Annotated in this window: 50 protein-coding genes, 2 tRNA genes, 1 pseudogene and 1 riboswitch (1 of these 54 running past the window's edge); of the genes and pseudogenes, 42 read left to right on the forward strand and 11 right to left on the reverse strand. The window is 57.8% G+C overall.

The features are described 5' to 3' along the window. From ACWKV9_RS11340 to ACWKV9_RS11360, 5 genes and pseudogenes are all read left to right on the forward strand, one after another. The coding region (locus ACWKV9_RS11340) for an HYD1 signature containing ADP-ribosyltransferase family protein (protein ID WP_483836211.1) at nucleotides 1-384 on the forward strand (384 nt) is incomplete at its 5' end. Continuing rightward, entirely contained in the window at nucleotides 353-706 is a 354-nt protein-coding gene (locus ACWKV9_RS11345; RefSeq protein ID WP_483836212.1) for a hypothetical protein, read from the forward strand. The genes ACWKV9_RS11340 and ACWKV9_RS11345, both read left to right, overlap by 32 nt. Nucleotides 707-1,028: 322 nt before the next feature. Continuing rightward, nucleotides 1,029-1,352 (forward strand): hypothetical protein, encoded by a 324-nt coding sequence (locus ACWKV9_RS11350; RefSeq protein WP_483836213.1) that lies wholly within the window; start codon nucleotides 1,029-1,031, stop codon nucleotides 1,350-1,352. Nucleotides 1,353-1,443: 91 nt separating this feature from the next. Beyond that, nucleotides 1,444-1,816: pseudogene (locus ACWKV9_RS11355) on the forward strand (RHS repeat-associated core domain-containing protein); the annotation flags it as partial. Nucleotides 1,817-2,170: 354 nt separating this feature from the next. Continuing rightward, nucleotides 2,171-2,569 (forward strand): hypothetical protein, encoded by a 399-nt coding sequence (locus ACWKV9_RS11360; RefSeq protein ID WP_483836214.1) that lies wholly within the window; start codon nucleotides 2,171-2,173, stop codon nucleotides 2,567-2,569. A gap of 120 nt (nucleotides 2,570-2,689) precedes the next feature. Here the strand turns inward: ACWKV9_RS11360 and ACWKV9_RS11365 are convergent, their stop codons facing one another. Further along, the gene (locus ACWKV9_RS11365) at nucleotides 2,690-4,129 is read right to left on the reverse strand and encodes a TolC family outer membrane protein (RefSeq protein ID WP_483836215.1); all 1,440 of its coding nucleotides are present in this window, start codon (nucleotides 4,127-4,129) and stop codon (nucleotides 2,690-2,692) included. Between the two features lie 164 nt (nucleotides 4,130-4,293). Continuing rightward, nucleotides 4,294-4,398: riboswitch (TPP riboswitch) on the forward strand. A 163-nt stretch (nucleotides 4,399-4,561) separates the two neighbouring features. Between ACWKV9_RS11365 and thiC the strand changes: the two genes are divergently transcribed. Both thiC and cytX read left to right on the forward strand, forming a co-directional pair. Then, nucleotides 4,562-6,463, forward strand: a complete 1,902-nt coding sequence (gene thiC / locus ACWKV9_RS11370) for a phosphomethylpyrimidine synthase ThiC (protein WP_483836216.1) — start codon at nucleotides 4,562-4,564, stop codon at nucleotides 6,461-6,463. A 143-nt stretch (nucleotides 6,464-6,606) separates the two neighbouring features. Further along, the gene (cytX, locus tag ACWKV9_RS11375) at nucleotides 6,607-7,896 is read left to right on the forward strand and encodes a putative hydroxymethylpyrimidine transporter CytX (protein WP_483836217.1); all 1,290 of its coding nucleotides are present in this window, start codon (nucleotides 6,607-6,609) and stop codon (nucleotides 7,894-7,896) included. Here the strand turns inward: cytX and ACWKV9_RS11380 are convergent. After that, nucleotides 7,865-8,611 carry an RsiV family protein gene (locus tag ACWKV9_RS11380; protein WP_483836218.1) on the reverse strand — a complete coding sequence of 249 codons (747 nt, stop codon included), beginning with the start codon at nucleotides 8,609-8,611 and terminating at the stop codon, nucleotides 7,865-7,867. The genes cytX and ACWKV9_RS11380 overlap by 32 nt on opposite strands. Before the next feature lie 220 nt (nucleotides 8,612-8,831). Here ACWKV9_RS11380 and ACWKV9_RS11385 point away from each other — a divergent pair, with 220 nt between their 5' ends. From ACWKV9_RS11385 to ACWKV9_RS11430, 10 genes are all read left to right on the forward strand, one after another. Next, nucleotides 8,832-9,449, forward strand: a complete 618-nt coding sequence (locus tag ACWKV9_RS11385) for an NUDIX domain-containing protein (RefSeq protein ID WP_483836219.1) — start codon at nucleotides 8,832-8,834, stop codon at nucleotides 9,447-9,449. Further along, the gene (locus tag ACWKV9_RS11390; RefSeq protein WP_483836220.1) at nucleotides 9,440-9,892 is read left to right on the forward strand and encodes a DUF1249 domain-containing protein; all 453 of its coding nucleotides are present in this window, start codon (nucleotides 9,440-9,442) and stop codon (nucleotides 9,890-9,892) included. Before ACWKV9_RS11385 ends, ACWKV9_RS11390 begins: the two co-directional genes overlap by 10 nt. Nucleotides 9,893-10,396: 504 nt before the next feature. Then, complete coding sequence (locus ACWKV9_RS11395; RefSeq protein WP_483836221.1) at nucleotides 10,397-10,750, forward strand: hypothetical protein; 354 nt, start codon at nucleotides 10,397-10,399, stop codon at nucleotides 10,748-10,750. A gap of 112 nt (nucleotides 10,751-10,862) precedes the next feature. Next, a complete protein-coding gene (gene cpdA / locus ACWKV9_RS11400) occupies nucleotides 10,863-11,672 on the forward strand; it encodes a 3',5'-cyclic-AMP phosphodiesterase (RefSeq protein WP_483836222.1) in 810 nt (269 codons plus the stop codon). Between the two features lie 147 nt (nucleotides 11,673-11,819). Then, the gene (locus tag ACWKV9_RS11405) at nucleotides 11,820-12,437 is read left to right on the forward strand and encodes a YqiA/YcfP family alpha/beta fold hydrolase (protein WP_483836223.1); all 618 of its coding nucleotides are present in this window, start codon (nucleotides 11,820-11,822) and stop codon (nucleotides 12,435-12,437) included. 66 nt (nucleotides 12,438-12,503) lie between these two features. Continuing rightward, nucleotides 12,504-14,408: a DNA topoisomerase IV subunit B gene (gene parE, locus ACWKV9_RS11410; RefSeq protein WP_483836224.1), complete on the forward strand. Its 1,905-nt coding sequence runs from the start codon at nucleotides 12,504-12,506 to the stop codon at nucleotides 14,406-14,408. Next, nucleotides 14,408-15,385: an esterase-like activity of phytase family protein gene (locus ACWKV9_RS11415; RefSeq protein ID WP_483836225.1), complete on the forward strand. Its 978-nt coding sequence runs from the start codon at nucleotides 14,408-14,410 to the stop codon at nucleotides 15,383-15,385. The genes parE and ACWKV9_RS11415 overlap by 1 nt, the downstream gene beginning before the upstream one ends. A 35-nt stretch (nucleotides 15,386-15,420) precedes the next feature. Then, nucleotides 15,421-15,903: a retropepsin-like aspartic protease family protein gene (locus tag ACWKV9_RS11420; RefSeq protein WP_483836401.1), complete on the forward strand. Its 483-nt coding sequence runs from the start codon at nucleotides 15,421-15,423 to the stop codon at nucleotides 15,901-15,903. Between the two features lie 10 nt (nucleotides 15,904-15,913). Next, nucleotides 15,914-18,178, forward strand: coding sequence for a DNA topoisomerase IV subunit A (parC, locus tag ACWKV9_RS11425; protein ID WP_483836226.1), 2,265 nt, complete (start codon nucleotides 15,914-15,916; stop codon nucleotides 18,176-18,178). Between the two features lie 183 nt (nucleotides 18,179-18,361). Continuing rightward, on the forward strand, nucleotides 18,362-19,066 hold the full coding sequence (locus tag ACWKV9_RS11430; RefSeq protein ID WP_483836227.1) for a PqiC family protein: 705 nt from the start codon (nucleotides 18,362-18,364) through the stop codon (nucleotides 19,064-19,066). Between the two features lie 244 nt (nucleotides 19,067-19,310). Here the strand turns inward: ACWKV9_RS11430 and ACWKV9_RS11435 are convergent, their stop codons facing one another. Beyond that, nucleotides 19,311-20,822, reverse strand: coding sequence for an AhpA/YtjB family protein (locus ACWKV9_RS11435; protein ID WP_483836228.1), 1,512 nt, complete (start codon nucleotides 20,820-20,822; stop codon nucleotides 19,311-19,313). Nucleotides 20,823-20,952: 130 nt separating this feature from the next. Between ACWKV9_RS11435 and serB the strand changes: the two genes are divergently transcribed. Beyond that, on the forward strand, nucleotides 20,953-22,167 hold the full coding sequence (serB, locus tag ACWKV9_RS11440) for a phosphoserine phosphatase SerB (RefSeq protein WP_483836229.1): 1,215 nt from the start codon (nucleotides 20,953-20,955) through the stop codon (nucleotides 22,165-22,167). 95 nt (nucleotides 22,168-22,262) lie between these two features. On the opposite strand, the gene ACWKV9_RS11445 is transcribed toward serB, so the two are convergent. From ACWKV9_RS11445 to ACWKV9_RS11460, 4 genes are all read right to left on the reverse strand, one after another. Next, the gene (locus ACWKV9_RS11445; protein WP_483836230.1) at nucleotides 22,263-24,041 is read right to left on the reverse strand and encodes a molecular chaperone; all 1,779 of its coding nucleotides are present in this window, start codon (nucleotides 24,039-24,041) and stop codon (nucleotides 22,263-22,265) included. A 279-nt stretch (nucleotides 24,042-24,320) separates the two neighbouring features. Then, nucleotides 24,321-25,190 carry an archaetidylserine decarboxylase gene (gene asd, locus ACWKV9_RS11450; RefSeq protein ID WP_483836402.1) on the reverse strand — a complete coding sequence of 290 codons (870 nt, stop codon included), beginning with the start codon at nucleotides 25,188-25,190 and terminating at the stop codon, nucleotides 24,321-24,323. A gap of 68 nt (nucleotides 25,191-25,258) precedes the next feature. Then, the gene (gene rhdA / locus ACWKV9_RS11455) at nucleotides 25,259-26,074 is read right to left on the reverse strand and encodes a thiosulfate sulfurtransferase (RefSeq protein ID WP_483836231.1); all 816 of its coding nucleotides are present in this window, start codon (nucleotides 26,072-26,074) and stop codon (nucleotides 25,259-25,261) included. Nucleotides 26,075-26,120: 46 nt separating this feature from the next. Next, nucleotides 26,121-27,659, reverse strand: coding sequence for an HDOD domain-containing protein (locus tag ACWKV9_RS11460; RefSeq protein ID WP_483836232.1), 1,539 nt, complete (start codon nucleotides 27,657-27,659; stop codon nucleotides 26,121-26,123). A 212-nt stretch (nucleotides 27,660-27,871) separates the two neighbouring features. On the opposite strand from ACWKV9_RS11460, the gene motA reads away from it, so the two are divergent. Together motA and motB are read left to right on the forward strand one after the other, a co-directional pair. Beyond that, the gene (motA, locus tag ACWKV9_RS11465) at nucleotides 27,872-28,723 is read left to right on the forward strand and encodes a flagellar motor stator protein MotA (protein ID WP_483836233.1); all 852 of its coding nucleotides are present in this window, start codon (nucleotides 27,872-27,874) and stop codon (nucleotides 28,721-28,723) included. A 3-nt stretch (nucleotides 28,724-28,726) separates the two neighbouring features. Then, complete coding sequence (gene motB / locus ACWKV9_RS11470) at nucleotides 28,727-29,764, forward strand: flagellar motor protein MotB (RefSeq protein WP_483836234.1); 1,038 nt, start codon at nucleotides 28,727-28,729, stop codon at nucleotides 29,762-29,764. A gap of 156 nt (nucleotides 29,765-29,920) precedes the next feature. Here motB and rsgA read toward each other — a convergent pair whose 3' ends face one another. Continuing rightward, complete coding sequence (rsgA, locus tag ACWKV9_RS11475) at nucleotides 29,921-30,952, reverse strand: small ribosomal subunit biogenesis GTPase RsgA (RefSeq protein WP_483836235.1); 1,032 nt, start codon at nucleotides 30,950-30,952, stop codon at nucleotides 29,921-29,923. A gap of 114 nt (nucleotides 30,953-31,066) precedes the next feature. Here rsgA and orn point away from each other — a divergent pair, with 114 nt between their 5' ends. Then, on the forward strand, nucleotides 31,067-31,603 hold the full coding sequence (orn, locus tag ACWKV9_RS11480; protein ID WP_483836236.1) for an oligoribonuclease: 537 nt from the start codon (nucleotides 31,067-31,069) through the stop codon (nucleotides 31,601-31,603). Between the two features lie 8 nt (nucleotides 31,604-31,611). Then, on the forward strand, nucleotides 31,612-32,223 hold the full coding sequence (locus ACWKV9_RS11485; protein ID WP_483836237.1) for a trimeric intracellular cation channel family protein: 612 nt from the start codon (nucleotides 31,612-31,614) through the stop codon (nucleotides 32,221-32,223). 84 nt (nucleotides 32,224-32,307) lie between these two features. Here ACWKV9_RS11485 and queG read toward each other — a convergent pair whose 3' ends face one another. Then, nucleotides 32,308-33,420: a tRNA epoxyqueuosine(34) reductase QueG gene (queG, locus tag ACWKV9_RS11490; protein ID WP_483836238.1), complete on the reverse strand. Its 1,113-nt coding sequence runs from the start codon at nucleotides 33,418-33,420 to the stop codon at nucleotides 32,308-32,310. 62 nt (nucleotides 33,421-33,482) lie between these two features. Here queG and ACWKV9_RS11495 point away from each other — a divergent pair, with 62 nt between their 5' ends. From ACWKV9_RS11495 to ACWKV9_RS11550, 12 genes are all read left to right on the forward strand, one after another. Further along, entirely contained in the window at nucleotides 33,483-34,979 is a 1,497-nt protein-coding gene (locus ACWKV9_RS11495) for an NAD(P)H-hydrate dehydratase (protein ID WP_483836239.1), read from the forward strand. Then, nucleotides 34,967-35,428, forward strand: a complete 462-nt coding sequence (gene tsaE, locus ACWKV9_RS11500; protein WP_483836240.1) for a tRNA (adenosine(37)-N6)-threonylcarbamoyltransferase complex ATPase subunit type 1 TsaE — start codon at nucleotides 34,967-34,969, stop codon at nucleotides 35,426-35,428. Before ACWKV9_RS11495 ends, tsaE begins: the two co-directional genes overlap by 13 nt. Before the next feature lie 24 nt (nucleotides 35,429-35,452). Beyond that, nucleotides 35,453-36,877, forward strand: a complete 1,425-nt coding sequence (locus tag ACWKV9_RS11505) for an N-acetylmuramoyl-L-alanine amidase (RefSeq protein ID WP_483836241.1) — start codon at nucleotides 35,453-35,455, stop codon at nucleotides 36,875-36,877. A 41-nt stretch (nucleotides 36,878-36,918) separates the two neighbouring features. Continuing rightward, a complete protein-coding gene (gene mutL, locus ACWKV9_RS11510) occupies nucleotides 36,919-38,853 on the forward strand; it encodes a DNA mismatch repair endonuclease MutL (RefSeq protein ID WP_483836403.1) in 1,935 nt (644 codons plus the stop codon). Beyond that, on the forward strand, nucleotides 38,853-39,824 hold the full coding sequence (gene miaA / locus ACWKV9_RS11515) for a tRNA (adenosine(37)-N6)-dimethylallyltransferase MiaA (protein ID WP_483836404.1): 972 nt from the start codon (nucleotides 38,853-38,855) through the stop codon (nucleotides 39,822-39,824). The genes mutL and miaA overlap by 1 nt, the downstream gene beginning before the upstream one ends. 92 nt (nucleotides 39,825-39,916) lie before the next feature. Next, the gene (gene hfq / locus ACWKV9_RS11520) at nucleotides 39,917-40,177 is read left to right on the forward strand and encodes an RNA chaperone Hfq (protein ID WP_268799311.1); all 261 of its coding nucleotides are present in this window, start codon (nucleotides 39,917-39,919) and stop codon (nucleotides 40,175-40,177) included. A 12-nt stretch (nucleotides 40,178-40,189) separates the two neighbouring features. Continuing rightward, entirely contained in the window at nucleotides 40,190-41,491 is a 1,302-nt protein-coding gene (gene hflX, locus ACWKV9_RS11525; protein ID WP_483836242.1) for a ribosome rescue GTPase HflX, read from the forward strand. 96 nt (nucleotides 41,492-41,587) lie between these two features. Beyond that, complete coding sequence (hflK, locus tag ACWKV9_RS11530; RefSeq protein WP_483836243.1) at nucleotides 41,588-42,760, forward strand: FtsH protease activity modulator HflK; 1,173 nt, start codon at nucleotides 41,588-41,590, stop codon at nucleotides 42,758-42,760. Next, on the forward strand, nucleotides 42,760-43,629 hold the full coding sequence (gene hflC / locus ACWKV9_RS11535; RefSeq protein ID WP_483836244.1) for a protease modulator HflC: 870 nt from the start codon (nucleotides 42,760-42,762) through the stop codon (nucleotides 43,627-43,629). The genes hflK and hflC overlap by 1 nt, the downstream gene beginning before the upstream one ends. Before the next feature lie 292 nt (nucleotides 43,630-43,921). Continuing rightward, nucleotides 43,922-45,109: an ATP phosphoribosyltransferase regulatory subunit gene (locus ACWKV9_RS11540; RefSeq protein WP_483836245.1), complete on the forward strand. Its 1,188-nt coding sequence runs from the start codon at nucleotides 43,922-43,924 to the stop codon at nucleotides 45,107-45,109. A 54-nt stretch (nucleotides 45,110-45,163) separates the two neighbouring features. Beyond that, on the forward strand, nucleotides 45,164-46,456 hold the full coding sequence (locus ACWKV9_RS11545) for an adenylosuccinate synthase (RefSeq protein ID WP_483836246.1): 1,293 nt from the start codon (nucleotides 45,164-45,166) through the stop codon (nucleotides 46,454-46,456). Nucleotides 46,457-46,606: 150 nt separating this feature from the next. Next, the gene (locus ACWKV9_RS11550) at nucleotides 46,607-48,541 is read left to right on the forward strand and encodes a methyl-accepting chemotaxis protein (RefSeq protein ID WP_483836247.1); all 1,935 of its coding nucleotides are present in this window, start codon (nucleotides 46,607-46,609) and stop codon (nucleotides 48,539-48,541) included. Between the two features lie 68 nt (nucleotides 48,542-48,609). Here the strand turns inward: ACWKV9_RS11550 and ACWKV9_RS11555 are convergent. Together ACWKV9_RS11555 and ACWKV9_RS11560 are read right to left on the reverse strand one after the other, a co-directional pair. Continuing rightward, nucleotides 48,610-48,696 (reverse strand) — tRNA-Leu (locus ACWKV9_RS11555). 233 nt (nucleotides 48,697-48,929) lie between these two features. Beyond that, a tRNA-Leu gene (locus ACWKV9_RS11560) sits at nucleotides 48,930-49,016 on the reverse strand. Nucleotides 49,017-49,230: 214 nt separating this feature from the next. Between ACWKV9_RS11560 and rnr the strand changes: the two genes are divergently transcribed. From rnr to ACWKV9_RS11600, 8 genes are all read left to right on the forward strand, one after another. Then, nucleotides 49,231-51,864 carry a ribonuclease R gene (gene rnr / locus ACWKV9_RS11565; protein WP_483836248.1) on the forward strand — a complete coding sequence of 878 codons (2,634 nt, stop codon included), beginning with the start codon at nucleotides 49,231-49,233 and terminating at the stop codon, nucleotides 51,862-51,864. Next, the gene (gene rlmB / locus ACWKV9_RS11570) at nucleotides 51,861-52,622 is read left to right on the forward strand and encodes a 23S rRNA (guanosine(2251)-2'-O)-methyltransferase RlmB (RefSeq protein ID WP_483836249.1); all 762 of its coding nucleotides are present in this window, start codon (nucleotides 51,861-51,863) and stop codon (nucleotides 52,620-52,622) included. The genes rnr and rlmB overlap by 4 nt, the downstream gene beginning before the upstream one ends. A 288-nt stretch (nucleotides 52,623-52,910) precedes the next feature. Next, the gene (gene rpsF, locus ACWKV9_RS11575) at nucleotides 52,911-53,336 is read left to right on the forward strand and encodes a 30S ribosomal protein S6 (RefSeq protein ID WP_122851041.1); all 426 of its coding nucleotides are present in this window, start codon (nucleotides 52,911-52,913) and stop codon (nucleotides 53,334-53,336) included. 28 nt (nucleotides 53,337-53,364) lie between these two features. Further along, nucleotides 53,365-53,595, forward strand: a complete 231-nt coding sequence (gene rpsR, locus ACWKV9_RS11580; protein ID WP_037015707.1) for a 30S ribosomal protein S18 — start codon at nucleotides 53,365-53,367, stop codon at nucleotides 53,593-53,595. A 36-nt stretch (nucleotides 53,596-53,631) separates the two neighbouring features. Next, nucleotides 53,632-54,528, forward strand: coding sequence for a YybS family protein (locus ACWKV9_RS11585; RefSeq protein WP_483836250.1), 897 nt, complete (start codon nucleotides 53,632-53,634; stop codon nucleotides 54,526-54,528). A gap of 20 nt (nucleotides 54,529-54,548) precedes the next feature. Next, nucleotides 54,549-54,995, forward strand: a complete 447-nt coding sequence (gene rplI, locus ACWKV9_RS11590; protein WP_331188868.1) for a 50S ribosomal protein L9 — start codon at nucleotides 54,549-54,551, stop codon at nucleotides 54,993-54,995. Nucleotides 54,996-55,144: 149 nt separating this feature from the next. Beyond that, nucleotides 55,145-56,539: a replicative DNA helicase gene (dnaB, locus tag ACWKV9_RS11595; protein ID WP_268799322.1), complete on the forward strand. Its 1,395-nt coding sequence runs from the start codon at nucleotides 55,145-55,147 to the stop codon at nucleotides 56,537-56,539. A 211-nt stretch (nucleotides 56,540-56,750) separates the two neighbouring features. Next, on the forward strand, nucleotides 56,751-57,671 hold the beginning of the coding sequence (locus tag ACWKV9_RS11600; RefSeq protein ID WP_483836251.1) for a YgiQ family radical SAM protein. The gene runs 1,383 nt beyond the window's last position; only the first 921 of its 2,304 coding nucleotides appear in the window; the start codon lies at nucleotides 56,751-56,753; its stop codon lies off the right edge, out of view.

The raw sequence follows: 57,671 nt of genomic DNA on the forward strand, positions 1-57,671 counted from the left end.
GACCCGATCGGCTTGTCGGGCGGGATCAATCTGTACCAATATGCGCCTAACCCGGTGGGATGGATTGATCCTTGGGGTTGGAGTTGTGTTCGTGTGCGGCATTACACTAATTCGAAAGGCTTGGCGGGGATCAAGGAAAGCGGTGTGATCACTGCCAGAGATAACAACCGCGTTTATTTAGAGCCAGCCCGTAAAAAGGCGCTGAACCAACAAGAGGCAGAAGATAAATACAAAATCCATGAGGGGCGAGGTCGACATTATATAGAGACGGATGTGCCCGCTGAGCGCTTGGAGTGGATAAAAAATCCTAGTTATCACACTAAAGAACTGACTGTTTTAGGAGATCTGAAGCTTGAAAACCCAACTTTCAAAAAAAGAAAATAAACTGCGAAAAGCAAACAAGAAAATACAGATATCTGGTAAGTCTGCGCTCCGAATCCTGACCGAAGTTGAGTTTATGATGATTTCTCTGCGAAATATCGCAATTCACTATTACGACAACGCCGACGATCCTGCAACCGTAGACCCAATAGCGTATGCCCAAGAAATAACCAGCTTTGTCGACAACCAGAAAGTGGTTGAAAGGCTATGTAGCATAAGACGTCTGCTATCTAGCCGATTCGACCACACCCTTGGAAAGGACGATATGGATGACACCGAGCGCGCCATGGAAGATCTGCCATTCTGGAAAAAGCCGCAGAAGTAGTAGCTATTGAATTACGTAATTTAAAAATCATCGCTCCACACTAAGCATGGCTCCCGCGCAGCACGGAAAAAATAAAGAAAGGAGACAGGGAAAGGCGGCGGCCCCCTTAAGGCTCATGGAGCCTGCAGGCAACAAACCACTTAACCAACTCGAAGCTCAGACTAAATACTCGATAGGGAAAGGAAGAGGCAGAGACTATGTGGAAACGGACGAATTAGAAGCCGACTTGGAATGGGTAAAAACCAGAAATGTCACCCCAAAGAACTGACAGTTAGAGGGGGTGTATCTCTGAAAAACCCGACGTTCGTAATGAGAAAATAAAATGCTTAAAGACAACGAATCCATTACTTTTCAAGGCGAAAAAATTGTCGAGGTTCTAAGCGAAATCGAGTACATGCTGATTTCACTAAGGGATATTGCAAACTATTATTACCAGCGTCCAGACTCCCCGCCTAGTGAAGGAACGGATGTAGCATACGCTTTGGAGACTACAAGATTTATCGACGAAAACAGGATTGGCGATAGACTAAATAAAATGCGTAACATACTTTCAATACGCTTCAATGATGAGTTAGGCGAAGACAAAATGGATGATATCGAACGCGCAGTCGAACACCTAGATTACTGGAGAAAGCCGGGCGACTAAACTGAATGCCATTGACACCAATAATGCAGACAAGAATAAGCTATGACCTTTCCGGCGGCGCATCGGTAAAACCCGCTTCATCTAGGACTGCCACGAACCACTGGGCCGTGTCCACGGCCAGGGCGAGCATCAGATCACCCACCATCATCACAACGACATCAACGGCCTGCCCGAACGGCTCACCGACAGCAACGGCGATACCGTGTGGAGCGCAACCTTGCGGATCTGGGGCGCCACCACCTAGTAAACCCGCAACCTGCGCTACGGCGAAGAATAGGACCTGCGCTTCCAAGGCCAATACCTGGACCGCGAAACCGGCCTGCACTACAACACCTTCCGCTACTACGACCCCGACATCGGCCGCTTCACCACCCCCGACCCGATCGGCTTGTCGGGCGGGCTCAATCTGTACCAATATGCGCCTAACCCGGTGGGATGGATTGATCCTTGGGGGTGGAAGTCTTGTTTTCGAGATAATGAGGCAAAGGCACACGCCGAAAATATCATCAGGAAAAATGGGGGTGTTGCCGCAGATGAAAGTAGGTATCAGATGCCTAACCGTCGGTCCGCTAGACAAGCCGCCTCTGAGATCGCGGGTGATCTCGGTTCTACGCCGCGCACGATTCGTAAGTCGGAATTCAGGGGCGGGCCACCCTCATGGCGCAACTCCAAAGGAAAAATTGGAATAAACAATGAAACGGGTTCTGCGGGGTGGCGAGATGATTCGCCTGGTCATCCTCATTTAAACGCTGGCCCGCATGTGAACGCTTGGAATAAGGATAAAGGGGTTACTCCCAATCTCCATTTGGATTATTGAGATGAAAAAAGTTGTTATTCGGTCGACTTCAAATTTAGAGAAGGCCTGGGAGGGCAATATCCCAGCTTCTTGGTATACGGTTCTCCACCACACAGAAAAATCCTCTGTTCACGCTAGGATCAATCCAAGGAATCAGGATGCATCTGAATATGAATCCGAGTGCTACTTAATGAATGATTGCGTCATTACTATTCGGCCGGCGCGTTACCGATCAGAAGGTGAAGAGGCGGGTAACCATGAAAAGGATTGCTACTTTATCGAAATATCCAACCAAGACGGATCAGTGGTTTTAAGCTCGCACTGTGTATACGACTGGGATGAGGTCAACAAATGGGCCTTCTTCTTCAAAGGTATTTCATTCGCTGCCGCAACTCGAGTCTGGAAATCCAAGAACCTCTAGCTATCCTTCAAACCGCTGTCCTTCAAATGCGGAGCCCGGGCGTCATTGTATTGATAACGATTCTCAGACTTTTGAAACAGGCGCTAAATCTGCGGGACACAAATACGTTTCGCTCACCGCTCACCGCTCACTCGGCCGCTCAAAATTCTTAGCCGCTTCCTTCGCCAAGTCAGGCGGTAAGAAGTCCTTGTCCGGGTTGTAATCAGCTTTCAAATAGCGAGAAAGGTCCTGCAAGTCCCCAGGATTCAACGTCCCCGCTGCCTGTTTCAAACGCAGGTTGTCGAGGATGTAGTCGTAGCGGGTGTTGTTGTAGTCGCGCACTGACGCGTAGAGCTGGCGCTGGGCGTCGAGGACGTCAACGATGTTGCGTGTGCCGACCTGGTAACCGATTTCCGTGGCTTCCAGTGCGCTTTGGTTGGAGATAATCGACTGCTTGCGGGCCTGGACTTGTTCCACGTCGGTGTTCACGGCGCGGTGCAGGTTGCGGGTGTTTTCGACCACTTGGCGACGCAGGCTTTCACGGCGCTGCTCGCTCTGGCTCAAGCGCGAATAGGCTTCACGCACCTGAGAGCTGGTCAGGCCGCCGCTGTAGATCGGGATGTTCAACTGCACGCCGATGGTTCGCTGCTCGACGTTGCCGTGGTATGCCTGGCCGGTGAAGTTTGGGTTGGTAAAGCCCAGTGAATCGTTGTCGCCTTTTTCTACCTGCGCGACGGCATCCAACGTTGGCGCGTGGCCGGCCTTGCGCTGACGGAGGGTTTCTTCCGCCGCGCTGACCGCATAGTTGCTGGCAAGCAGGTTGAGATTCTGCTGGGCGGCAGTGTCGACCCAGGCTTTTGCATCGTTGGGCGTCGGCGTCAGCACTGGCAAGGTGTGGACGATGCCTTCGATGGAGTTGTATTCGCGATTGGTCAGGGTTACCAGTGCCTGAAAGGCGTCGTCCACCTGGCGCTTGGCAACGATGCGGCTGGCGCGCGCGGAGTCGTAACTGGCCTGGGCTTGCAGCACATCAGTCTTGTCCGAAAGACCCACATCGAAACGCTCTCTGGACTGATCCAGCTGACGTTTGAACGCGGCCTCTTCGGCTTTGGTTGACGCAAGATTGTCTTGGGCGCGCAGCACCGTGAAGTAATCCTGCGCGCTGTCCAGGATCAGATTTTGTTCGGTCGCCGACAGCTCAAGTGCTGCCTGCTCGTTGACGTCCTTGGCCGCTTGCAACTGGAACCAGCGGTCAGCACGGAAAATCGGCTGGCTCAGCGTGGCCCGGTATACCGTACCAGTGCGGTTGATCACCGCTGAGGGCTCATCGAGTTTGGTGCGAATGCTGCTCGACTCGGCGCCACCGGTGATATTAGGCAACAGACCCGCACGGGCCTGAGGCACGATCTCCTTACGGGCATCGTAATCGGCGCGGGCGGCGGCCAGATCGGCGTTGTTGTTGACCGCTTCCTGATAAACGCTGACCAATCCGGTCTTGGTCGGCAGAGGCATATCCGCTGCTGCGGCCATTGCACTTGAAGCACACGACACGGCAATGGCCAGTGAAAGTTTGCGCAGCATGAGACATTCCCTAGTAGTTGTTGGCCGAGCGGATCCAGATGGCTTTGGCGCCGCGTAGCGAGTGTAGTTCCGCAGCATGCCGACAACAATCAGGCATATCAGCCATTTAACGAGCGTTTGAATTCCGCACTTGGCGTTTGGCGCGTACGGCGACTAGACTGGCCCCGTTCTTGTCGGGGTGCCTTGCTTTGAGGCTGAGATCGGATAATCCGGATCCCGTTGAACCTGATCAGGTTAGCGCCTGCGTAGGGAACAAGATTTCTCGTCTCCCGGCGAGTCCTCTTGAGTGTCGTCCGGGGTCGATTGTTCAGTCGCTGAACAGCCCTCGTTTTCGATTCTCAGCACTCTTTCAACGGGTGCATCCGTCCGTTCACATCAGGCTCAAGCTCCGACAAATCTATCCGCTGCTGGATGATGTCTGGAGAGCCCGTGATGAGTACAACACTAAAAAACGCCAATCTGAGTGAGTCAGCCCAAGTCGATTCCGGCTCGGTTCAGCCGTTCACCCGTTCACAGAAAATCTACGTTCAGGGTTCTCGCCCCGACATTCGGGTGCCGATGCGTGAAGTGCATCTTGACGTAACGCCAACCGGCTTCTCTGGAACAAACAGCGGTGGCGAGATCAACGCGCCGGTCACCGTTTACGACACCTCAGGACCCTACACCGACCCCAACGTCATTATCGACGTGCGCAAAGGCTTAGCCGATGTGCGCTCGCCGTGGATCGATTCGCGTAACGACACCGAACGTCTGGCGGGTCTGACGTCCAACTTCGGCCAGCAGCGCCTTAATGATCCTGAACTGACGGCTTTACGGTTCGCCCACGTCAACAACCCGCGCAGGGCAAAGTCGGGTGCCAATGTCAGCCAGATGCACTACGCGCGTCAGGGAATCATCACTGCCGAGATGGAATACGTCGCCATCCGCGAAAACATGAAGCTGCAAGAGGCCCGCGCTGCTGGTCTGCTCAAACAGCAGCACGCCGGCCACAGCTTCGGTGCCAGCATCCCGAAAGAGATCACTGCCGAGTTCGTGCGCGAAGAAATCGCCCGTGGTCGCGCGATCATTCCGGCCAACATCAACCACGTTGAGCTGGAACCGATGATCATTGGCCGTAACTTCCTGGTGAAGATCAACGGCAACATCGGCAACAGCGCTCTTGGCTCGTCCATCGAAGAAGAAGTGGCCAAGCTGACCTGGGGGATTCGTTGGGGGTCGGACACTGTCATGGATTTGTCCACCGGCAAGCACATCCACGAGACTCGCGAGTGGATTATCCGCAATTCGCCAGTGCCCATCGGCACGGTGCCGATCTATCAGGCGCTGGAAAAAGTCGGGGGCGCTGCCGAGGACCTCACTTGGGAATTGTTCCGCGACACGCTGATCGAGCAGGCGGAGCAGGGCGTTGATTACTTCACCATCCACGCAGGTGTGCTGCTGCGCTACGTGCCGCTGACCGCCAAGCGCGTCACCGGGATTGTCAGCCGTGGCGGCTCGATCATGGCCAAGTGGTGCCTGGCGCATCACAAAGAGAACTTCCTCTACACCCATTTCGAAGACATCTGCGAAATCATGAAGGCCTACGACGTCAGTTTCTCGCTGGGCGATGGCCTGCGCCCAGGCTCGATTGCCGACGCTAACGATGAAGCGCAATTCGGCGAGCTGGAAACCCTGGGTGAGCTGACCAAGATCGCGTGGAAACACGACGTGCAATGCATGATCGAGGGCCCCGGCCATGTGCCTATGCAGCTGATCAAAGAGAACATGGACAAGCAGCTGGAGTGCTGCGACGAGGCGCCATTCTACACCCTAGGCCCGCTGACCACTGACATCGCACCAGGTTACGACCACATTACTTCAGGCATCGGTGCGGCAATGATCGGCTGGTTCGGTTGCGCGATGCTTTGCTACGTCACGCCCAAGGAGCATCTGGGCCTGCCGAACAAGGACGATGTGAAGACCGGGATCATTACGTACAAGATCGCAGCCCACGCGGCGGACCTGGCGAAAGGGCACCCCGGCGCGCAGATTCGTGACAATGCATTGAGCAAGGCGCGTTTCGAATTTCGCTGGGAAGACCAGTTCAACTTGGGTCTGGATCCCGACACTGCGCGCTCGTATCACGATGAAACCCTGCCGAAGGACTCGGCCAAAGTGGCGCATTTCTGCTCCATGTGCGGGCCGAAATTCTGCTCGATGAAGATCACTCAGGAAGTGCGCGAGTACGCGGCCAATCAGAAGATCGACGCGCGGGACGTGTCGGTGCAAGAGGGACTGCGCGAGCAGGCTGAGCGGTTCAAGCAGGAAGGTAGTCAGTTGTACAAAAAAGTCTGACCCGCGCACCCCGTCGACCCTATCGCGGGCAAGCGCGCTCCTACAGTGAATTGCGATCTGCTGTAGGAGCGCGCTTGCCCGCGATGACGTCGGATTGAGCAGCATAATCCTCACTGAATGAACGCTCTTTTGAGATATCTCTCGTGAACACACCCAGCACTTATTCTCCCGACATCGCTGTCCCCGCCGCCAACCGCGTCTTTGGCGGACGTGATCTGTTTTCCCTGTGGTTCTCCCTCGGCATCGGCCTCATGGTCCTTCAAACCGGAGCTTTGCTAGCGCCGGGGTTGGGTATGTCTGGCTCGATGCTGGCGATCTTTCTGGGCACACTGGTCGGCGTTCTGCTGCTGGCCGCCGTGGGCCTGATCGGCAGCGACACCGGTCTCTCATCCATGGCCGCGCTCAAGCTCAGCCTGGGCGGCAAGGGCGCAACGTTGCCGGCGCTACTTAACCTGTTGCAACTGGTGGGTTGGGGTTCGTTCGAAATCATCGTTATGCGCGATGCCGCAAGTCTGTTGGCTGCAGGTGTTTCTTCCGAAAATAGTCTGATCGCCAGCCCATTGCTCTGGACTTTGCTATTCGGCGCGCTGGCCACGTTACTGGCGGTCAGTGGCCCGCTGACCTTCGTTCGGCAAATTCTGCGCAAGTGGGGCATCTGGCTGCTATTGGCCGCCTGCATCTGGCTGACTTGGAACCTGTTGAGCAAGGCTGATCTGGTGGCGCTATGGGCGCGGGCTGGTGATGGATCGATGCCATTCGCGGTCGGTTTCGATATCGCGATTGCCATGCCGCTTTCCTGGTTGCCACTGATTGCCGATTACTCACGCTTTGGAAAACGCGCAGCAGGTGTCTTCGGCGGTACCGCGCTGGGCTTCTTCATCGGTAACTTCTGGCTGATGAGCTTGGGCGTTGCGTACACCCTGGCGTTTGCGCCAAGTGGCGACGCCAATGCGCTGTTACTGGCGTTGGCCGGGGCGGGGATGGGTGTTCCGCTGCTGCTGATTTTGCTCGACGAGTCGGAAAACGCGTTCGCTGATATTCACTCGGCGGCGGTTTCAAGCGGCATTCTGGTGAAGGCAAAAGTTGAGCACATCGCGCTGGTCATTGGCGTGATCTGCACCTTGATCGCCTGCTTTGCGCCACTCGCCCAATATCAGAATTTCCTGCTACTGATCGGCTCGGTGTTCGCGCCGCTGTTTGGCGTAGTGCTGGTGGATCACTTCATCCTGCGTCGTCGCGGCGCTGTGGCGGTGACACTGAGTTTTCGCTGGATGACGTTACTGGCCTGGCTGGGCGGGGTCAGCACCTATCACTTGCTGGCGAACCTGTACCCGGACATCGGCGCAACACTGCCAGCCCTTATCGTAGCTGGCGTGCTGCAACTGATATTGGGTAAAGCGATCAGCTCCGGCCGGGGAACAGTTCCGGCTTGATGATGCCGTTGAGCTGCGGATAAGGAATCTTCAGCTCAATATGACCCATGGCGTAAGGCGCGATGGTCGTTACCGGGTACTTAAGGATCACCGCACCGTAGGTCAAGGCGATGTTGGGGGTGCGCTTGAATGGCCAGCTCTGCACGAACGCCGGGTCTTCATTCATTTTGCTGCTGATCAGCCAGCCTTGATGCGCAAGCTCGGCTTTCTGCCAGAACGCAGACTCCTGCCCGGGCACCAGCATGTCAGCCAGCGTCAGGACTTTCTGCTGCGGGCGAGAATAGTTGATGAACGCCCGGCCCGGATCGCCGTGGGCACCACCGGTGTCGAGGTAGCTGGACAGCTCGATTACCACGATACCGTCATGCTGCTCACGTACTTTGGCCTGCAAATAGCTGCTATTGCGGGCCTGGGCCTGGCTCAGATACTGCTCTTGATAGGCCTTGAGCGTCGGTGGGACAGGGCCGTTGGAGTCGGTGCGGGTCAATTGCAGCAACGTGCGCTGAACGATGGCATCGAGTTTCGGCTCATCAGGAAAGTGTACGGTGTCGATGTTAACCAGTGGGCAATCGGCGCTTGTGCAACCCGGCTTGATAAGCTCGGAGGCGTCACGCTGAACAGTCAGCGGGCTGCGCAGATTGGGCTGGAACAGGCTTTGGCATGCGCCCAGTATCAGGGCCACGCAAGCCAGTGAAATGATCTTCAGAAACGACATGTTGATCCTTGGCAATGGCAAAGAAAGCAGCTGCGCGACGCGGCTGCAAGGTGCTTCGACTACAGGCGGCGCCATCAGTTCGCCGCGTGGCCGATTAGAGATCGTTTCCACCGCCGTCGTCTACCCCGCTTGCCACTATTGCCGCGCCGGGGGGCTGCGTCGCTTGATCCAGCGCGTTAGGATGGGGTGAAGACACCGGTGGTCCCGCAGCGAGAACTTTATGACTGACACGACTAAATCGATGCCAACCCGACACGAGATCACGCAGCGCGAAAACTGCTTCAAGGGTTTTTACCAACTGGATAAGTTGCACCTGCGCCATGAGCTGTTCGCAGGCGGCATGAGCCCGGAAATCACTCGCGAGCTATTCGTGCGCCACGATGCGGTGTGCGTTCTGCCTTACGATGCCAAGCGCGATGAAGTGGTGCTTCTGGAACAGTTTCGCGTCGGCGCTGTAGGCAAGACGCCAAACCCATGGCTGATCGAAATGGTCGCCGGCCTGATCGACAAAAAAGAGGTGCCTGAAGAGGTTGCTCACCGCGAGGGACAAGAGGAAGCTGGGCTTGTATTCAGCGCGTTGTGGCCGATCACTCAATACTTTCCTTCGCCGGGTGGCAGTAATGAATTCGTTCATCTGTTCTTGGGCAAGTGCGAAAGCGAGGGTGCGGGGGGCTTGCACGGGCTGGTCGAAGAGGCTGAGGATATCCGCGTGTCGGTCTGGTCGTTCGAGGATGCATTTCAAGCCGTGAAAGACGGACGCATCGTCAATGCTGCAACTATTATCGCCATACAGTGGCTGGCTTTGAACCGCACTGAAATCAGGGGGCTGTGGTCTTGAATCTTCTGCGCGACCGCTATCGTGTTGACCTTGCCGGGCTGCAAGCAGCCTGTGAGGCCAACTATGCGCGCTTGATGCGTTTGCTGCCGGATATGCGCAACGCTCAACGATCGCGGCGGGTGGCTGTGACCCAGGGTGATCAAATGCTTGGCGTGCTGGCGGTCGAAGTCATTCTCGATTGCCCGTACACCACCACTCTGCAAGTACGTCAGGAACACAGCCTGCCTTGGCTTCCGGTGCCTAAGCTGGAAGTGCAGGTCTACCACGACGCCCGCATGGCCGAAGTCATCGGCGCCGAACACGCGCGGCGCTTTCAGGGCATCTACCCGTACCCCAATCCCGAAATGCACCAGCCCGACGAAAAGGCCCAGCTCAACCTGTTTCTGGGTGAGTGGCTGAGCCACTGTCTGGCGTGCGGGCATGAGTTCGAAGCGGTTCGTTGATTTTCAGTGCAAGGTCCTTCCTCCCCGTGTAGGAAATGTTTATTCCATTCTGACTATTCAGTAGGACCGCTCTGAAATTAGATATTGGGTCAATTTTCTGCTTCGTTTTTTCTGCTGCAGAAGATAAGTTTTGCGATCTCTTTATGGGTCGCTTATATGAGTTATGTCGGAATACACCTTGATTCGTGTCAGGCAGTTCCTTTTAACTGGGATGACACCTGGTTGGTTGTGGTGAGGGGTGATGGTCCGAATATTTGTGGTCATGCGTTGCTTAGGGCAGGGGTATTTTATTTTCATATCGCCGGGCCCTTGAATAGGCCCTATTTCATGACAGAGCAAAACTACCGCCAGTACTCATTTGAAGGCCGCAAGCAGGAGTTATTCCGGCGCAGAGTGGTTTTGCCCAACCCCGCAAGCGCTCAGCGGAAGCTGGAAAGTTGAGGAGATATTGAAGGCAGGCGGGGCCCGTGAGTCTATAGTCAGTAACTGTCCGGTGCTGTGGAAATGAACGTGCTGAAAGTATTAATCTGCAGCACTTTGCTGGGGTTGCTTACTTTGTCCGTTGTTGGAATTTTCGATGCGAAAAGTGAACATCTTCACACTTTTTATTTTTGCGCGTTGATCTTTGCAGGATTTGCTTTTGGGGCGTATGCCGCGAGGTACATTTCTTGGGGATGGTTGTTAGGTGGTGTTGGGGGACTTTTCTCGGGCTTTTATGTGGCGCTGTTTTTATCAGTGATGATTTGGCCAGACAGGTCATACGAAGATGGGCTTGGCCTGCTATTGCTCAGTGCGGGGATTGGACTTGTCGTTGGCGGTTATCTACTTTCCCAGCGCTTCAAGAAACCTGACGCTTGAAGCCTGGCTGGTAGATAAGCCCCAAAACTGAGGCCTGACACTCATTGCGCTATTTACCGACCAGCGCGGCAGCCACCATAATCCGGCCATAACCCGCTCAAGGAGATGGCCATTGCCGAGCGCACCTTCACAATCCGCTTCTGTTCTTGTGGTCCAGTTGACCGACAGCCATCTATTCGGTGAAGCGGACGGCATGCTGATGGGCATGAATACTCGCGACAGCCTCAATGCCGCAGTGGATCGGGTACTTGACGAGCAATTTCAGATTGATCTGGTCATTGCCAGTGGTGACCTTTCCCAAGACGGCACAGTTGAGTCCTACCAGGCGTTTCGTGAGGCGAGCGAGCGCATCGCCGCGCCTAAACGCTGGCTTCCCGGCAATCACGACGAGCTTGCGGAGATGGCGTTGGCGGCGCAGCAAAGTGATTTTCTTGAGCCCGTTGTGGATGTTGGCAATTGGCGCATTACGTTGCTTGATTCAGCCGTACCTGGCTCCGTCCCTGGTTATCTCGAAAACAAGCAATTACAGCTGCTGGCCCAAGCATTGAGCGAGGCACCAGAGCGGCATCATCTGGTTTGTCTGCACCATCATCCGGTGCCCATCGGATGCGCGTGGATGGAGCCGATCGGCCTGAAGAACCCCGATGCGCTGTTTTCCGTGCTGGATCGATTTCCTCAGGTTCGGGCGGTACTGTGGGGGCATGTGCATCAGGAGTTCGATCAGTTGCGAGATGGCGTGCGATTAATGGCGTCGCCTTCGACCTGCATCCAGTTCGCGCCCGGCAGCGAAGATTTCAAGCTGGACAACCAGCCACCGGGTTATCGCTGGCTGCGCCTGTATCACGATGGGCAGCTCGAAACGGGTGTTTCCCGGCTGGCCGAGGGCGCCTTTGAGGTGGATCTCGATGGCGGCGGGTATTAGCCCGAAATTGAGTTATCCCTCTGTAGGAGCGAACTTGTTCGCGAGACTCCCGCGCATTTGTCCCTGTAAACTTCACGGCTTTGCCTGTGCCAGCGCGCTTCAAGTGATGGGTGCTGACCTGAAACGACCGTGCCCGGAGGCGACCGCGTGAATCAAGATCAGCCGACTCTGCTTTATATACACGGGCTCAACAGCTCGGCCCTGTCGAAAAAAGCCACACAGTTGACTGAGCTGATGCAGCGACTGGGCCTGAGCAATCAGCTTCGCGTACCCGAATTGCACCACCATCCACGGCAGGCCATCGCTCAGTTGGAAAGTGCCATCAGCGACCTCGGTCGGCCGCTGCTGGTCGGCAGCTCGCTCGGCGGCTACTATGCGACTCATTTGGCGGAGCGCTACGGCCTCAAGGCTGTATTGATCAACCCGGCAGTCAACCCGCATCAGCTATTCGACGGTTTTCTCGGTACTCAGGAAAACCTCTACACCGGTGAGCGCTGGGAACTGACTCATGATCACGTGGCTGCGCTGGCCGAACTCGAAGTGCCAGCCCCGCAGGACCCGCAGCGCATCCAGGTCTGGCTGCAGACTGCTGATGAAACGCTGGACTATCGCCGCGCACAGACTTTCTACCGGGCATGCGCTTTGCGTATAGAAGCGGGTGGTGATCATAGCTTCCGGGGTTTCGCCGCAAAGCTGCCAGCCTTGTTGAGTTTTGCAGGCTTCGCACCCCAATTGCCGCAAACGATCGATCTCGCTGCACGGTGATGGGTCGCGCTAACAGATTGCACAGAGTCAATCCGATATTTAATGAACGACTGATGACGAGACCCCATGGCCAATCCCAGCGCTAGCTCTTATAACGCAGACGCCATCGAAGTCCTCTCGGGCCTCGACCCGGTACGCAAGCGGCCGGGCATGTACACCGACACCTCAAGGCCGAACCACTTGGCGCAGGAAGTCATCGACAACAGTGTCGACGAAGCCCTGGCCGGTCACGCCAAATCCGTGCAGGTGATCCTGCACGCCGACAACTCCCTTGAAGTGTCCGACGACGGTCGTGGCATGCCGGTGGACATCCATCCGGAAGAGGGCGTGTCGGGCGTCGAACTGATCCTCACCAAACTCCACGCGGGCGGCAAGTTCTCCAACAAAAATTACCAGTTCTCCGGCGGCCTCCATGGCGTGGGGATTTCTGTGGTGAACGCGCTCTCAACCGAGGTGCGAGTGCGGGTCAAGCGCGATGGCAACGAATATGAAATGACCTTCGCCGATGGCTACAAGTCCACCGAGCTGGCGGTCATCGGTGCCGTCGGCAAACGCAATACCGGCACTAGCGTGTACTTTGCGCCGGACCCAAAATATTTCGACACTCCCAAATTCTCGGTCAGCCGCCTCAAGCATGTGCTTAAGGCCAAGGCTGTACTGTGCCCGGGCTTGCTGGTCAGCTTCGAAGACAAAGCCAGTGGCGAGAAAGTCGAGTGGCACTATGAAGACGGCCTGCGCTCCTACCTGCAGGACTCGGTGAGTGACTTCCTGCGTCTACCGGACGAGCCCTTTTGCGGCGTGTTCGCAGGCAATAAAGAGGCGGTCGATTGGGCGCTGCTGTGGTTGCCCGAAGGCGGCGACAGCGTGCAGGAAAGCTACGTCAACCTGATCCCGACGGCGCAAGGCGGCACTCACGTCAATGGCCTGCGCCAAGGGCTACTCGACGCGATGCGCGATTTTTGCGAATACCGCAATCTGCTGCCCCGTGGCGTCAAGCTGGCGCCCGAAGACGTCTGGGAACGGATCGCCTTCGTACTGTCTATGAAGATGCAGGAGCCACAATTCTCGGGTCAGACCAAAGAGCGACTGTCTTCCCGTGAAGCGGCCGCGTTTGTCTCCGGTGTGGTCAAGGATGCGTTCAGCCTGTGGCTCAACGCGAACTCCGAGCTAGGCATGCAACTGGCGGAGCTGGCGATCAACAACGCTGGCCGTCGCCTGAAGGCCAGCAAAAAGGTCGAGCGCAAGCGCATCACCCAAGGGCCCGCACTGCCGGGCAAGCTGGCCGATTGCGCGGGCCAGGACCCGATGCGCTCTGAGTTGTTTCTGGTGGAAGGTGATTCTGCCGGTGGTTCTGCCAAGCAGGCCCGCGACAAAGAATTCCAAGCCATCCTGCCGTTGCGCGGCAAGATCCTGAACACGTGGGAAGTAGACGGTGGCGAAGTGCTCGCCAGCCAGGAAGTCCACAACATCGCAGTCGCCATTGGCGTCGATCCAGGTTCCGCTGACATCGCCCAGTTGCGTTACGGCAAGATCTGCATCCTGGCCGACGCCGACTCGGACGGCCTGCATATCGCAACCCTGCTGTGCGCTTTGTTCGTCCAGCATTTCCGCCCGTTGGTGGATGCTGGCCACGTGTACGTTGCCATGCCGCCGCTGTATCGCATTGACTTGGGCAAAGACATTTACTACGCCCTGGATGAAGCCGAGCGCGACGGGATTCTCGACCGCCTGGTGGCCGAGAAGAAGCGGGGCAAGCCACAAGTCACGCGTTTCAAAGGTCTGGGCGAAATGAACCCGCCGCAGCTGCGCGAAACCACCATGGACCCTAATACCCGTCGGCTGGTCCAGCTCACACTGGACGATTTTGAAGCGACCTCGGAAATGATGGACATGCTGCTGGCCAAGAAGCGCGCCGGTGATCGCAAGAGCTGGCTGGAATCCAAAGGCAACCTGGCCGAGGTTCTGACTTGATGCGGGGCTGGCTTGCAGCGCTGCTGCTCATCGCTGCTCCGGTTTTCGCGGCCCCGTTACCTGAATTGAAGTTGTTGTCCGAGCATCCAGTGGATGACATGGTCGGCGGCAACCTTTCGGGTCTGGCTTCGTGTAATGGTGTGCTGTGGACGGTTTCGGACCGCGACGACTCGATCCTGTACAGCCTGGACACTACCGAAACCGTCTGGAAAGCCAAGCAGACGTCGCTTGTCATTCCGCCGGTTCCGGACAGTGGCCTCTCCACAACCATGACCTCGCTGGCCAAGGCGGCTGCGCTGATTCGTGGGGGCAGCCTGGATTTCGAAGGCGTCACCTGTGACGCGGCAGGCAATCGGTATCTGGTTAGCGAAGGCTATGCGACGGTACTCAAAGTCCCTGTTGAAGGTTCGCCGGTGTGGCTTGATCTGCCCAAGAAGGTCGTTCAGGAAGCTCAAGCGGCCGGGATGCTGGCGCACTTCAATGCCATCTTCGAAGGCCTCGCGATCAATCCGGCGGGCGATCAGTTGTGGCTTGCCGCCGAGCGCGACAAGCGTGGCGTGCTGGTCGTGCATCAGGACAAAGGCACTTGGGACTGCAAAGGCAGTTGCATCTTGCGAGTTGAGTCGGGCAATGATGTTCTTCCGCCGCAGGTGGGGGGGCAGTCTTTACCCATAGATTTCGCCGATATCTCACTCTTCAAAGGCAAGCTGTATGCGCTGGAGCGAGCCGCATACCGTATTTGCCGACGCAGTCTGGAGACCGGGAAAATCGAAAGCTGCTGGTCGTTCGCCAAAGAGGCCTTGCAGCCAAACCGCCTCTACGATCAAAAGTTCGGCCTGACCGAAGCGCTGGTGGTGGATGAAAAGGGTGCGTGGGTCGGGATCGACAATAACTTCGGCGTGCGTGCCGATGGCGAAAAACGCCCGATCGTATGGCGCTTTGCAGCCCCGGAAGGTGGTTGGGGCGGTAAACCTTGAGTCAGGCGCCTGCTGGCAAACGCGCTGGCCGCTTGATGTTGATAGTGGCCTGGGCCGCGGCGCTGTTTCTGGCGACGCGGTTTTTTGGCGATTGGGAGCAGCGTCAGGAGAACCCGAACACCGCCGTTGCATCGCAGCACCGCGATGGCTATATCGAAGTGCAACTGGCCGCCAATCGTCAGGGCCACTTCGTGATGACCGGGCTGGTTAACACCCGGCCCGTGCAGTTCATGCTCGACACGGGCGCTACCGACGTAGCGATCCCCGCGTCCGTGGCGGATCAGCTGGGTCTTGGTCGCGGAGCGCGGGTTGATGTGAGCACCGCAAATGGGCGCAGTGAAGGTTTTCGGACCACCCTGGAGCGCCTGCAGATTGGCGATATCGTCCTGACCAATGTGCGCGCCCTGGTGGTGCCCGGTCTTGACGGCGAACAAGCGCTGCTGGGCATGAGCGCCATGAAACAACTCGAATTCACCCAGCGCGGCGGCACTATGCTGCTGCGTCAGAAGACAAATTAATGAGGCCCGCATGAGCGACTCCCTTAACCTCAGTCTGGATGGCGTAGAACGCCGATCACTGTCTGACTTCACCGAACAGGCCTACCTCAACTATTCCATGTACGTGATCATGGACCGAGCGCTGCCCCATATCGGCGATGGCCTCAAGCCGGTGCAACGACGCATCGTCTACGCCATGAGCGAGTTGGGCCTGGATGCAGATTCCAAGCACAAGAAGTCAGCCCGTACAGTCGGTGACGTCCTCGGTAAATTCCACCCTCACGGCGATTCGGCCTGTTATGAGGCGATGGTGCTGATGGCCCAGCCGTTCAGCTATCGCTACACGCTGGTTGACGGGCAGGGCAACTGGGGCGCGCCGGATGATCCCAAGTCATTCGCGGCCATGCGTTACACCGAAGCACGCCTGTCGCGTTATTCCGAAGTATTGCTCAGCGAGCTAGGCCAGGGCACTGCTGACTGGGTGCCTAACTTCGATGGTACGCTGGACGAACCTTCGGTTTTGCCAGCACGGTTGCCCAATATCCTGCTCAACGGCACCACAGGTATTGCCGTGGGCATGGCCACCGACGTACCTCCGCACAATCTGCGGGAAGTCGCCGCTGCATGTGTGCGTTTGCTCGATGAGCCCAAAGCCACCATCAACGAGCTGTGCGAACACATTCAGGGGCCGGATTACCCGACCGAAGCGGAAATCATCACCCCTCGCGCCGACCTGCTGAAGATGTACGAAACCGGCAAGGGATCGGTGCGCATGCGCGCTGTGTACCACGTCGAAGATGGCGACATTATCGTGACCTCGTTGCCGCATCAGGTTTCCGGCGCCAAGGTGCTGGAACAGATCGCGGCCCTCATGCAGGCCAAGCCGTCCAAGGCACCGCAGGTTGCCGACCTGCGTGATGAGTCCGACCACGAAAACCCTTGCCGCATCGTGATCATTCCCGTGAACAGCCGGGTCGATCACGAAGCGCTGATGCAGCACCTGTTCGCCAGTACCGATCTGGAGTCCAGCTACCGCGTCAACATCAACATCATCGGTCTGGACGGCAAGCCGCAGTTGAAAAACCTGCGGGCGTTGCTGGTGGAGTGGCTGGAGTTCCGCGTTCGGACTGTGCGCCGCCGTCTGCAATTCCGTCTCGATAAAGTCGAGCGCCGTCTGCATCTGTTGGACGGTTTGCTGATTGCCTATCTCAATCTGGATGAAGTGATCCACATCATCCGCACCGAGGAGCATCCGCGAGCCAAGCTGATCGAGCGTTTTGAACTCAGCGAAATCCAGGCTGATTACATTCTTGATACGCGCCTGCGTCAGTTGGCGCGCCTGGAAGAAATGAAGCTGCGCAACGAGCAGGATGAGCTGAACAAAGAGCGAACCAAGCTCTTGGCCCTGCTGGGCAGCGAAGCCAAGCTCAAGAAGCTGGTGCGCACCGAGCTGATCAAGGATGCCGAAACCTACGGCGATGATCGCCGTTCGCCAATTGTCGAGCGTGCTGAAGCCAAGGCCATGACGGAACATGACCTGCTGCCCAACGAGAAAGTAACTGTGGTGCTGTCGGAAAAAGGCTGGGTGCGCTCCGCCAAGGGCCATGACATCGATGGCACCGGGCTTTCCTACAAGGCCGGGGATGGTTTTCAGACCGCTGCAATGGGGCGTTCAAACCAGTTCGCCGTCTTCATAGACTCAACGGGGCGTAGTTACTCCCTGGCAGCTCACACCTTGCCATCGGCACGGGGGCAGGGCGAGCCGTTGAGCGGCAAGCTCCAGCCACCTCCGGGGGCGACCTTCGAATGCGTGTTGCTGCCTGACGACGATGCGCTGTATGTCATCGCCTCTGACGCCGGCTACGGATTTGTGGTGAAAGGTGAGGATCTGCAGGCCAAGAACAAGGCTGGCAAGGCGCTGTTGAGTCTGCCCAAAGGCGCCAAAGTGATGGTGCCGCGTCCGGTTGCCGATCGTGAACTGAACTGGCTGGCTGCCGTCACGACGGAAGGTCGCTTGCTGGTGTTCAAAATCAGCGACCTCCCGCAATTGGGTAAAGGCAAAGGCAACAAGATCATCGGCATTCCTGGCGACCGTGTCGCGAGCCGTGAAGAATACGTGACAGGTTTGGCGGTTATTCCCCAAGGGGCTACCTTGGTGCTCCAGGCTGGCAAACGGACGCTTTCACTCAAGCCCGACGATCTCGAACATTACAAGGGAGAGCGTGGACGCCGGGGCAATAAGTTGCCGCGCGGCTTCCAGCGCGTGGACGGGCTGTTGGTGGAAAGCGCTGTATAAGCAGGCGCCTTGGGCGGTCGGTCTTCGTTCTGCCACGAAGATCGACGCATAATTGCTGGAGTCATAGCGCATATTCACGGATGATATGGCGTCTTGAGGTGCAGGCGTGGCTGAGTGCCTTCATGTGTTTTCTTGAGTCTTTAACATCGTGGCGCGCCTTGTGGCCGCTACCTGGATGGAATGATGAATTTCTTACGCGTTCCTTTTGTACTGCTGTTGACCGGCGTTCTAGGTTTGGCCGGGTGTAGCGTGCATCAACCCACTTCGCTGTATCAGCTTGATAGCGGCGCACCTGGGCAACCGAAACAAAGTGGCGGGGTGGCAGTTTTGCTGGGCCCGGTCTCTGTTGCTGACTATCTGCAACGCGAAACATTACTGCAGCGGCAACCTGATGGCAGCCTGACGGCTTCCACCGATGGACGCTGGGCCGGGAGTCTTTCCTCAGATATCGATCAATTGCTGCTGCGCCAATTGGCGTGGAAGCTGGACAGTCAGCGCGTCGTCATGGCGCCAGCGGCTGCCAACTTCACACCTGACGTTCAAGTGGTGTTGTCGATCACTCGCCTGGACTCAGGCAAGGATCAACCGGCCATTCTCGACGCGCAGTGGCGTTTGCTTGATCGTCGCGGCACTGTCCGTGACACCAAGCTAATTCATCTGGAAGAGGCGCACGCGGGTACTTCGGCTGCGCAGGTCAAGGCACAAGGCCTGCTGTTGCAGCGTCTGGCCGATCAACTGAGTGTGGCGGTCAGGCCGGTGGCCAGTCAGCCGCTGGTGGCTGAAGAGCCATGGAAAGTCGCTCCGGCCAAGACCCGGACCGATCAGGACAAGCCTAAGATCCCGATGGCATCGCCTATTCGTACCGATCTGGAAGTGTTCCGCTTCTAGCGTTAAGCGCCCAACAAAAAGCCCGCAGCGATGCGGGCTTTTTTGTGGGCGTTAACCCTATGTCATGAGCAGGTCTGGTGTGGGAGCGGACCTGTCCGCCAATGTGGCGTTATGGACGATAGAGGCGTGTTGACCGTACCGACCTATTCGCGGACAAGTCCGCTCCCATACGGCCGGCGTTTCGGTCATGCGACCTGCAAGGCCCGCGTCTATCTGAAGATAGCAGCGAGCCTGTAATGACAGGTCAGACCTTACGAGCCTCGTGCATACGCGCCAGTTGGCGTTCCAGCATCGACGGGTAGGGCTCCAGCAAACGCTCTACGCAGCTTGCGCCTTCCGGGCTTGCGATGGGGCGGATGCGTGCGCGCTGGCGGATGGTCGGGTCTTCACTGATCTTGCGCTCAACCAGTAACAGATTGCGGCTGTGTTGAGACAACGCCAGAGCATCCTGAGCCGTTTCAGTGAGCAGCAAGTCAATCTGAGTCATCCCGTGCAGGCCTTCGCCCTGAGTCAGACCCAACTGCAGTTGCAAGGCAATGCCGCTGTCTGCGACTTCGATCTGCAATGCATGGCTCAGCGCCCGCAGCAGTTCGCCGCAGCAAATGGCATTGGTCAGGTAGTCATCGCCGCTGTCCTGAGTGCTAAACAGCATGAGCGAGCTGCCGTCGTTCAGGGTGTGCAGTTCACTGTCGTACAGCGATGCGGCCTGGTCGATGCAATCACGATAACGTTCCAGCAGCTCCGTCAGGCGAGCGCGGGGCAGGCGACGCAATTGCTCCTGGGAACCCAGCTGCACCGCCAATACGGCGCTGTACTGAGGTTGCGAAGGCGCAACAGGCAGCGTTGGGCGGGCAATCGGCTTGGGCAGCGAGTCGTCCTTGAGATCTGAGAACGGATCGTCCTCTTCGTCTTCGTCAGCCACGATCTGACGGGGCGTGACGTTGACGCGAGGTTTGGGCGCGTCGTCAAAGTCAGGATCGTTCAAGTCGCTGTCGTCGAAGGACGTTTCTGCTTCATCGTCTTCGACGTACTCAGGCTCGGGTTCGGGAACAGGCTCCGGCTCCGGCGGTGCATAGGATGCCTTGAGCTGACGCGCCAGATCGCCGATTTCATCCTGACGATCAGTCGCCGGGGTGTACGGGTCGATGTAGCGCAGCCACATGCGCAATTGCAGCAGCGGGGTGGAGATGTGCCGCCCCAGACGCAGGCTCAGCGCCAACGACAATGCCAGCAGGATACCGCTGAGAATGGCCATGCTTTGCAGGCTGATCGTCATAGGTTGCTGGAATTGCGTCATGTCCAGACTGATGCGCAGATGGCCTGCGACCACATCCTGGAAGGTGATTTTGATTTCGTACAGACCTTCAGCTTCGCCCAGCAGCCCGTTTTTTGGGCGCTGGCCGGCTTCGGCGAGAATCCGGTTGTCGACGCTGTAAATAGCCGCATGGGCCACCAACGGGTTTTTAACCAGATTGCCCAGTAGCACGTTGAGACTGAGGTTGTCGTTGGACACCAACAGTTCAGTGGCTGACGTGGCGGTCTGCGTGGTCAGGGCCTGCCCCAGTGCGTCGGCCTGTTCGTGCATGGCCTGCTTGAATTGCAGGCCCATCACGCAGGCGTAGATCACCAGAGCCAGCGCGACGAGGATCACGTTATGGCTGGCGATACGCAAAGCTATCGGTACGCGACGATGCCGCAATGCCCGGAAGATTAGCAGGAAGAAGTTATCGGTTTTAACGGGCGTGGGCCGGTTCACAGAGCACGGCTCTCTTGGAGAAGTTGCCGCGCAGTATAGCGAGCGACCCAGGTGCGGCAAAGCGCTCGCTGTGCCCGGCGGTCACTGAAAGTGAGTAGAATGCGGTTTTTTTCCACTGCGGGGGTGCGCCTTGCGCGAAATTGTCCTGATAAACATCACAGGTCTTGACCGTCCAGGTCTCACTGCCGCCATCACCGGTGTGCTTGCCCAGGGTGGCGTGAACATTCTGGACATCGGTCAGGCAGTGATCCACGACACCTTGTCGTTCGGCATTCTGGTTGAGATTCCGGGCACCGAACAAGGCTCCTCGGTGCTCAAAGACATCCTGTTCACGGCTTACAAACTCGACCAGCAGGTCCGGTTTACCCCGGTTTCCGAAGACGACTATCAGCATTGGGTTGAGGGACAGGGCAAGGCGCGGCATATCGTGACGTTGCTGACGCGCAAGGTCACGGCCGAGCAACTGCAGCGCGTCAGCGCTATCACTGCCAAATACGGACTTAACATCGATCAGATCGATCGTCTGTCAGGGCGGATGCCGCTGGACACCCCGGCCGATCAAGGCAAAGGCTGCGTCGAGTTCTCGGTGCGTGGCGAGCCAGCCGACCCGAAAGCGATGCAGGCCGAGTTCTTGCACGTGGCGCAAGAGCTCAACGTCGACATCGCGTTCCAGCAAGACTCCCTGTTCCGCCGCAACCGCCGTCTGGCGGTGTTCGATATGGACTCGACGCTGATCGAAGCCGAAGTGATCGATGAGCTGGCCAAAGCCCACGGCGTTGGCGAGCGCGTGGCCGAGATCACCGAGCGCGCGATGCGTGGCGAGCTGGACTTCAAGGCAAGCTTCAAAGAGCGGATGGCATTGCTCAAAGGGTTGGATGTCAGCGTCCTGGACGAAATCGGTGCTTCACTGCGACTGACCGAAGGCGCGGAAAACCTGTTCGCCGAACTCAAACGCCTGGGTTACAAGACTGCAATCCTGTCAGGCGGCTTCACCTACTTCGCCCGGCAGATCCAGGCCCGGCTCGGTATCGACTATGTGTTCGCCAACGAGCTGGAAGTGGTCGATGGCAAATGCACTGGCAATGCCATCGAGCCGATCGTCGATGCCCAGCGCAAAGCCGATTTGCTGCGCGAACTGGCGGCAAAAGAAGGCTTGAGCCTGGAGCAGACCATCGCTGTGGGTGATGGAGCCAATGATTTGCCGATGCTCGCGATTGCCGGATTGGGCGTTGCGTTCCGCGCCAAGCCGTTGGTCAAGCAGTCGGCGAAACAGGCGATCTCGACCTTGGGACTGGACGGGATTTTATACCTGCTGGGCTTTCGTGATCGCGAAGGGCGCGGCTGAAGATTGGCACCGTCTCCGTAGGAACTAACGAGCTGCGCGAGGCTGCGATGCGGCAGATCGGTAGTTCCTGCAAAAAAGCCAAGCAGGCTGCCGCGTTACAACACGCCCCACAACGAATCGAATTCCTGCTCCGGCTCTGAATCGTCCGGTGGGCCATCCACCTTTTTCGGCCCTTCGTGAATCTGGTACTCAAACTGGTTGTAACTGCCGGTGGTCGACCGCCGTTTGCTCAGGCCTGCGCGGCGTTCCTGGCCGCTGGTGTTGATTAGCACCTTGCTGCCTTCCTCAAACGGCAAACGTGGCGCCATGACTGTCGGCGGCACATCAATGGCGCGCACCTCTGGCAGTAGCAATGCACGCAAATACTGACTTTTGTGTTCGGTGCGCAGCAGTTGCAGACCGCACGCCTGGGCAAACGGTGCGATCAACTCAATGCCCATCTGCATGCCGCCGCTGCGAACCTGCCTGACCCAACGCACGGTGGCGATGCTCCAACCCTGGCCGGGATCGTAAATGCCGACCATCTCCCCAGCCTGCAATTGATCCGGGACTTCCTTCGCCCATGCCAGGCAATAACCGCCCGGGCTGTGGTTCACAATGCTCAAACTGTAAGTCGGGAAGCTCTGTTGATTATCGAAGGCGCTGCCCGTGGCTTCCTCCGCAGGCCGATACTGGATTTCCTCATGGGCCGAGCCGTTGCTGGCCCTCAGATCATCCTTCACGTGCCCCCAGGCGTTGGGTTTCCCGGATGGCAGCGGTTGCAGGCTGAACTCGGCAGGCTTACTGACGACGGGCAGTTGCAGCACGTCGCTGAAAGATTTCTCACCACTGATGAAGTAGTGCAATGCGCTCATCCCCACGCACAGCGTCAGTGTCCCTTGGCCAGGCGTACGCTGGAATGCACGTTCGGACACATCGCCCCACGCGGCGGCCAGATGTTGTAACAGGTCCACCGAAAACCCTGTCGGCACCGTCAGATAGGACGCTGAGCGCTGATCTGCCGGCGTTTCCAGATAGCGCTGAATAGCGGCCGCCAACGCCAGTGGGTTTATCCCCAGCAGGTTCGGCAGTTGCTCCGGCGTATACAGGGATTTGTAGCGCGGCGCGGCATCAGCTGTTGGCGCCAGTGCAAACAGGCTGGACTCCTCCGCTGGCGATTGCAGCTTGACCAGTGAGCTCCAGGCGTCGAGCACTTCGGCCAAACGCCCGATATTGTGCTGGCGCATCTGATTACAACGCGCACTCCCCATCAGCAACGCGATGATGTAAGTCTGCTCGACCGTCAGCGTGCGGGTATGCAGCGCCAGATTGTCGGCTACGGGAATGTTCTGCAGTTTGCTGTGTTGGGCGATTTGATAGATCTGATGCAGTTCAAGCCACAAGCCATCCTGAACCGGGCAATACAGCTGATTGGCGCGAATCAGCGGACCATTCAAGCAATGCAATGCGCGCTGCAATGCGGTCGTCAGCAGTGACGTGCGGTCTTTGGTCAGTTTGGGGGCGATTCGGGCGATGATTTGCTTGTAGCCAATCGCCAGATGGTTTTGCAGGGCCTGGCACAAATTGGCGACTTTGCGCGGTCGCTCTTCAAGCACCACAGATTGATTGAGGAAGTGGCGTTCCAGGTGTTTACAGACGTAATACACCTCGGGCCGCAGCAATTCGAGCAGTTGCAGGCGGTTGTCACTGGGGGTCAGCAGTTGATTCAGTTCGCCAAGCCCTTGGTAGAGCTGGCGTGCCATTTCCCCGAGATTGGCTTTGGGCAGCGTTGATATCCAGCGCTTCAAGTCCTTGGGTGTCGCGTCACAGAATGACAGGCTCGACCGCGTCGGCACGGGTGCGCGCAACAACAGTGGGAGACTTAAATTACTCATGTGACAGGCTGACTCCAACAACTACTGGCCCGAACAGCGGATCGAAACTGAGGTAAAACCAACGTCTGGCTCTGTTAAGCCATCCACTTTACGACAGTCTAAAGCGAAGATTCCTACAGCGCCGATGGTCGACTTTAGCAGCATCGGTTAGCCGTAGCAGCCCCAAGATCTAAGCAACAGTGTATCGGCGTCGACACTTCAGGCCCATGACTATGCTGACGACGCCATATAAAAGGACGTGCGTCAGCAAAATGCTGCCAGAAAAATCAAACGCAAGAATCAGGCCTGAACGGGAAGTGCCAGCGCCTGGCCCATTTGAGTCGGGGAGCCCGCTACCAATTGCTCGGCCCACTTAACTTGATTCGGACCAAACAAAACGATGGCCGTGGAGCCCAATTTGAAGCGACCCAGTTCAGCGCCTTTTTCCAGATGAATGGGCGCGCGAGCGGCTTCATCGTAGCGGGTGGTTTTCAGTTCGCGCTTAGGCGGTGTGACCAATCCGGCCCAGACCGTTTCAATGGACGCGACAATCATTGCGCCGACCAGCACAACGGCCATCGGACCGCGCTCGGTATCGAACAGGCAAACCACCCGCTCGTTGCGGGCAAACAACTCTGGCACGTTTTCGGCTGTGGTCTGGTTGACCGAGAAAATGCGCCCTGGCACATAGACCATTTCGCGCAGCGTCCCGGCCAGCGGCATGTGTACGCGGTGGTAGTCCTTAGGTGACAGGTAAATAGTCGCGAACTCACCTCCCATGAACGGCGCTGACAGGCGCGAGTCGCCCCCCAACAACTCAAGCGTGCTGAAGCTGTGGCCTTTGGCCTGGAAGATCCGGCCGTGCTCGATAGAGCCCAGTTGGCTGACAGCGCCATCGGCCGGACACAAGATCGCGCCAGGCGTTGGGTCGAGCGGGCGTGCACCGGGTTTCAAGGCACGGGTGAAAAATGCGTTGAAGTGCTCGTAAGCGGTGACGTCTTCCACCAGCGCCTGCGACATATCGACTTGATAACGGCGCGCGAACCACTGAGTAAATGCATTCTTGAACCAGCGCACCCGGCATTCGGCAACGCAGCCGGCCAATCGCGACAGCAAGTGGTGAGGAAGTACGTATTGAAAGAAGATAAACAGACGCTGTTTCATCAGAATTCCTAAAACATGTTCTTGAGTTGAAGGGCGGCTCCGATCACTGGAGCGCGCCGTATTGCGGTCAGGTATCAGCGCTCGACCGGTGTGTCCGGGTGATTACCCCATTCGCCCCACGAACCGGCGTAGCCCTTGACCCGCGGATAGCCCAAGGCTTTGGCCACCAGATAGGTAAAGCCCGAGCGGTGATGGGTCTGGCAATGGGTAATGATTTCCTTGTCCGGGGTGATGCCGAGGCTTTCGAGGATCTGCGGCATGTCCTTGCGAATCCGGAGTTGGCGGGCGGGGTCCATTCCGGCAGTCCATTCGAAGTTCACCGCGCCTGGAATGTGGCCGCCTTTGGCTGCGACGACTTTCTCGCCGGAGTACTCGGTCGGGGCGCGAGCGTCCCATATTGCGAGGTCTTTGGCGCCAAGGCGGCCTTGCAAGTATTCACGGGTGGCGGTCGGCTCATCGTGCAGCGTCAGCGGGACTGGACCCCCAACGGCGGCAGGCATCTCCTTCGACAAGGGCAAACCTTCAGCTTCCCAGGCGAGCAGGCCGCCATCGAGATAGTGATATTGGTGATGACCGATCACATCGAGCAACCAGATGAAACGCCCGGCCCAACCGCCGCCCTCGTCGTCGTAGACCACGTAAACCGCATTTGGGTTATGGCCCAGTTCACCGAACAGCGCCTGTAGTTGCGCAAGGGTAGGCAGCAGGCCGGGAGCCGGAGGCTGGCCCAGTTGTGTGCGTTTGGGATCAACAAAGCGCGCGCCGGGAATGTGCCCGGCCTCATAGCGGGCGCTGCTGGTCAGGTCCACGAGAATCAGCTCTGAAGCACCAAGCCGTGCCTGGAGTTCGCTGGGTTCAATCACCAGCGGCAAGCTTGAAAAGGCAGACATGTAGAGGTCTCCAGATCGTCAAAAGAGGCGAATTGTAGCTCAGGCGTCATGTATTGCGATGGCTAAACGTCGTCAGCGCTTTCTCAATGCATTGCGACGTTTTTCCGAATGCCTGCACGGAAATTTCTGACAGCAGTCCGCCCCCTTGATCGGCTACCAACAACATCACTACCCGGCCATTACTGGCCAGCGAGCGGATCAACAGGTTTTCCCCGCTGAACTGGCCCCGCAGGCTGGCGGGCAGCAGCGCCGAGAACTGTGCGTTATTGGCGGACGTCAGGCGCAGTTGGGTTGCCTGGGCCAGCAAACGTTGCAGGACGGTGCTGTCTTGGATCGGTATCAGCAGGGAGGCGGCGGACTTGTCCAGTCCGGCAGTTTGATGGACGCGCAGGGCATCGACTTTGCGGTCGATCATCAACAGCATCACCCGCTGCATGCCACAGGCGAGCAGCGCATCCCGGGCGAACGAGGTCAGATTCATGGCGTTAGTGAATGGGCTAGGCTCTTTCAGCAGTTGGGCACATTGCTTGCGCCAGTCTTGTAGCGCCTCGGTGGAAGGCGCTGGTGCCGGCAGCATGCCTTTGTGGCCGCGCCGGGCTTCCCATGGCCACAGCAGCGCTTCAACCGGATGCCAGACGCCGGCGCCTGCGTGGGATCGCGCACTGCTCGCAGCGTTTTGGTGGACTTGTTGTTGAACGCTCGCCAACGGTTGTTGCAGATACAGGCTGGTCAACAACTCCCAGCGCACGTTATGGGGGCTGTTCCAGGCGTATTGCGCCGAGAGAGCCAGCCCGTTTGCCAGCAAAATGGTATTGGCAGGCTGATTCAGCCAGCGTTGCAGGGGCAGGTCTGTATCCAGACGCTGCTGTTGTATGAGCGGATCTTCATTTTCATGGGCAATACGCAGCACCTTCACCAGATTGCGCTGCTCGCTGATCAACAGTTGATAGCCGCGCATGACCCACATCGGCAGATGCCAATGTTCAGCCAGCGCCCTGCACAGCACGATCAAGCGAATGCCAAACAACGCCTTTTCAGTCTTTTTCGCGCATTCGCCCTTGTGAATGACCCGCAGCTCCCACTCTTCGAGCAATTTAGGATGTGCGAGAGCCATCGGCCAAAGCGGAGACAGAAACAGCAAGCTGCCCAGATGAATGTCCTGCCACAGCCGGGCCAGTTGATTGGCGAACAAGCCAGTGGCTTGCTGCGTAGCGTGCTGGCTGATCATTTGCAGCTGCCGCAGGGCGGGAGGGATATCCCGCTCATCCACAGCGGGCAGCCGGGCGAGCAATGTTTCAGTACGCGCCAGACCTAGCCGATTGATCGCCACTTCCAGGCTCTCGGCAGGTTCTGCAAAGCCGCCGCTGCTTTGATGATTGGCTTCGCGCATCACACTCAAGACCAGTGCCGGGCTTGCCTGCATCATTTCAGCGATATCGCGAATAGAACGACGACTGTCATTCAGGCCCGCACGCACTTTTGCGTGCGCGGCCGCAGGCACCGGCAACGCAATGCCATCGAGTTGCTTGATCCAGGCATCGAGCGTCTTGGGGACGGGCCGTGGTGACGATGTTTCCGGTTGCATTCAGGAATCCCGTACGGCTGGGTGGTTTTGAAGGAAGTCCAATACTGGCATCATGCTGGCCCTCGCGCTAAACCCCACGTGATGTCTATCACGGGGGTTTTTTCGCTCTGCTTGCCTACAGTCTGGCGCAGGAAGGCCGATATGTAGAACAAGAGTTTTGACACTCCTGCGAAACATGACCATGAACCCGACTCAGTAAGTATTCATTATCTATGGCAAAAATTATCGGCATCATCGTCGTTTTCGCGAGTGTACTCGGCGGATACGTCTTGTCCCACGGCCAGATCGCTGCGCTGATTCAGCCTTTCGAGGTGATGATCATCGGCGGCGCTGCATTGGGTGCGTTCTTGCAAGCCAACCCTGGCTACATGACCATGCTCGTCATCAAAAAATCCCTGAAGATGTTCGGGACGCGCTTTACCCACGCCTTCTATCTGGAGGTCCTGGGACTGATCTACGAGATCCTCAACAAGAGCCGCCGCGAAGGCATGATGGCGATTGAAGGGGACCTTGAAGAGCCAGAGAACAGCCCGATCTTCACCAAGTACCCGAGCGTCCTGAAAGACACGCGCATGATCGCCTTCATCTGCGATTACTTGCGCATCATGTCCTCCGGCAACATGGCCCCGCACGAGCTTGAAGGCTTGTTCGACATGGAGCTGTTGAGCATGAAAGAAGAGCTGGAACATCCCTCCCACGCGGTCACCGGTGTGGCCGATGCCATGCCTGGTTTCGGTATTGTCGCCGCGGTACTGGGTATCGTTGTGACCATGGCATCGCTGGGGTCGGGCGACAAGGCTGCTATCGGTATGCACGTGGGTGCAGCCCTGGTCGGTACCTTCTTCGGTATTCTCGCCGCTTACGGTTTCTTCGGCCCGCTGGCCACTTCCCTGGCCCACGATGCCAAAGAAGAGATGAACGTCTTCGAATCGATCAAGGCGTCGCTGGTTGCGTCGGCCTCAGGCGTGCCGCCTTCGCTGGCGGTGGAGTTTGGCCGCAAGGTTCTGTATCCAATGCATCGCCCCAGCTTCAGCGAGCTGGAACAAGCTGTTCGCGGTCGTTGATCCATGGAAAATAATCAGCCGATCATAATCAAGCGCGTCAAGCGCTACGGCGGCGGCCACCACGGCGGCGCCTGGAAAATCGCCTTCGCTGACTTTGCGACAGCGATGATGGCTTTTTTTCTGGTGCTTTGGCTGATGTCGTCGGCTACCCCGGAGCAGTTGATTGCGATTGCCGGTTATTTCAAGGACCCGGTCGGGTTTTCCGACAGTGGCTCGCCCTACGTTATCGATTTGGGCGGCTCGCCCGAAATGTCCCCCGACCAGACGCTGAATCCGGAGGTCAAGTCCACGCCAGCGCCCGACAGCGTGCCAATCGAGGCAGACACCCAGGACGCCGCAGCTCAGCAGGCCGAGCAAGTTGAGCAGGAGCGCCTTGAATTGCTGCTGCAAGAGCTGCAAAACAAGGTCAACGAAAACCCGCAGCTGCAGAAATTCAAAGACCAGATTTTGTTCGAGATCACGCAGGATGGCTTGCGGATCCAGATCATGGATGCTGACAACCGGCCCATGTTCGACATTGGCAGCGCACGCCTGAAACCATATTTCGAAGACATCCTGCTGGCCATGGCCGACACCATTAAAGCGGTGCCCAACAAAATCAGCGTCAGTGGTCACACCGATGCAACGCCCTATGTGGGGAACAACGGTTTTGGCAACTGGGAGTTGTCGGCTGGCCGCGCCAATGCCGCACGTCGTGCGTTGGTGGCCGGTGGTTATCCGGATACTCAGGTGGCGCGCGTCGTGGGTTATGCCTCATCGGCGCTCTATGACAAAGAGCATCCGACAAACCCGATCAACCGTCGGATCGATATCGTGGTCATGACCAAGAAGGCGCAGCAGAAGATTGAAGGCTCGCAAAACGTAGGTGAGGCGCCTCAAACGCCGGATGCGCCCAAAGCGCCAACTCCTGACGCCAAGCCTGGCGCTTCGATTTCCACGCCCGCTGTCGATCCACAAGCCTACGCCCAGCCCCATGAGATTCGGCAAAAGCTGAATATCTTCGAGCAGGGCACGCTGAAGGTTGAAGAGACCAAAAACTAGGTTTGTGGACAATAAAAAACGCCGCGATGATCGCGGCGTTTTTTGTTTTCTTACTGTAGGAGCGCGCTTGCCCGCGATTGAGGTGTGTCAGGCACCATCTATGACGGACATGCTGACGCCATCGCGGGCAAGCGCGCTCCTACAGTTTGGCGTCGATCAGTGACTACTTTCCGGCAAGCTGGCGATGATCGAGCGATAGCTGTTCATGCGCTGTTGCTGCACGCGGCCCTCGTCCAGCGCCTTGAGCAGCGCACAGCCTGGCTCGCGATCATGCTTGCAATCCCGGAAGCGGCAAGTGCCGATCAGGTCGTTGAACTCGATGAAGCCCGCTTCGACATCAGCGCGGCTCACGTGGCCCAGGCCGAACTCACGAATACCTGGCGAGTCGATCAGATCGCCGCCATTGGGAAAGTGGAACAATCGGGCGGTGGTCGTGGTGTGCGTGCCCTGACCGGACAGCTCCGAGAGCGGCCCGACGCGGGTGCCGACTTCCGGCAGCAGGCTGTTGACCAGCGACGATTTGCCTACGCCTGACTGACCGACGAACACGCTGATGTGCCCATCCAGCTGCGCCTGCAACTGCTGCATACCGTCGCCGTGATGCGCCGACACTTCCAGCACCGGATAACCCAGCGTTCGATAAACCGCCAACAGCGCATTCAGCGCCGGGGCGTTTTGATCATCGATCAGGTCGAATTTGTTCAGCAACAGCAGCGGGTGAATGCCCGCATGCTCGGCGGCCACCAGATAACGGTCGATCAGGTTGGCATGAGGCTCAGGCATCGGCGCGAACACAATCACGATCAGGTCGACGTTGGCAGCCACCGGCTTGAGTTGGCCGCGGCTGTCCGGACGGCACAGCTCGGTAGTACGAGGGAGTTGCGCAACGATTACGCCGATGCCCTGATTGCCAGCGCGCCAGACCACACGGTCCCCGGTCACCAGCGCTGGCAGGTTCGCCCGCAAATGACAGCGGAAAACCTGTCCGCTCAGCTCGCCTTCCTGCGCCTCGACTTCCACCTGTACGCCGAAGTGCGCGATCACCAGCCCTGTTTGCTCGGGGCCAAGATCGCCGCCTTCCAGCGATTCCAGGGTCAGCGTTTCACGCTTGGCGGCACGGGCAGCGCGCTCGCCTTGGATCTTTTCGATGCGCCAGTTCTGACGACGATTGAGTTGGCGTTTGGCCATGTGTGTTCAGTGTTCCGTTTTTATGTCGCGAAATGCAGCTGATAGTGTGAAGCGGGAAGGAGTCTAGCATGCCCGCCTGAGCTAAACTGCGCGCCTACGCTGAGGAGCCGACATATGCAGAACAAGCAAAATCTCATCTGGATCGACCTGGAAATGACCGGTCTGGACCCCGATAACGACGTCATTATCGAGATGGCGACCATCATCACCGACAGCGAACTGAACACGCTGGCCGAAGGCCCGGTCATCGCTGTTCACCAAAGCGATGAGCTGCTGGCTGGCATGGACGAGTGGAACACCCGTCAGCACGGTGGCTCTGGCCTGACCCAGCGGGTTCGCGAGAGCAAGATTTCCAACGACGAAGCCCAAGCGATGACCTTGGACTTCATTAAGCAATGGGTGCCCGAACGCAGCTCGCCAATTTGCGGTAACAGCATCTGCCAGGATCGCCGCTTCCTTTATAAGCGCATGCCGGCCCTGGAAAACTACTTCCATTATCGAAATCTGGACGTCTCGACGCTCAAGGAGCTGGCCGCGCGCTGGTCCCCAGAGCTGAAGTTCAAAAAGGGCAGCACGCATCTGGCGCTGGATGACATTCGTGAATCCATTGCCGAACTGCAGTTTTATCGCGAGCACTTCATCAAGGTCTGAGCGCCACTATGTTGTTGATGCTCTATCTGATCGCCATCACTGCAGAGGCCATGACCGGCGCGCTGTCGGCTGGGCGCCGTGGCATGGACTGGTTCGGCGTAGTGCTGATCGCCAGCGTCACGGCGTTGGGCGGCGGCTCGATGCGCGATGTGCTGCTGGGTCATTACCCGCTGACATGGGTCAAGCATCCCGAGTACCTGATGTTGACCTGCGTCGCGGCGCTGATGACGATTCTGATCGCGCCGCTGATGCGTCATCTGCGCTCGCTGTTTCTGGTGCTGGACGCGTTGGGGCTTGTGGCGTTCACAGTGATCGGCTGCACAACTGCGCTGGATATGGGCCACGGATTGGTCATCGCTGCTGTCAGTGGAGTGATCACTGGAGTATTTGGCGGGATCTTGCGCGATATCTTCTGCAACGACATCCCGTTGATCTTCCGTCGAGAGCTTTACGCCAGCGTGTCGTTCGCCGCGGCGTGGTGTTTTCTGCTGTGCCAGTATTTCGGCTTGCCGGTGGAGCAGGGCACCTTGATCACTCTGTCAGGCGGCCTTTTGTTGCGCCTGTTGGCGATCAAGTTCCACTGGGAAATGCCCAAGTTTGTCTACAAGGATGGGCACTAAGCTGCGACCCCTGCAGGAGCGAACTTGTTCGCGAAGCGGCGTATCTCACGCACTATGTCGTTTGCATCGTCAACAAGTTGGCTCCTACAGGGTTGTCGCGCGTTTATCGTGCTGATTCAGCGCCCACTCCACATGCTCACGCACCATCTCCGACGGATATTGCGCGCGTGACTTCAGCGCCTCCATTACCGGAATCGTCGACGGTGCATTGCCAAGCCCCACCGCAAGATTCCTCAGCCATCGTTCATACCCCGCCCGGCGCAGGGGCGAGCCTTCGGTGTTGCTCAGAAACGTCTCTTCGTCCCACAAAAACAGCTCGGCCAAGCCTGCGTTATCGAGGTTGTGGCGTGGCTTGAAATCGTTCTGATCGGTCGGTCGGGCAAAGCGGTTCCAGGGGCAGACAATCTGACAATCGTCACAACCGAACACCCGATTGCCGATCATCGAGCGAAATTCTTCCGGGATCGCGGTTTTCAGCTCAATAGTCAGGTAAGAAATACATCGTCGCGCATCCAGTACGTATGGACCGACAAACGCGTTGGTCGGGCAGATATCCAGACACGCCGTGCAGCGACCGCAGTGTTCGGTTGCGTGAGGTGGATCGACTGGCAACGGCAAATCGACAAACAACTCGCTGAGAAAGAAGTAACTTCCGGCCTTTCGAGTGAGCACCAGTGTGTTTTTGCCGATCCAGCCAAGCCCTGCCTGTTCGGCGATCGCCTTTTCCAGCACCGGTGCGCTGTCGACGAACGCCCGAAAACCAAAAGGCCCGATGGCCTGCTGAATACGCTCTGCCAATTGCTGTACGCGCTTGCGAATCAGCTTGTGATAATCACGGCCCAAGGCATAGCGGGACACGTAGGCTTTTTCAGGTTCAGTCAGGCGGTGCGCCATTTCGGTGTCGCCGGGCAGGTAGTCCATGCGCAGGGATACCACTCGCAACGTACCCGGCACTAACTCGTCGGGATGCGAACGTTTGCTCCCATGGGCTGCCATATAGTCCATCTCGCCGTGATAACCGGCGTCGAGCCAGCGCTCAAGATGCTGTTCATGCTCGGCCAGATCCAGACCCGAGATGCCCACCTGCTGAAAGCCCAACTCACGGCCCCACGCCTTGATGGACTCGGCAAGGTCGTTCAGTTCAGCGGTCGTCAGCGACGTTGAAGGGGCGGATGGATCAACTGTAATAGCGGTCATGCAAAGAGGACACCGGGGCGCAGGTGCGTATAATTCTGCCAGACATCGGAGCTCATAAACGTATGTTGCACAGCAAACCCCAATTACCCGACGCGCTGTACGACGCCGCGCAGGTGCGTGATCTCGACTCACGGCTTATCGCCGCAGGCACGCCGGGCCTGGAATTGATGCAGCGTGCCGCCCATGCAGCCTGGCGCGCAGTGCGTCGACGCTGGCCGGATGCGGGGCAAATGACCGTGATGGCAGGCCATGGGAACAATGCAGGCGACGGCTATCTAGTGGCTGCGCTGGCGCAACGGGCCGGGTGGCAGGTCAAGGTTTTGGCCGTGGGCGATGTCTCAGCGCTGACCGGCGATGCCGAAGACGCTTATAAGGAAGCGCTTGGCACTGGCGTCGATGTTCAACCCTGGACGCAGCAAGTCTTGAATGGCGTGGTGCTGGACGCGTTGCTCGGCACTGGGCTCAAAGATGATGTTCGCAGCCCTTATTCGGAAGCGATTCAGGCGATCAACGACAGCAGCTTGCCGGTCGCTGCGATTGATATCCCGTCAGGATTGAGCGCCGACACAGGTCACACGTTGGGCGTCGCGGTGCGCGCAGATCTCACCATCACGTTCATTGGCTTGAAGACTGGATTGTTTACCGGCGATGCAGCGGATCTGGTCGGCGAGTTGGTGTTCGACGATCTTCAAGCCGATGCGGCCCTCGTTGCCGCGACCGCTATCAGCGTAAAACGCCTCGATACCTTCAATCTTCCCACTTTGGCGCCGCGCCCTCGCACCGCGCACAAAGGCATGTTCGGCCGGGTGCTGGTGATTGGCGGTGACCACGGATTTGGCGGCGCTGCGCTGCTGTCCACCGAAAGCACGCTGCGCACCGGCGCGGGGATGGTCACGCTGGCGACTCGTCCTGAGCACGTCCCGGCTGCGCTCGTGCGATTTCCCGAGGTCATGAGCGCAGGCATTAGCTCGGCCAATCAATTGATGGCGCTGATCGAGCCTGCGTCAGTGCTGGTGGTCGGTCCCGGCATGGGGCAGCACAGTTGGGGACGCAGCCTGTTATCGGCAGCCGCCAACGCCGATCGCGCGCAGGTGTGGGATGCCGATGCGCTCAATCAACTGGCCCAAGGCTGGGTGCAGTTGCCCAAGGATTGCGTGATCACGCCGCATCCGGGTGAGGCGGCGCGCCTGCTTGGCGTCAGTACCAAAGAAATCCAGGCTGATCGCCTAAAAGCTGCCCGTGCCTTGGCGCAGAAATTCAATGCGGTCTGCGTGCTTAAAGGCACTGGGAGCTTGATTGCCAATCCTGTTGGCGATCTTGCGCTGTGTGATCACGGCCATCCGGCCATGGCAACGGGCGGGCTTGGCGATGTTCTGGCCGGTGTCATTGGTGCGTTGATGGCGCAAAAGATGCCTGCTTTCGACGCTGCCTGTCTTGCGGTCTGGTTGCACGCCAAGGCTGGCGAGCAAGTGGGCCAGCTTGGCCGTGGATTGGCTGCCGCTGATCTGATTCCTGTTATTCGTACACTGCTGGAGGAGCAACAACCGTGTCTGAGCTAACCCTGCACCTTGCGGGTGAAGAGGCCATGACGGCATTCGGCGAGAAAATCGCTCAAGTCACTGATGGCAATGGGATTATTTTTCTGGAGGGCGATCTCGGTGCAGGCAAGACCACGCTTTCGCGTGGAATCATCCGGGGACTGGGCCACGTAGGCGCGGTAAAAAGTCCGACTTTCACGCTGGTAGAACCTTACAAAATTGGGAGATATCGCGCGTATCACTTTGATCTTTACCGACTTGTTGATCCAGAAGAGCTAGAATTCCTGGGCATCCGCGATTATTTCGAAGGACAAGCGCTCTGTCTGATTGAATGGCCCGGTCTGGGTGCAGGCTTTTTGCCAAAGCCTGACATGACCATTACCATTGGGCCGCACGCTGACGGTCGAGCGCTGACTCTGAGCCCGGAAAGCTCACGTGGCGAAGCTTGGTGTGCCGCTTTGGCTTTTTGAATTCAAATAGATATGGGGTTAGGTATGCGCATGCGCGCGCTGGTTACTGTGATAGGGCTGTTGCTGACGACATTAGCCATTGATGCGTTCGCTGCTTCACAGGTACGAAGTGTTCGCTTATGGCGTGCACCGGATAACACTCGGCTGGTTTTCGATCTTTCCGGCCCGGTCCAGGCCAGCGTATTCACGCTTGAGTCGCCCGATCGTCTGGTCATCGACATCAACGGCGCCACATTGGGCGGCTCGCTGAATATTGGCACCGCCAATACACCGATCACCAGCATGCGCTCCGCGCAACGCACCCCTGACAGCCTGCGTGTGGTCATCGACTTGAAAAAGGCCGTGACCCCAAAAAGCTTCACGCTGGCGCCCAACCAGCAGTACGGCAACCGCTTGGTGGTCGATCTGTTCGATAACGCCGCTGACGCCAACCCCACGCCAATCTCCACTGTTCCTGATACGGCCGCCAACACTGCGCCTGCCGTACCAGTAAGCCCTGCCAAACCTGAAATCAAGCTGACGCCTGTGCCAAGTGGCAAGCGCGACATCGTTGTGGTGATTGACGCAGGCCACGGCGGTGAAGACCCGGGTGCGTCCGGTGGCCGCGGGCAGAAAGAGAAGAATGTGGTACTGGCAATTGCCAAGGAGTTGCAGCGTCAGATCAGCTCGGAAAAAGGCTATCGCGCCGAACTGACCCGCACTGGCGATTACTTCATCCCGCTGCGCAAGCGCACTGAAATCGCTCGGGCCAAAGGCGCGGACCTGTTTGTATCGATCCACGCTGACGCTGCGCCGTCTTCTGCGGCATTCGGGGCGTCAGTGTTCGCACTGTCCGAACGCGGTGCCACGTCCGAGACCGCCCGTTGGCTGGCCGACAGCGAAAACCGTTCCGACTTGATCGGTGGTGCTGGCGCTGTAAGCCTGGATGACAAGGACCGGATGCTTGCTGGCGTGCTGCTCGATCTGTCGATGACTGCTTCGCTGACTTCCAGCCTGAACGTTGGGCAAAAGGTGCTGAGCAACATCGGACGCGTCACTTCGCTGCACAAATCCCGCGTCGAGCAGGCCGGCTTCATGGTGCTGAAATCACCAGACATTCCATCGATCCTTGTTGAAACCGGGTTCATCTCCAATGCCGCAGAAGCCAACAAGCTCGAAGGTGCCAGTCATCAACAGGCATTGGCGCGTTCGATCACAGCGGGCGTGAAGCAGTTCTTCCAGCAAAATCCGCCGCAGGGCACTTACATTGCCTGGCTGCGCGATACCGGCAAGCTCGCTATGGGGCCGCGTAACCACGTGGTACGTCCGGGCGAAACGCTGGCAATGCTCGCTGCGCGTTACGACTTGACCACCGGGGCGCTGCGCAACGCCAATGAGTTGAAGTCCGATGAGCTGAAAATCGGTCAGGACCTCAAGATCCCAAGCACTGCATTGGCAGGTGAGCCGTGAGCGATCTGTTGCTGGATGAATCAGGGTTTGAGGCTGCGGTAATGCAGTCCGGTAATCCTGAGGCCAAATCCGCTCGCATCGAGTTACTCAGCCCGCGTCTGGCGAACCAGATTGCGGCGGGTGAGGTGGTTGAGCGTCCAGCTTCGGTGATCAAAGAGCTGCTTGAAAACAGCCTGGATTCCGGCGCGCGGCGCATCGATATTGATGTCGAGCAGGCAGGCATCAAATTGCTGCGAGTGCGCGATGACGGCGGCGGCATTTCCTCCGACGACCTGCCATTGGCGCTGGCGCGACATGCCACCAGCAAAATTCGCGATCTGGAAGACCTCGAGCGTGTAATGAGCCTGGGTTTTCGCGGCGAGGCGTTGGCGTCGATCAGTTCGGTCGCACGCCTTACGTTGACTTCTCGTACCCGCGATGCCGATCAAGCCTGGCAAGTAGAAACCGAAGGCCGCGACATGGCCTCGCGCGTTCAGCCTGCAGCGCATCCGGTCGGCACGTCGGTTGAGGTGCGCGATCTATTCTTCAATACCCCCGCACGGCGCAAGTTTCTCAAAGCCGAGAAGACCGAATTCGATCACCTGCAGGAAGTCATCAAGCGCATGGCGCTGGCCCGGTTCGATGTGGCTTTTCACCTGCGGCACAATGGCAAAACCATTCTCAGCCTGCACGAAGCCCACGATGACGTGGCGCGTGCGCGGCGGGTGTCGGCGATCTGCGGAACAGGGTTTCTTGAGCAGGCGTTGCCTATCGAGATTGACCGCAATGGCTTGAAGCTGTGGGGATGGGTCGGGTTGCCGACGTTTTCCCGCAGCCAGGCCGATCTGCAGTATTTCTTCGTCAACGGGCGTGCAGTGCGCGACAAACTGGTCGCCCACGCGGTGCGTCAGGCTTATCGCGATGTGCTGTTCAATGGTCGACATCCGACGTTCGTGCTTTTTTTCGAAGTTGATCCGGCGGTAGTCGACGTCAACGTTCACCCGACCAAGCACGAAGTACGTTTTCGTGATGGCCGCATGGTTCACGACTTTCTATACGGCACGCTGCATCGCGCGCTGGGCGACGTGCGTCCGGAAGATCAACTGGCGGGCACTACTTCGGTTACTGCGCTGGTGCGTCCGACCGGTCCGGATGCCGGCGAATTCGGGCCTCAGGGGGAGATGGGCCTTGCCAACAGTCTGCTTGATCAGCCACAGGCCGATCCCTTGAACAGACCGGCAGGCTCGGGCAGTGGCGCCGGTTATCAGTATCAGTACACGCCGCGTCCGTCCTCGGTGTTACCGGCAGCAGAAGCGCAGGCCGCCTATCGCGAGTTTTTCGCGCCGCTGCCGAGCGCTCAGGGTGGTCAAATGGCTGCCACTGCGGTGGCATTGCCCGAATCCACCGGTGACGTTCCCCCGCTGGGTTATGCACTGGCGCAGCTCAAGGGCATTTATATCCTGGCCGAGAACGCCCATGGGCTGGTGCTGGTGGACATGCACGCCGCTCACGAGCGGATCATGTATGAGCGACTTAAGATCGCCATGGCCAGCGAAGGCTTGAGCGGCCAGCCATTGCTGGTGCCAGAGTCGCTGGCGGTCAGTCAGCGTGAAGCTGATTGCGCCGAAGAACACATCGCGACCTTCCAGCAGCTAGGCTTCGAGTTGCAGCGCCTGGGGCCGGAAACCCTGGCGATTCGACAGATTCCTGCACTGCTTAAGCAGGCCGAGGCTAATCGCCTGGTTCAGGATGTTTTGGCGGACTTGATGGAATATGGCACCAGTGACCGAGTGCAAGCCCACATGAACGAGTTGCTCGGAACTATGGCCTGTCATGGAGCGATTCGGGCGAACCGGCGTCTCGCTATTCCCGAAATGAACGGCCTGCTGCGTGACATGGAAAACACCGAGCGCAGCGGTCAATGCAACCACGGCAGGCCGACCTGGACCCAATTGGGGCTGGACGATCTCGACAAGCTATTCCTGCGCGGTCGCTGATGAGCGCCTTGCCTCCCGCCATCTTCTTGATGGGGCCGACCGCCGCAGGTAAGACGGACTTGGCCATCGAGCTGACCAAAGTGCTGCCGTGCGAACTGATCAGTGTTGATTCAGCGCTGGTCTATCGCGGTATGGACATCGGCACGGCCAAGCCATCGAAGGCGCTTCTAGACAAGTTTCCTCACCGGTTGATCGATATTCTCGACCCCTCGCAGAGCTACTCGGCTGCGGACTTTCGAAGCGATGCTCTGAGCGCCATGGCTGAAATAACCGCGCGCGGAAAAATTCCGTTGCTGGTGGGCGGCACGATGTTGTATTTCAAGGCTCTATTGGACGGATTGGCAGATATGCCAGCGGCGGACCCCGAGGTCCGTGCGCAGCTGGAAGCCGAAGCCGCGAGCAGGGGATGGCAGGCGCTGCACGATGAATTGGCGGTCATTGACCCGGTGTCGGCGGCGCGGATTCATCCCAACGACCCGCAGCGGTTGTCCCGCGCGCTGGAAGTCTATCGGGTGAGTGGATTGAGCATGACCGCACACCGCGAGCAACAAAGTGCGCAAAGTACTGAAGCAGCCGCTTCGGGGCGTCATCAATTGCCCTATACTGTCGCGAATCTGGCGATCGCTCCGGTGGATCGCAAGGTATTGCATGACCGCATCGCGCAACGTTTTACGCAAATGCTTGACCAAGGATTCGTAGAAGAAGTTGTGGCGCTACGCTCGAGGGGTGACTTGCACTCGAACTTGCCGTCAATAAGAGCTGTAGGGTACCGGCAGGTCTGGGATCATCTGGACGGCAAGCTGACCCGCGACGAGATGCAGGAACGAGGCATCATCGCTACGAGGCAGTTGGCCAAAAGGCAATTCACCTGGCTGCGAAGCTGGGAAAATCTGCACTGGTTGGACAGCCTGGCTTGCGACAATCTGCCACGCGCCTTGAAATACTTGGGATCGGTCTCCATATTGAGCTGAGTCCTTGCAATAGCCGTCTATCCTTGGGGGGTAAGCGGCCCGAGCAAAAAAATTTTCGAATTATTCTATTGATCCTTAAAGGAGTGCGGCACATGTCAAAAGGGCATTCGCTACAAGACCCTTACCTGAACACTTTGCGTAAAGAAAAGGTTGGGGTTTCGATCTATCTGGTAAACGGTATCAAGCTGCAAGGCACGATCGAGTCTTTCGACCAGTTCGTCATTTTGCTGAAAAACACTGTCAGCCAAATGGTTTACAAGCACGCCATCTCTACCGTCGTACCGGTCCGTCCAATTCGTCTGCCTAGCGCAACCGAATCCGAAGCGGGTGACGTTGAGCCAGGTAACGCCTGATAGGAGTCTCCTTTGTTCTTTGAGCGCCACAGTGGTGGTGAGCGGGCTATCCTCGTTCACTTGGATGGTCAGGACCCTGAGGCGCGCGAAGATCCGCAGGAGTTCCAGGAACTTGCTCTGTCGGCAGGCGCCGATACCGTCGCATTTGTTAACGTGCCACGGCATCGGCCAACGGCCAAATATCTGATCGGCAGCGGCAAGGTCGAGGAGTTACGCGACCTTGTCAAAGCCGAGAAGGTTGACATCGTCATCTTCAATCACGTCCTTACGCCCAGTCAGGAACGCAACCTCGAACGCGTTTTCGAGTGCCGAGTGCTTGACCGTACGGGACTGATTCTCGACATCTTCGCCCAGCGCGCGCGTACTCATGAAGGTAAATTGCAGGTCGAGCTGGCACAGCTCGAGCACATGAGTACCCGTCTTGTTCGCGGCTGGACCCACCTTGAGCGTCAGGGTGGCGGTATCGGCATGCGAGGTCCGGGCGAAACCCAGCTCGAAACAGACCGTCGTCTGTTACGTGTTCGTCTACGGCAGATCAAAGGCCGTCTCGAAAAAGTTCGCAGTCAGCGAGATCAGGCCCGTCGCGGTCGTTCCCGCGCCGATATCCCGACGGTTTCACTGGTGGGCTATACCAACGCCGGCAAATCGACGCTCTTCAACGCGGTCACTGATTCCGACGTCTACGCAGCCGATCAGCTTTTTGCGACCCTTGATCCCACTTTGCGTCGTCTCGAACTTAAAGATCTCGGCCCAATCGTGCTGGCTGATACGGTGGGCTTCATTCGCCATCTGCCTCACAAACTGGTCGAAGCCTTTCGCGCGACTCTCGAAGAGTCGAGCAACTCCAACCTTCTTTTGCATGTGATTGACGCTCATGAGCCGGATCGCATGGAGCAGATCGAGCAGGTTATGGCAGTGCTGGGCGAGATCGGCGCGCAGGACTTGCCGATACTTGAGGTCTATAACAAACTCGATCTGCTTGAAGGGGTCGAGCCACAGATCCAGCGCGATCCAGATGGCAAGCCACAGCGGGTGTGGGTTTCAGCCCGTGACGGGCGTGGTCTGGATCTGCTCAAGCAAGCCATCTCCGAGTTACTGGGTGACGATTTGTTCATCGGCACCTTGCGCTTGTCTCAGGGTTTTGCTCGACTGCGGGCTCAGTTTTTCCAACTGGGTGCAGTGCAGAGCGAAGAGCACGACGAAGAGGGCACAAGCCTGTTGGCAGTACGTTTACCGCGAGTTGAATTCAATCGCCTGGTGAGTCGCGAAGGACTGCAGCCGCTGGAATTCATCGAGCAACACACTTTGCAATAAAAGCCTGAGAAAGCGGTTGTATCGCTTTCGCAGGCATTCTGTAGCATTGGTCGGCGCGCCGTGGGCGCGTCTTTGCTTTATCAGATGGAGAGCGCTATGGCTTGGAATGAGCCGGGTGGCAACTCGAATAATCAGGATCCTTGGGGTGGTAAGCGCAAGGGCGGCGACCGCAAGGGGCCACCAGATCTCGACGAGGCCTTCCGAAAGCTGCAGGAAAGCCTGAATGGGTTGTTCGGTGGTGGTAAAAAACGTAGTAGCGACGGTGGCGGTGGCGGCGGCTCTCGAAAAGGCGGTGGCCTCGGTTTGCTCGGTATCGGTCTTGTCGTGCTTCTCGCGGTCTGGCTCTACAACGCCATCTACGTGGTCGATGAGCAGGAGCAAGCTGTAGTGCTGCGCTTCGGCAAGTATTACGAAACTGTCGGTTCGGGTCTGAATATCTATTTCCCGCCGTTTGATCGCAAATACCTCGAAAACGTGACGCGCGAACGTGCGTACAGCAAGCAAGGCCAGATGCTCACCGAAGACGAAAACATCGTCGAAGTGCCGCTGACCGTGCAATACAAAATCACTAACCTGCAGGATTTCGTGCTGAACGTCGATCAGCCGGAAGTCAGCCTGCAGCACGCCACCGAAAGTGCCTTGCGCCATGTGGTCGGTTCGACCGCAATGGATCAGGTGCTCACCGAAGGTCGTGAATTGATGGCCAGCGAAATCAAGGAGCGCCTGCAACGGTTCCTCGATACCTATCGCACCGGCATCACCGTTACTCAAGTGAACGTGCAAAGCGCTGCTGCGCCGCGTGAAGTTCAGGAAGCGTTCGATGACGTGATCCGCGCCCGTGAAGACGAGCAACGTTCGCGTAACCAGGCTGAAACTTACGCCAACGGTGTGATTCCGGAAGCACGTGGTCAGGCCCAGCGTATCGTCGAAGACGCCAACGGCTACCGCGATGAAGTCGTGTCTCGCGCCAAGGGTGAGGCAGATCGTTTCACCAAGCTGGTCGCCGAGTACCGCAAGGCACCGGAAGTCACGCGTGAACGTCTGTATCTGGACACCATGCAGGAAGTCTTCAGCAATACCAGCAAGGTGCTCGTGACCGGCGATAAAGGTCAGAACAACCTTCTTTACCTGCCATTGGACAAAATGATCGAGAGTGGTCGTAACGGTGCTCCCGCTTCAACCGGCGCTGCTGCGACAGTCGTTGATCCAGGTTCAAGAGCCGCGGACATGCAACAGCAACGCGACACGCGTACTAGGGAGACTCGCTGATGAGCAATAAATCTCTGGTCGCTCTGATCGTCTGTGTCGTACTGGCCGTAGTCGCATGGAACAGCATCTACATCGTCTCGCAAACTGAACGTGCGGTTTTGCTGCAGTTCGGTCGTGTGGTTCAGGCTGATGTTCCACCGGGTCTGCACATGAAGGTTCCTTATGTGAATCAGGTGCGCAAATTCGATGGACGCCTGTTGACGCTCGATGCGCCAACGCAACGTTTCCTGACTCTTGAAAAGAAAGCCGTCATGGTTGATGCCTACGCCAAATGGCGAGTGAAGGACGCTGAGCGTTTCTACACCGCGACATCTGGTCTCAAGCAAATCGCCGATGAGCGTCTGTCGCGCCGTCTTGAATCGGGTCTGCGTGACCAGTTCGGTAAGCGCACCCTGCACGAAGCTGTGTCAGGTGAGCGTGACGCATTGATGGCAGACATCACTTCTTCGTTGAACAAGATGGCCGAGAAAGAACTGGGCATCGAAGTCATCGACGTTCGGGTCAAGGCTATCGACCTGCCGAAAGAAGTGAACCGTAGCGTGTTCGAGCGTATGAGCACCGAGCGTGAGCGTGAAGCCCGCGAGCACCGCGCCAAAGGTAACGAGCTGGCCGAAGGCATCCGTGCCGACGCTGATCGTCAGCGTCGCGTGTTGCTGGCAGAAGCCTATCGTGAGTCTGAAGAGGCCCGCGGTGATGGCGATGCCCAAGCATCGGCGATCTACTCGAAAGCTTACGGTCAGGATCAGGAGTTCTACGCGTTTTACCGTAGCCTGCGTGCCTACCGTGAAAGCTTTGCGAACAAAAGTGACGTGATGGTGCTGGACCCAAGCAGCGATTTCTTCCGCTATCTTGAGAAGGCCAAGCCGTAGTTTTTGACGTTGTTTGAGAGCTCCGCCGGGCGGCAAAACTTTCCGGCGGGGTGATCACTCGCTAAAACGTGTGTATGATGCGGCAGCCGGGAAATTCCCGGCTTTTTTGCGTCTGCACGATTGATTGGCCGTGGCGTATTTCGTGCGCGGCAGTTTTTTCGAGGACAGTGGCGCTAGCCTTCGCTTGGCTGGTTCATGTCGAAAGCATGGGCTGACTGCGAGGGGCCGCTGTCTGCTTCACTCAAGGCTCGCCCACGGGTTGTGGCCGCCCGGATCATAGGGGAAAGGCGTAATGGCAACGGTTGACCGCTGGCTGCTGCCGGATGGCATCGAAGAAGTACTGCCGCCGGAAGCTGCGCGCATAGAAGTAGCGCGTCGTCAGGTGTTGGATCTGTTTCAAAGCTGGGGCTATGAGTTCGTCGTCACCCCGCATATCGAATACCTCGAATCACTGCTCACGGGCGCTGGTTCGGATCTGGATCTGCGCACCTTCAAAGTCGTCGATCCGATGTCAGGTCGGCAGATGGGTTTCCGGGCGGATATCACGCCGCAGGTCGCCCGCATCGATGCCCACACCTTGCGTCGCGAAGGCCCAAGCCGTCTGTGCTACGCCGGCAGCGTGCTGCATGCCCAGCCGCGTGCATTGTCTTCCTCGCGCAGCCCGATCCAGTTGGGTGCGGAGTTGTACGGTGATGCCAGTCCGACCAGCGATGTCGAAGTCATCAGTCTGATGTTGGCCATGTTGAAGCTGGCTGATGTGCCTGACATTCATATGGATCTGGGGCATGTCGGCATTTACCGCGGTCTGGCCCGTGCGGCCGGTCTGTCAGGTGAGGTTGAGCAACAGCTGTTCGATGCGCTGCAGCGCAAAGCGATCGATGAAGTGATCGCCCTGACCGCCAATCTGCCTGACGATCTGGCCACCATGCTGCGTGCGTTGGTCGATCTGTGTGGCGGACGTGATGTGCTGGCCGCCGCCCGTGACCGCCTGGCTAAAGCGCCAGCACCGGTCATTGAGGCGCTGGACGACCTCCAGGAGATCGCTGAGCGGTTGTCGGCGCGCTTCCCGGATATGCCGTTGTACTTCGATCTCGGTGAGTTGCGCGGTTACCACTACCATACAGGTGTGGTGTTTGCGGTATTCGTGCCGAGTGTTGGTCAGTCGATCGCCCAGGGCGGTCGTTACGACGACATCGGTGCAGACTTCGGCAGAGCGCGTCCGGCAACGGGCTTCTCTACCGATTTGAAAACACTGGTCACGTTAGGGCAGGCACAGATCGAGCTACCGTCTGGCGGTATCTGGATGCCCGACAACACTGACACAGCGCTGTGGCAGACCGTCTGCCAGCTACGCAGCGAAGGTCAGCGCGTGGTTCAGGCGTTGCCAGGCCAGCAGGCCTCGGCAGCGCGCGAGGCTGACTGCGACCGGCAATTGATTCAGCATGGCGAGCACTGGCAGGTAATGCCGCTGGCCTCTTGAGTTTCCCTGCCGGCCGCCGCCGGCACCAAGTTTGCGTGAATGAGGACAAGTGAAATGGGTAAGAATGTCGTAGTCCTGGGCACCCAATGGGGTGATGAGGGCAAAGGCAAGATCGTTGATCTGCTGACCGAACACGCTACCGCGGTAGTGCGCTATCAAGGCGGCCACAACGCTGGTCACACCCTGGTAATCGACGGCGAAAAAACCGTTCTGCACCTGATTCCGTCTGGTGTTCTGCGCGAAGGCGTTCAGTGCCTGATCGGTAACGGTGTGGTAGTTGCGCCCGATGCACTGATGCGTGAAATCACCAAGCTGGAAGAAAAAGGCATTCCGGTGCGCGAGCGTCTGCGCATCAGCCCTTCCTGCCCGCTGATCCTGTCCTACCACGTCGCGCTGGACCAGGCCCGTGAAAAGGCCCGTGGCGAGCACAAGATCGGTACGACCGGTCGCGGCATCGGCCCGGCCTACGAAGACAAGGTTGCGCGTCGCGGTTTGCGCATTGGCGATCTGTTCCACCGTGAGCGCTTCGCGGCCAAGCTCGGCGAGTTGCTGGATTACCACAACTTCGTGCTGGTCAATTACTACAAAGAGCCTGCAATCGATTTCCAGAAGACACTCGACGAGTGCATGGAATACGCCGAGCTGCTCAAGCCAATGATGCTGGACGTGACTGCTGCGCTGCATGACATGCGCCGCGCTGGCAAAGACATCATGTTCGAAGGCGCTCAAGGTTCGTTGCTGGACATCGACCACGGCACCTACCCGTACGTGACCAGCTCCAACACCACGGCTGGCGGTATCGCTACCGGTTCGGGCATGGGGCCGATGTACCTGGATTACATCCTGGGCATCACCAAGGCTTACACCACGCGCGTCGGTTCAGGTCCTTTCCCAACTGAGCTGTTCGACGACATCGGTGCATTTCTCGCCAAGCGTGGCCACGAGTTCGGCGCTACTACTGGCCGTGCCCGTCGTTGCGGCTGGTTCGATGCCGTGATCCTGCGTCGCGCCATCGAAATCAACAGCATCTCGGGCATTTGCCTGACGAAGCTGGACGTGCTCGACGGTCTTGAAACCATCAATATCTGTGTGGGTTACAAGAACGAAAACGGCGCCGTAATCGACGCCCCGACCGACGCTGACAGCTACATCGGCCTTGAGCCGGTGTACGAGCAAATTCCGGGCTGGTCCGAGTCCACTCTCGGCGCCAAAACCCTGGAAGAACTGCCAGCGAACGCGCGTGCTTACATCAAGCGTATCGAAGAGTTGGTCGGCGCGCCTATCGACATTATTTCGACGGGGCCCGATCGCAACGAAACAATCGTTCTGCGTCATCCGTTCGCTTGATAAGTCGTTGAAATACAAACAAAGGGTCGCTTATGCGGCCCTTTGTTTTGTCTGGAAAATTTTGTTGCCCGCAACGGCACGGCACTTGCTGTAGAAACCGCCAGAAAAGATGCCATCATTTTAATGGCGTTTGTTGTGGGGGAATTGCCCGTGTCAGCCGTCCTATCGCTTTTGCGCAGCCGCTTGCTGCGGCCCGTATTCATTGCTCTTGGCATTGCTCTTTTGGTGCAAGTGCTGGTGGCCGTCGCCCTGACCCGGAGCACTGTCACAGCACTGGAGGCCGATCTCGCTGTGCGGCTGGGTGTAGATTCGCAACACTTGTCATCTGAACTTGAGCAGGCCAGTCGCGACGTAACGGCCAGTCTCGACAGTCTTTCGCAAAACACCCGTCAGCGCCTCAGCGTTGGTCTGTCTGCCCGACTAAAGGATGAGCAGAAGCAGCTACGTGCGACTTTGGAGAAAGATCTTCACGACTCAGCCACAGACATGGCTGAGCTGCTCGCGGCCGTCGCACCTCGCGCCATGTGGGATGGCGACACCCCGACACTTTCCGAATTCGCACGCCGAGCGCAGCGCAATCCCAACGTGCTGTTCGTCGTGTACGACGATGCCCAAGGTGAGCATCTGACCCGTTATTTGAATCGGGACAATGAGTCGATCAAAACCCTGCTGGCTAAAGGCGAGGGTGATCGGGCCATGGACAAGGTCCTGAATGCCGCGAAGAGCGACCCGTCGGTGTATTACGTCGAAGCTTCGATCAGCCCCAATGGCGTAGAAATTGGCAAAGTGCGCATGGGCGTGTCGACGGTCACAGTCGAAGAAAACCTGGCAGCACTGGACAAGCGATTTACAGCGCTGATCGGTAACGGCGAGCAAATGGTCAGTGAGAGCCTCGCAGGTGCCGCAGCTGAAAGCTCCGCTGCACTGCGTACGCGTCTGCAATCGGCGCAAACCGCTGCTTCAGCGATGTCGAGCAATACCACGGCAACCGTTCAAGAAGCCGCTCAGACTTTGCGCTGGAGAATAGGTCTAGGCTTGGGGCTAATAGGCTTAGGTGTGTTGTTGGTGCTGGCCGTTGTATTAGGGCGTCGCGTGGTCACCAAGCTTCACTTGCTCATCGGCGCGCTGAATGATCTGGCAGCAGGCGAGGGGGATTTGACCAAGCGTGTGAAGCTCAACAGCAATGATGAGATCGGCGATATGGCTGCAGCCGTCAACCGCTTCGTCGACAAGCTGCAGCCTATTGTTCGTGAAGCTGGCGACGTGGCCCAGCAGACCGGTGTGGAAATCGGCGCGTTAAGCAAGCGTAATGCCGGCGCCAGTGCCGCGGCCGAGTTGCAGCGTGATGAAGTGGCTGCAAGTCTCAACGCGCTGGCGCAAATGGCAGACGAAGCACAGTCGGAAAGCCATGCGATGCAGGCCGCGCTCAAGCAGGTGGTAGATATTCGTCAGGCAACCGACGAAACCACGCGCACCTCCAATCAGGTGGGCAATCTCATCGAAGCGCTGGCCGGCCAGGTTGAAACCGGCTCCAAGGTCATTGAGCGTCTTGCCCAGCAGAGCGAGCAGATTGAGGTGGTGCTAGAGGTGATTCACGGTATCGCTGAACAGACCAATCTCCTTGCGCTGAATGCGGCGATCGAGGCCGCACGGGCGGGTGAGACCGGTCGCGGTTTCGCGGTTGTCGCCGATGAGGTACGAGCGCTTGCGAGTAAGACGCAAAGTTCGACGGGTGATATTCAAGCGCATATCGGAGCGCTGCAATCCGGTGCGAAGGAAGCTGTCGCGGCAATCGGGCTGGCAGGGCGTCAGGCCAAGGAAGGTCTGGCTGTACTGCGTGACAGCGCACGACTTCAGCAATCAGTGCAGGTATCGGTCGAGCAAGTCCACGCAGCGATTGGATTGGCGACGCAAGCGGCTGCGCATCAGGCCGAGGGCGCACACAAGGTAAGGGGGCGCGTTGAGGTTATCCACGCCCAGGCCGAGCGTGCGGCGCAGGCGGTCATCGAAACAACTGCGAGCGGTAAAGCGCTGGATAAGCTGGCTGCGCAGCTCAAGGCCAGCCTTGGGCAATTCAGGGCTTGATGATCGTTGTGGGGATTTGCTATCCCCATAACGCACAAAACCGAGCACTAGGCTCGGTTTTGTTTGTTTGGTGCCCAGAAGAAGACTCGAACTTCCACGACCTTGCGGTCACCAGCACCTGAAGCTGGCGTGTCTACCAATTTCACCATCTGGGCAATGCGCTGATTTAATTAGATTTATGGAGTGATTGCAACAGGAATTTGGTATTTGGCGAGCAAGATGGCGCAGTCTTGATGCCATCTGCAGGAGAGAACATGTGCGGCAGGACAATAGCAGGGAGCTGCACAGGCTCAAGATTGATCTACGCTCAGTGTAATCCGATCCATTTGAGTGTTATTTTCAAATGCCAGAAAGCACAAAACCGAGCCTAAGCTCGGTTTCGTTTAATTGGTGCCCAGAAGAAGACTCGAACTTCCACGACCTTGCGGTCACCAGCACCTGAAGCTGGCGTGTCTACCAATTTCACCATCTGGGCAAGTCGTTGATTTCAATCGAAAAAACGGTTGACTTCAACTACAACGTGGCACTGCCGTCGTTGTGGGGCGCATCTTACGGAGGAGATCGGATACTGTAAACCCCCGCTGTGAAATATTTTTTGAAATAGCGAGAACACCCAGCAAATGGTGTCTTCGCGTTTCAATCGGGTATATGCCAAACTAAATGCATACAGATAAGGTGAACTCATTCTAATGGCCGATTGGCAGTCCCTCGATCCCGAGGCCGCTCGTGAAGCGGAAAAATACGAAAACCCTATTCCCAGCCGTGAGCTGATTCTCCAGCATCTTTCCGACCGCGGTTCGCCGGCGAGTCGCGAGCAGTTGGTCGAAGAGTTCGGCTTGACGACTGAAGATCAGTTTGAGGCCTTGCGTCGTCGCCTTCGCGCGATGGAGCGCGATGCTCAACTGATCTATACCCGCCGCGGAACCTACGCGCCGGTCGACAAGCTCGACCTGATCCTGGGCCGCATCAGTGGTCACCGTGATGGCTTCGGTTTCCTGATCCCCGACGACGGCTCCGATGACTTGTTCATGAGTCCGGCTCAAATGCGTCTGGTGTTCGACGGCGATCGTGCCTTGGCCCGCGTCTCCGGCCTCGACCGCCGTGGCCGCCGCGAAGGTGTGGTCGTTGAAGTGATCTCCCGTGCGCACGAAACCATCGTTGGCCGCTATTTCGAAGAAGCCGGCATTGGCTTTGTGATTCCGGACAATCCAAAGATCCAGCAGGAAGTGCTGGTGACACCGGGTCGCAACAACAGCGCCAAGATCGGTCAGTTCGTGGAAGTGAAGATTACTCACTGGCCGACCCCGCGCTTCCAGCCGCAGGGTGATGTGGTTGAAGTAGTGGGCAACTATATGGCGCCCGGCATGGAAATCGATGTCGCGCTGCGCACCTACGACATTCCGCACGTTTGGCCTGAAGCTGTGCTCAAAGAAGCGGCCAAGCTCAAGCCGGAAGTTGAAGACAAAGACAAAGAGAACCGTGTCGACCTGCGCCATCTGCCGTTCGTGACCATCGACGGTGAAGATGCTCGGGACTTTGATGATGCCGTTTACTGCGAAGCCAAGCCCGGCAAACTGCGCTTGTTCTCGGGTGGCTGGAAGCTCTACGTCGCCATCGCCGACGTCTCCAGCTACGTGAAACTTGGCTCGGCGCTGGACGCTGAATCGCAAGTCCGTGGCAACTCGGTGTATTTCCCTGAGCGCGTCGTACCGATGCTGCCGGAGCAGTTGTCCAACGGCCTGTGCTCGCTAAATCCGCATGTCGATCGCTTGGCTATGGTTTGCGAGATGACCATCTCCAAAACCGGCGAGATGACCGACTACGTGTTCTACGAAGCGGTGATTCATTCCCACGCACGCCTGACCTACAACAAGGTCAGCACGATTCTTGAGCATTCGAAAACCGCTGAGGCCAAACAGCTTCGTGGCGAGTACGGCGATGTCGTGCCTGACCTCAAGCAGCTTTACGCGTTGTACAAAGTGCTGCTCGGGGCGCGTCATACTCGTGGTGCAATCGATTTCGAAACGCAGGAAACCCGGATCATCTTCGGTACCGAGCGCAAGATTGCTGAGATTCGACCGACGACGCGTAACGACGCTCACAAGCTGATCGAGGAATGCATGCTGGCGGCGAACGTTGCCACGGCGGAATTCCTCAAGAAGCACGAGATTCCGGCCCTGTATCGCGTTCACGATGGTCCGCCGCCAGAGCGTCTGGAAAAACTGCGCGCGTTCCTGGGTGAGTTGGGCTTGTCCCTGCACAAAGGCAAAGACGGCCCGTCGCCGAAGGATTATCAGGCGTTACTTGAGACCATCAAGGATCGCCCGGACTTCCATCTGATCCAGACCGTGATGCTGCGCTCTCTGAGTCAGGCGGTTTACAGTTCCGACAATCACGGCCACTTCGGTTTGAATTACGAGGCGTATACCCACTTCACCTCGCCAATCCGTCGTTACCCTGACTTGCTTACGCATCGCGCGATCCGCAGTGTCATTCGCTCCAAGCAAGACACGCCGCATGTTCGTCGTGCTGGCGCAACTGTGATCCCGAAAGCGCGCATTTATCCGTACGATGAAGCTGCGCTTGAGCAGTTGGGTGAGCAGTGCTCGATGAGTGAGCGTCGTGCAGACGAAGCCACGCGTGACGTGGTCAATTGGTTGAAGTGCGAGTACATGAAGGACCGCGTGGGTGAGTCGTTCCCGGGCGTGATCACGGCTGTTACCGGCTTTGGTCTGTTCGTTGAGCTGACTGATATCTTCGTCGAAGGTCTGGTCCACGTAACTGCGCTGCCGGGCGATTACTACCACTTCGATCCGGTCCATCATCGTTTGGCTGGGGAGCGCACTGGTCGCAGCTTCCGTCTGGGCGACACCGTGGAGGTGCGCGTCATGCGTGTTGACCTCGACGAGCGCAAGATTGACTTCGAAATGTCGGAAAAGACCACTAGCGCGCCGATCGGCCGCAAGCGTCGTACGTCCGAGCCGACCGCTGCTCCTGCCGAGAAGGAAAAGCCTGCAGCGTCTAATAAATCCGGTCGCCGCAGTTCCCCTGCCAAGGCCAAGGCGCCTGCTGCAACCGAGGCCTATCGGCCGAGCGATGCTGCGGCGAAAAACGCAGAAGTTCGCAAAAGCCGGGAGCTGAAAAAAGCTCTGCTGGCAGACGCGAAGGGCGGTAGCAAGGCACCGTCGGGAAAGTCGAGTAAGGCTGGCGCGGATTCCGCGCCATCCGGCAAATCGAGCAAGCACCGTAAAGGCCCGTCGAAATCGGGCTCCGCTCCTGCTGCCAGTGGCGGCGGAGTGCGTAAACCTAAGGCCAAGTCATGAGTCAGCTGGAAAAAATCTACGGCGTTCATGCCGTAGAAGCGTTATTGCGTCACCACCCCAAGCGGGTTAAGCAGGTCTGGCTGGCGGAGGGTCGTAGTGATCCGCGTGTCCAGGTAATTGTTGAGCTGGCGACGCAGAGCAAAATTGCTGTCGGTCAAGCTGAGCGCCGTGAGATGGACGTCTGGGTTGAGGGCGTTCACCAGGGCGTGGTCGCGGAAGTGAGCCCAAGCCAGGTCTGGGGCGAAGCGATGCTCGATGAGTTACTGGATCGCACCGAAGGCGCGCCACTGATTCTCGTGCTCGACGGTGTTACCGACCCGCATAACCTCGGCGCGTGCCTGCGCACTGCAGATGCGGCGGGCGCGCTGGCTGTTATCGTGCCCAAGGACAAGTCAGCAACTCTGACCCCGACCGTGCGTAAAGTGGCCTGTGGCGCAGCGGAAGTGATTCCTTTGGTTGCCGTGACGAATCTGGCGCGCACCCTGGAAAAACTCCAGCAGCGTGGCCTGTGGGTAGTGGGGACCGCTGGCGAAGCCGAGCTTGAGCTGTATCAGCAAGACCTTACTGGTCCGACGATCCTGATCATGGGTGCGGAGGGCAAGGGCATGCGTCGCTTGACCCGTGAGCATTGTGATTACCTGGTTCGCCTGCCCATGGCGGGAAGTGTCAGCAGCCTGAACGTGTCCGTGGCGACGGGTGTATGCCTGTTTGAAGCTCTGCGTCAGCGCAGCGTCAAGGCCACCGCTTCTCGGAAGTAAGAAGCGGCAAGCTACAAGCCTCAAGCTAAAAGCGGCCCATGCTTAGCTTGTAGCTTGTAGCTTGTAGCTTGTAGCTTGTAGCTTGTAGCTTGTAGCTTGTAGCTTGTAGCTGCCATTGTTCAAATAATCACCAATTGCCTTGCGCCCCTCTCGACCCTTCTCTACAATTGCGCCCCTTGCTGTGACGGCAGGCGCTCACGTGCCTGTCTCTGTGCAAGACAAACCAGTGTTATTCACTCCTTGTCTGACCGCTATATGGCGGCAGGCTACAACCCGTAAGGAGCATTCATGCGTCATTACGAAATCATCTTTCTGGTTCACCCGGACCAGAGCGAGCAAGTCGGCGGCATGGTTGAGCGTTATACCAAGCTGATCGAAGAAGACGGCGGCAAGATCCACCGTCTGGAAGATTGGGGTCGTCGTCAACTGGCCTACGCAATCAACAATGTTCACAAGGCTCACTACGTGATGCTGAACGTTGAATGCACTGGCAAGGCTCTGGCCGAGCTGGAAGACAACTTCCGTTACAACGACGCTGTGATCCGTAACCTTGTCATCCGTCGCGACGAAGCCGTAACCGGTCAGTCCGAAATGCTCAAGGCCGAAGAAAACCGCAGTGAGCGCCGTGAGCGTCGCGACCGTCCTGAGCACTCCGACAGCGCCGATGGCGATGACGGCGACAACAGTGACAACAGCGATAACGCTGACGAGTAATCCACGGACCTTTTGAGGAGCCTATTACATGGCACGTTTCTTCCGTCGTCGTAAATTCTGCCGCTTCACAGCTGAAAACGTGAAGGAGATCGATTACAAAGATCTCAACACTCTGAAAGCTTACGTATCTGAAACCGGCAAGATCGTTCCAAGCCGTATTACTGGTACCAAAGCTCGTTATCAGCGTCAGCTGGCTACCGCTATCAAGCGCGCCCGCTTCCTGGCCCTGCTGGCCTACACCGACAGCCACGGCCGCTGAGACCAGGTAGTCGACAAGCAGTAAGGGATAGATCGCATGCGCGCGTTGGCTGACTTCATCATGCGCGGCCGCATGCAAGCCATCCTCGTGATGGTTGGATGTGCGGCGTTGCCGCTGTTGTTCTGGGTAAGTGCTGCTGCGGGTTGCCTTGTGCTCCTGCGGCGCGGGTTGAGTGATGCCTTTGGCGTCCTCGCCTGGGCGCTGCTACCGGCCTTGGTCTGGTGGTATTTCGGTGAGCCTCGCACCCTTATGGTGTTGCTTGGCTCATTGGGATTGGCTGCAGTGTTACGTGCCAGTGAATCCTGGGTTCGTGTGCTGTTGGTCAGCGTGGCAGTGGGATTGTTGTACGCAGTGATTCTAGGTGCGGTTTTCCGCGAACCTATCGAAGCCATGGCGCTGGAGTTGCAGAAACTCCTGCCGCATGTCCTCGGTGAGGTCTACCAGCAGATGTCGGTAGATGAGCGAGCGCGTCTTGGGGCACTGATTGCACCGGTCCTGAATGGCCTGATAGCGGCTTTGTTGCAAATCGTTAGCGTGTTGTGCCTGCTTCTTGGGCGTTACTGGCAGGCGTTGTTGTACAACCCAGGCGGTTTCGGGCGCGAATTTCGTAGCCTGAAGCTCCCGCGGGTACCGATGCTGGTGCTGTTGGTGTGCATGTTGGTGGGGCCGAATTTCGGTCCGCAGCTGGCAATGTTGACACCGTTGTGCAGCGTGCCGCTGGTATTTGCGGGCCTGGCCCTGATTCACGGGATGGTTGCTGCAAAGCGACTGACCCGGTTCTGGCTGGTGGGGTTGTACGTCACGCTGTTGCTGTTTATGCAGCTGATCTATCCGTTGCTGGTGGTGTTTGCCATCGTCGACAGCCTGATTGATTTTCGCGGCCGGTTGGCGTCGAAAGATGCCGATAACGGTTCTGCGAACGGTGAAGGTTAAAGTTAAGAGGTTATTACCAAATGGAACTGATCCTGCTGGAAAAAATCGCCAACCTGGGCAACCTGGGCGATAAAGTAAACGTTAAGGCCGGTTACGGCCGTAACTACCTGCTGCCTTTCGGCAAAGCGACCGCTGCGACTGCTGCCAACCTGGCTGCATTCGAAGAGCGTCGCGCAGAGCTTGAAAAAGCCGCTGCTGACAAGAAAGCTTCTGCCGAAACGCGCGCTGCCCAACTGGCTGAGCTGGAAGTGACTATCACTGCCACTGCCGGTGACGAAGGCAAGCTGTTCGGTTCGATCGGTACTCACGACATTGCTGACGCCCTGACCGCCTCCGGCGTTGAAGTGGCGAAAAGCGAAGTTCGTCTGCCGAACGGCACTATCCGTAACGTCGGCGAATTCGACGTTGCTGTGCACCTGCACAGCGATGTTGAAGCTACCGTCCGCGTTGTTGTGGTGGCTGCTTAAGCAGTTTGATTCCCGCACGCTTTGTGCGGGAGTCCAAGCGTCTGGCGACTTGTGCGTCAGGCGGTTAACATCGGGCACGATCCTGTCTTCAGGTCGTGCCTTTTGTTTTTCTGCTTCTCCTGATTTCAAACCCCTGATTCTGTGTGGCCATGAACGATATCTCCGCCCCCGAGCAATACGACCTACAAACCGCTGCCCTGAAGGTGCCGCCGCATTCCATCGAGGCCGAACAAGCCGTGCTCGGTGGTCTGATGCTGGACAACAACGCCTGGGAACGTGTGTTGGATCAGGTCTCGGATGGCGATTTCTATCGACATGACCACCGCTTGATCTTCCGCGCCATCGCTAAGCTGGCTGATCAGAACAGCCCTATCGACGTCGTAACCCTCGCTGAGCAGTTGGACAAGGAAGGTCAGACCTCGCAGGTCGGCGGCCTTGGCTACCTCAGCGAGCTGGCAAGAAACATTCCCTCGGTCGCCAACATCAAGGCCTATGCGCAGATCGTCCGCGAGCGAGCGACCCTGCGGCAGTTGATCGGCATCAGCGCCGAAATCGCTGACAGCGCGTTTAATCCCGAAGGTCGCTCTGGCGCCGAAATCCTTGATGAGGCCGAGCGGCAGATCTTTCAGATTGCCGAAGCACGGCCCAAGACAGGTGGTCCGGTCAGTGTGAATGACCTGCTGACAAAGGCCATTGATCGTATCGACACGTTGTTCAATACCGACAACGCGATCACCGGCTTATCTACCGGCTACACCGATCTCGACGGCATGACCAGCGGGTTGCAGCCGTCCGACCTGATCATCGTCGCCGGCCGTCCATCGATGGGTAAAACGACGTTTGCCATGAACCTTGTGGAGAACGCGGTCCTGCGTAGCGACAAGGCGGTCTTGGTTTACTCGCTGGAGATGCCAGGCGAATCGCTGATCATGCGGATGCTCTCGTCGTTGGGCCGTATCGATCAGACCAAGGTCCGTGCGGGCCGTCTTGAAGACGACGATTGGCCCCGCCTGACATCGGCGGTCAATCTGCTCAATGACCGAAAGCTGTTCATCGATGACACGGCGGGGATCAGCCCTTCGGAAATGCGCGCGCGCACCCGGCGTCTTGTGCGTGAGCATGGCGAAATCGGCCTGATCATGATCGACTACCTGCAATTGATGCAGATCCCGGGTTCCGGTGGTGATAACCGAACCAACGAGATTTCCGAAATTTCTCGATCGTTGAAAGCGCTCGCCAAGGAATTCAACTGCCCGGTTGTCGCCTTGTCGCAGCTCAACCGCTCCCTGGAACAGCGCCCGAACAAACGTCCGATCAACTCCGACCTTCGGGAATCCGGAGCGATCGAGCAGGATGCGGACGTCATTATGTTCGTGTACCGGGATGAGGTTTATCACCCGGAGACCGAGCACAAAGGCATCGCCGAGATCATCATCGGCAAGCAGCGTAACGGCCCAATCGGCACGGCGCGTCTGGCGTTCATCGGCAAGTACACTCGTTTCGAGAACCTGGCACCGGGCAGTTACAACTTCGACGACGAGTAATCCATCCCGTATCTGTAGGAGCCAACTTGTTGGCGAGACGCCTTGTCAGGCAATGCAAGTGCGTCGGCTGGAATTTTGTCTCGAGAACAAGTTCGCTCCTACAGGGATGGTGCGACGCCTCAATTTCCGACCACCATCGTCGGACTTGATCAAAATTTGTGCTATATTCCGCGCCCGCGATTTTCCAACGTGCAAACACGTAGGTCCTGACATGCAAGCAGCCAAGCCGTTATTTGACTATCCGAAGTACTGGGCCGAATGTTTCGGGCCAGCGCCGTTCCTGCCGATGAGTCGGGAAGAAATGGATCAGCTTGGCTGGGATTCCTGCGACATCATCATTGTCACCGGTGATGCATACGTCGATCACCCGTCGTTCGGCATGGCGATCATTGGCCGGCTGCTGGAGTCGCAAGGCTTCCGCGTCGGGATCATCGCGCAGCCGAACTGGCAGTCCAAAGACGATTTCATGAAGCTCGGTGAGCCGAATCTGTTCTTCGGCGTCGCGGCTGGCAACATGGACTCCATGATCAACCGCTACACCGCCGACAAGAAAATCCGTTCCGATGATGCTTACACTCCCGGCGGCATGGCCGGCAAGCGTCCGGATCGCGCGAGCCTGGTTTATAGCCAGCGCTGCAAAGAGGCCTACAAGCATGTGCCGATTGTCCTGGGTGGCATCGAAGCGTCGTTGCGCCGCATCGCCCACTACGATTACTGGCAGGACAAGGTCCGCAACTCGATTCTGATCGACGCCGCCGCCGACATTCTTTTGTACGGCAACGCCGAGCGGGCGATCGTCGAAGTTGCGCAGCGCCTGTCCTACGGTCACAAGATCGAAGACATCACCGATGTGCGCGGCACCGCGTTCATTCGTCGCGACACGCCGGCAGGCTGGTACGAAGTCGACTCCACGCGCATTGACCGTCCGGGCAAGGTCGACAAGATCATCAACCCGTACGTCAACACCCAAGACACCGAAGCCTGCGCCATCGAGCAAGATAAAGGCCCGCTTGAGGACCCGAACGAAGCTAAAGTCGTTCAGATTCTCGCCAGCCCGCGCATGACCCGTGACAAGACGGTCATTCGTCTGCCGTCCATGGAAAAAGTGCGTAACGACTCGGTGCTGTACGCC

The sequence above is a fragment of the Pseudomonas corni genome, from assembly GCF_057128765.1.

Excerpts from the sequence above, each read along its gene's own strand:
- ACWKV9_RS11445 (WP_483836230.1), bottom strand. The coding sequence starts at position 24,041 with ATGAGTAATTTAAGTCTCCCACTGTTGTTGCGCGCACCCGTGCCGACG.
- orn (WP_483836236.1), top strand. The coding sequence starts at position 31,067 with ATGCAGAACAAGCAAAATCTCATCTGGATCGACCTGGAAATGACCGGT.
- rnr (WP_483836248.1), top strand. The coding sequence starts at position 49,231 with ATGGCCGATTGGCAGTCCCTCGATCCCGAGGCCGCTCGTGAAGCGGAA.
- ACWKV9_RS11430 (WP_483836227.1), top strand. The coding sequence starts at position 18,362 with ATGAATTTCTTACGCGTTCCTTTTGTACTGCTGTTGACCGGCGTTCTA.
- ACWKV9_RS11380 (WP_483836218.1), bottom strand. The coding sequence starts at position 8,611 with ATGTCGTTTCTGAAGATCATTTCACTGGCTTGCGTGGCCCTGATACTG.
- rplI (WP_331188868.1), top strand. The coding sequence starts at position 54,549 with ATGGAACTGATCCTGCTGGAAAAAATCGCCAACCTGGGCAACCTGGGC.
- dnaB (WP_268799322.1), top strand. The coding sequence starts at position 55,145 with ATGAACGATATCTCCGCCCCCGAGCAATACGACCTACAAACCGCTGCC.
- rhdA (WP_483836231.1), bottom strand. The coding sequence starts at position 26,074 with ATGTCTGCCTTTTCAAGCTTGCCGCTGGTGATTGAACCCAGCGAACTC.
- ACWKV9_RS11350 (WP_483836213.1), top strand. The coding sequence starts at position 1,029 with ATGCTTAAAGACAACGAATCCATTACTTTTCAAGGCGAAAAAATTGTC.
- ACWKV9_RS11395 (WP_483836221.1), top strand. The coding sequence starts at position 10,397 with ATGAACGTGCTGAAAGTATTAATCTGCAGCACTTTGCTGGGGTTGCTT.
- ACWKV9_RS11505 (WP_483836241.1), top strand. The coding sequence starts at position 35,453 with ATGCGCATGCGCGCGCTGGTTACTGTGATAGGGCTGTTGCTGACGACA.
- ACWKV9_RS11485 (WP_483836237.1), top strand. The coding sequence starts at position 31,612 with ATGTTGTTGATGCTCTATCTGATCGCCATCACTGCAGAGGCCATGACC.
- rlmB (WP_483836249.1), top strand. The coding sequence starts at position 51,861 with ATGAGTCAGCTGGAAAAAATCTACGGCGTTCATGCCGTAGAAGCGTTA.
- hflC (WP_483836244.1), top strand. The coding sequence starts at position 42,760 with ATGAGCAATAAATCTCTGGTCGCTCTGATCGTCTGTGTCGTACTGGCC.
- hflK (WP_483836243.1), top strand. The coding sequence starts at position 41,588 with ATGGCTTGGAATGAGCCGGGTGGCAACTCGAATAATCAGGATCCTTGG.
- parC (WP_483836226.1), top strand. The coding sequence starts at position 15,914 with ATGAGCGACTCCCTTAACCTCAGTCTGGATGGCGTAGAACGCCGATCA.
- ACWKV9_RS11365 (WP_483836215.1), bottom strand. The coding sequence starts at position 4,129 with ATGCTGCGCAAACTTTCACTGGCCATTGCCGTGTCGTGTGCTTCAAGT.
- ACWKV9_RS11545 (WP_483836246.1), top strand. The coding sequence starts at position 45,164 with ATGGGTAAGAATGTCGTAGTCCTGGGCACCCAATGGGGTGATGAGGGC.
- ACWKV9_RS11420 (WP_483836401.1), top strand. The coding sequence starts at position 15,421 with ATGTTGATAGTGGCCTGGGCCGCGGCGCTGTTTCTGGCGACGCGGTTT.
- thiC (WP_483836216.1), top strand. The coding sequence starts at position 4,562 with ATGAGTACAACACTAAAAAACGCCAATCTGAGTGAGTCAGCCCAAGTC.
- ACWKV9_RS11360 (WP_483836214.1), top strand. The coding sequence starts at position 2,171 with ATGAAAAAAGTTGTTATTCGGTCGACTTCAAATTTAGAGAAGGCCTGG.
- motA (WP_483836233.1), top strand. The coding sequence starts at position 27,872 with ATGGCAAAAATTATCGGCATCATCGTCGTTTTCGCGAGTGTACTCGGC.
- ACWKV9_RS11415 (WP_483836225.1), top strand. The coding sequence starts at position 14,408 with ATGCGGGGCTGGCTTGCAGCGCTGCTGCTCATCGCTGCTCCGGTTTTC.
- miaA (WP_483836404.1), top strand. The coding sequence starts at position 38,853 with ATGAGCGCCTTGCCTCCCGCCATCTTCTTGATGGGGCCGACCGCCGCA.
- parE (WP_483836224.1), top strand. The coding sequence starts at position 12,504 with ATGGCCAATCCCAGCGCTAGCTCTTATAACGCAGACGCCATCGAAGTC.
- ACWKV9_RS11460 (WP_483836232.1), bottom strand. The coding sequence starts at position 27,659 with ATGCAACCGGAAACATCGTCACCACGGCCCGTCCCCAAGACGCTCGAT.
- ACWKV9_RS11585 (WP_483836250.1), top strand. The coding sequence starts at position 53,632 with ATGCGCGCGTTGGCTGACTTCATCATGCGCGGCCGCATGCAAGCCATC.
- ACWKV9_RS11495 (WP_483836239.1), top strand. The coding sequence starts at position 33,483 with ATGTTGCACAGCAAACCCCAATTACCCGACGCGCTGTACGACGCCGCG.
- rsgA (WP_483836235.1), bottom strand. The coding sequence starts at position 30,952 with ATGGCCAAACGCCAACTCAATCGTCGTCAGAACTGGCGCATCGAAAAG.
- hfq (WP_268799311.1), top strand. The coding sequence starts at position 39,917 with ATGTCAAAAGGGCATTCGCTACAAGACCCTTACCTGAACACTTTGCGT.
- motB (WP_483836234.1), top strand. The coding sequence starts at position 28,727 with ATGGAAAATAATCAGCCGATCATAATCAAGCGCGTCAAGCGCTACGGC.
- queG (WP_483836238.1), bottom strand. The coding sequence starts at position 33,420 with ATGACCGCTATTACAGTTGATCCATCCGCCCCTTCAACGTCGCTGACG.
- mutL (WP_483836403.1), top strand. The coding sequence starts at position 36,919 with ATGCAGTCCGGTAATCCTGAGGCCAAATCCGCTCGCATCGAGTTACTC.
- rpsR (WP_037015707.1), top strand. The coding sequence starts at position 53,365 with ATGGCACGTTTCTTCCGTCGTCGTAAATTCTGCCGCTTCACAGCTGAA.
- ACWKV9_RS11540 (WP_483836245.1), top strand. The coding sequence starts at position 43,922 with ATGGCAACGGTTGACCGCTGGCTGCTGCCGGATGGCATCGAAGAAGTA.
- ACWKV9_RS11385 (WP_483836219.1), top strand. The coding sequence starts at position 8,832 with ATGACTGACACGACTAAATCGATGCCAACCCGACACGAGATCACGCAG.
- rpsF (WP_122851041.1), top strand. The coding sequence starts at position 52,911 with ATGCGTCATTACGAAATCATCTTTCTGGTTCACCCGGACCAGAGCGAG.